Genomic DNA, 56,118 nt, shown 5'->3' with positions numbered 1-56,118 from the left:
GTTGCGGCAATGAGTCAATTCAAAGTGCTCGACACCGTCGTATGAGTTCATCATGTGCGCCAGTTCGGACATCGAGGTTCCTTTCTTGCTGTCGATCGCGACGGCAATGAAATGCCATTTCGCATGCCTGTCGTGCGAGCTGATGGACAGCGAGTCCTTGGCGATCTCATAGCCGTGCGTCAAGGCGATCTTGCGCAGTGCATCCTCATGGGGGATAAAGTTTTTTTCGAATTCAACCTGGATGGCGACGCCCGCGCGGGACGGCAGCCAGTATTCAAGCTTGGCCACCCAAACCATGCAGCCGGCGGACAAAAGAGTGAGCGAAATCGCGGCGATGTAAAATCCCACGCCGACCAACACCCCGATCGCCGACGCCACCCAGATCGATGCCGCCGTGGTGAGCCCGCGGATATTCAAGCCTTCCTTCATGATCACGCCGGCGCCAAGAAAGCCGATGCCGGTGACCACGCCTTGCACCACTCGCGTCGGATCCGGATTGAGAGGTACGCCGGCATGCCCGCCATACCAGAGCGCCGGATAGCCGACGAACACGGTGAGCGCTGCCGAAGCCATGCACACCAGGCCGTAGGTGCGCATGCCGGCGGCGCGTCCGTGATAGGCGCGCTCGTAGCCGATCAGCATCCCTAAAAACAGGGCGCCCAGCAGGTTGAAAAAAATCAGGACATTGGCGGCTATTTGCGGGGCCGACCAGTAGGCGGCCAGTGAATCGACTGAAAGCATGTTCATGTATCTTCTTTTAGATTTTTTATACTCCCAAAAGGGGAGGGACCGTGCTCAAGTTCATGCGCGCGGCTAACAGTTCGGCTTTCTTTCGGCTCCCGGCTCCAATTGCCCTGGCTGACTTTCCTGCCGCCGCGCAAGCGTGCAAACCTTGATTCTATCAGCCGGATTGCCCATCGACAGCATATGCCAGGGCTTAGCTTGATGAAAGTCTCAGTGGCGCGCCGTTCCTGAGCGCGGCAATGCTTCCTGTCGGGGGCGTCGCTATCGGCTGCAAGATCCTACGGCTGACACGCCGCCTGCGATAACTGTGTGATCCATGCGCGAATCATCTCGTCGCCTTCAGTATGATTTACATGGCGCCCAATGACGGGCATCACAGCCTCTGTATCGGTGTGGGTGATACGGTAAGCCAGGATGGATTCATCCGGTTTGCCAGGCTGGATATCGTATTGGTAAGGTAGTCCGGGACCGGCATAGGCCAGGGGCTTTTTGCATACCCCCCATTTACCGGAGGCGTTGACGTCGTTGACCACATTGAAGCCCAGGAACAGGCCGCTTTGCAATGCCTGTCCCGTGGTGCTGTGGCAATGGGCGCAGTTGACGTCCAGGTAGGCGCGCGCCCGCTCGGGCAGGGGTTGCGAGGCGTCGCTCCAATCAGCGTTTTTTGGCGTATTGTCCGCGCCTGGCAAGCCCGCCAGGATGTTGAGTTCAGCCAGGTTCACCAGCTGATTTTTCGTGCCGTTATCGTATTGATATGTTTTGTTCATGTTGCGCGCCTTGGGACCGATAGGCAGGATCGCATTGCCGCCGGCATTGGCGGTCGCGTGGCACTGCTGGCAAGCTTGCGCGTTCGGCACGGAATATTTGAATTGCTCGCGCGAGTTGTCGGCGGCAACCAGCTCTATCTGAGCGCTGGCGCCCCCGGTCTTGAGCTTGGCGTCCTTCTGGTCCTCATTCCAGACATAGGGCAGGCCAGCCCAGCTGCCGTCGGCCTGGCGCACCAGGACCCGGGTTTCGATCAAACGGTTTTGGGTGAGATCGACGCTTTCCCCCTGGGTGGTCTGGTGACCGATACGTTGCGCGCCGATGAAGGCCGGGTCGCTGGCGGCAGCTTTCGGATAGTAGAAGGTTTTCATGATCACCGACCCGACCGGGAAATCGAAGGTGGTGTCGGCGTTATAGCTGATCTGTTTGCCCTGCGGGACATAGATGGCGCGGAATTTGAAAGTGTAGTCGGAGAACAGGCTCGAATTCAGATCGTAGGGTACGGCGCCGGCATTCAGTTTCAAGGTCTGGCCGTCGGATAGCAGGAACTGCCAGGACGAAAGATTCGCCGGAGCCGTGTATTTGTCAAAGACCTTGATCGTACCGGTATCGACGGCAGACGAGTCGCTGCTACCACCGCCGCCGCAACTGATCAACAGGGCAGATGTCGCCAGCAAGGCCGCGGCAAGCAGCAGAGGGCGGGTCAGTGTATGTGTGATTTTCATGCGTATTCTCCGTGCTTGCGCAACTGCTGCGCGTATGGATGCTGTGGTTTTTTTCCGAAAATCGCCAGATTTCCCGGTGATTTATCTGAGCCAGATTGGCGCCAAGGCAGTCGCTTGCCCGGGCGCGCTGATTCAGAAAATCGGCATGTCGGGAATGGCAGGCAAGCTGAGGGTGCAGTTCATGCGCGCGGGGAAAGGGAAGTTCGGCGCTTGTGCGGATCCGCTTAACAAGCCCAGCAGATTCAGGTCCATGCTTTCATAAGACAGCAAGCCGTCGATGAACGGCGTATCAAGGGTGTTGCCTTTGACGCAGACGGCAAATGCCGGCTTGAGCACGCCGCCGCTGCCGTCGCTGGCGGTGCCGCTGCCTTTGCTCGGATCGGCGTCGACGATGCCATCCCAGATGCCGTAGGCCAGCTGTTGAGGCTGAGCGAACGATTTGAGCTGCGCAAACAAGCCGTCCACGACGGGCTTGAGCTGATTCGGATCGGCGAAGGCGCCGCCCGGTGCATAGCCCGATTTGGAGATGGTGTTGTCGTGCGCATAGACGCTGTGCACGTAGGGCTCGTACAAGGGATCGTTAAAGGCGATGCCGGTGGCCTGGAAGCTGATGGCCAGGATGCTGGTGGTTTTGTGGTCTTCGATCAGGTTGTTCAGGATTTCGGTATTGTCGGCAGCCAGCACCATCACCGCGGTTCCTGGCGGCACAGCGGTGACGTAGCCGGTGGCGTTCGCGGCGACGGGGGTATTGTTGCGATAAATATGATTGTTCTGCACCTTGGCGTTCGCTCCCTTTTTGATGACGTAGGAGGTGCCCGGCAAGGAAAAAACCAGGATGCCGCCGGTGTTGTCGTGGATATCGTTGTTTTCGACGATGGCGTTGTCAGAGTTTTCGATTTCGACGCCTGCGACATTCAGATAGGCTTCGTTTTTTTGCACGCGGATATTCTCCGATTGCCCCACGTACACGCCGGCATCGCGGGTGCCGACGATCTTGCTGTTCTTGACGATCACGCCTTTGCAATTGACGGGATACAAGCCATAGGCCATTTGCGAAGTATGGATCGGATCATTGGTCCATTCCGCCCGCAGGCCATCCATCGTCACGTTCGACGAAGCGGAAACAAACACCCCATTCCCGACCGCATCTTCCACCGCAAAATTCGTCAGCGTGATGCCCTTGACGTTAAAGGCCTGGAAGCCGTTTTTCGACGAGGCGCCGGCAAAAGACAAGATCGTGTCTTTGGTCGGATCGTTGCCGCTGCCCTGGCCGCTGATCGTGATGGCGTCGGTGTTCATGGTCAGCGGGCCGTCGAACGTGAATTTTCCTGCAGGCAGGATGATGGTGCTGCCTGGTTTGACCTGGAAAAGGATATTGCTCATGTCGCTGTCGTTCATCTGGGCAGCGGTCACCTTGACGGTGCTGCTCGCGCTATCGGGCGCAGGTGCGGCGTTGCGGCTGATCCCGCCATCACCGCAGGCGGCGAGGGCCGTGATGATCGCCGCGGTCATGAGGCGCGAACGGAACTGGAATTGCGTCATTGATAGTCTCCCTATTTTTTAACGAGGACGGTGCTACGTCATTGTTTTTTTACTTTGTCGTTATTAAAGCCTTGATTTTCGGCAATATCCAATGCATTCTTTAAGGCCATGCGATGCATTGTCTGCATCGGCCTTCAAAATAAAAATAATCAGAGACATGGAATCCAGAAAATTACAACACATGCTTGCCTTGGCGGCGGAGGGTAGTTTTGCCCGAGCCGCAGAGCGTTCGCACCTGTCCCAGTCGGCGTTTTCACGCAGTATCCAGGCACTCGAAAAAGAACTCGATCTGGTGCTGTTTGAACGAACTCCGAAGGCAGTTTTGCTGACCAGCTCCGGCCGGGTAGTGGCCCGTCATGCGCAGAATCTGCTATCCGACACGCGCGCATTCATGCGCGATGTGGATTTGCTGAAGGGCGGGGAATACGGCGAAATTTCGTTCGGGCTGAGCTCATTCCCGTCAGGGATACTGCTGCCGTCGCTGCTGACGCAATTCATGGAAACGCATCCAAAGATCAGCGTCCGCACCTACGTGGCCGGCGCCGATCAGCTATTGCGGCAGCTGCAGGCAGAGCAGATCGATTTTTTCGTGGCAGACGTGCGCGGCTTGCGGCAGCAGGCAGATTTCACGACGCGCTGGCTGGACAAAGAGGATGCCGGATTCTTCGTGCGCCCCGGTCATCCGCTCTGCGCGCAGCCCACGACGACGGTGAACGCGCTATTGCAATATCACCTGGCCTTGCCCAGCATACCGACCATGCTGGAAGAGCGGGCCTGGAACAAATTGGGACTGAGCGCGCAAGAATACGTCAAGCTGATCTGCGACGATGTCACGATCCTCAAGCGCATCACCCAGAACAGCGATGCCTGTCTTTTTTCCACCGATTTTGTCCTGCGCGAAGAACTGGCGCTAGGCCAGTTGCGCCCTTTGCATGTGGTCGACTTGCCGCCGATGAACGTGCATTTCGGGATCGTCCGGATGCGGGCGCGCAGCATTGCCCTAGTGTCGAATTTACTGGAGCAGATGATTGTGGATAAGATGGCTTTGCTTTGTTCTACTTCTCGGCAGAAAAAAACGGACAGCGAGGCTGGGCGGGCAAGGAAAGCAAGTAGGTAAGAGGGATTGCCTGCTCCATTGATTTGTTGAGGGCGATGCACAAATAGCTAAACGCGCTAACTGTTTTTCCTTGGACAAAATATTAAAAAGCATGTCGCCATTTCAATCCAAAAGGTAGCAACGGAGGTGCGAAGACAAAGTGTAGTACACGTCTTCTGCTACGCCCGGACGCCTTGGATGATGCGTGTAGCAATAGCGGCTTCATCAGCATTGCACCACCGCGTTCGACAGGACACAAGGTTTCGCCAATCCGATCTCGCTCGACTAATGCAGCCTGGCTAGTGAGCCGGCCGGTTTTGTGAGAGCCGGCGACGACACGCAGCGGCCCGTCGTTCAGCCCGCATTCGTCGATATGAAATCTTATTGCGACTATCTCCTGAAGAACGCTATCGGGCGGCTGGACGAAAATGGAGCCTTCTTTTTCGGACCATCCTGTCAACGCAGGATGCTCTATCCTTTCTTTGACCGCTATGCTCAGATCCTGATGAACGGGGACAAGCCAATTTTGATTTTGCGATTTTTCAAATAGAGTGCATTGTACGGCGACAGTTGCAGCTGAAAGAAACGGTGCAATCAGTTGGTGCTCGCGGATCAATTTAGCTAAATCCACACACCATGAATGCTCAATTAAATTTCGAGTCCCGACTACGTCCTGTTTGAGCTTTGAAATTGTGGTTTCGAGCTGAGCACAGAACTCATGTCCCAATAGCGGACCGGTAACCAGGAATCCTTTATCTTCAACTATATTTGCGACAATGTCGGCACTGTTAAGTACGGAGCTAACGGCGCCTGATTCTGTGAGTTCAATCATGCTTCCCCTCTAAACCTGACTTCTTACCTTCGGCATAACGGATACTCGCAGGGGAGATCTATCTTGATTCCCGAGGCCGGACTTGACCCGGCAGGCCCCTACGAGCGGGAGATTATAAGTCTCTTGGATATCGTTTCGGGAATATTGGTCTGCAAACCAGCGTAGGCACATGCGTTGCAGCGGTTTTTTCTCCCACAAACTATCGGATTTTTGCGGCAGGCATTGACGTACTGGTGCTCAAAGAAATCCAGCCCTGTCAGCCAGGTCGCACGTCTATCGGGTTGCAATAGTTTGTAATAACGGTCAACCAGCAAGAAACTCAGGGTGTTTAGCCCTTCAGGGAATAATCCCTTCTTTCGGAGAATATAAAATCATGAAGATCAAAACACTCCCGGTGCTCTTGTGCACCCTGTTAGTCGCCACTGTCGTTTTTGCCGACGAAATTCATAATAAAGCCATGGCGGCAACTCACGATCTGCAACAAGCTATTACCGAAATGCGTGTCATCCATCAAGAACACGGTAGTGAGTTCGGCGGCCACATGGGCAAGGCCATTGAATTTGCCGAAAAAGCTGAGCAGGAGCGCAACGCTGCCTTGGAGTACTACCGGGCGCGCCACCCAGGCTGGCAGTAAGCTGTAGCGGTGCGGGGGGGGGGCAATTAAGATTCGGATCGCCCTCGCTTTTTCCATTCAGAGCGATGTCATGGACAAGCCAGGATAGGTAGCTGCTCGCTGCCAGATAGACATCAAGGTTGCTCCAACAAGCGTTCCCGGATTAAGAGTTTGCTGCTCTATTAAATTTATTGTGCTAATTTTTGGCTCAATTGAGCTAGAATGTGGCTCATGAGTAAAATCAGCGATGCACTTTTCTCCAAGGCAACCAAGGCGATCCTAGTCAGCGTCTTCACGCAACCGGGGGGCGTGCATCTGCGCGCGCTCATGAGTCAAACCGGACTGGGCTCGGCATCGGCTCAGCGCGAGTTGGGCAAGCTGACGGAAGCGGGGCTGTTAACCCGGCAAGAGATCGGGAAGGTGATTCTCTATAAGGCGAACGTGGACTCGCCAATTTTTCAAGAGTTGAGCGCTATCATCCGCAAAACCGAGGGTGTGGAGCAAGTTCTGAAAGAGATGCTGTTGCCGTTTGAGAGTCGCATCGAATCGGCCTTCATCTACGGTTCGGTCGCTAGAAATGAGGATACGGCATTCAGCGATATCGATTTGTTCGTGCTTGCAGATGACATCGGTAGTGCGGATCTGTATCCCGCGCTGGTCGAGGCTGAAACAAAGTTAAGCCGAAAGATAGGGGTTACGGTCTATCGTCCAAAGGAATACAAGAGGAAACTGGAAGGGAAAAATCATTTTCTCATTTCCGTCATGGACGGACCCAAGATCCAGTTGATCGGCAAGCCTGATGAGCAAAGCGGAACTCGATAATCTCGTAAAAATTGGGCAGCTCAAGATTGAGCTTTTTGCCCAATCGGAGTTTGATTCCTACATTCGCAGCGGCAAAGAACGATTGCAGGATGCTGCCTCGCGCGGAATATCTCCGTCAGGAAAATTCCTGCTCGGGTATGCCGCGGCCTACGCATTTTCTTTGGCCGCCTTAAGAAGGCTCGGCTATCGTCCCGCCAACCGCTATGTCGTATTTCAATGTTTGCCGCACACCTTGGGTGTGGGAGTAGGGGTGTGGCGCGTACTGGTCGATGCGCACGATGTGCGGAATGACCTGGAATATGAAGGCAGTGACGAGGTGACGGAGGACCTGGTTGAGCAAGTCATCCGATGTGCGAATGTGTTGGGAAAAATGCTATGATTTCACGCCTCGGCAAATATCCAATTTGCCGCAAAACATTTTTTGCCTGAGCTTGCTGCAACAAAATTTTATTAGTCAGCAATCGCAAAATTTCAGGACAAAAGAAAAGGGGCCACATTTGCATGCGGGCCCTTAGCAATCAAGGCCGGGGTCAAGTCTTGCAATGACATACCCAACAAATATACGTGGCTTCGGAATGATGAGTGAGTCAAGGATCTATGTTTGCTCGACAGTCAGGGCGTGTGATCTGATTTTCCCGCGCGTTCCTAGAGATCGGAAATCCGTTTCCGCGAGGAAGACCTCTATATAAAGCTCAAGAGTTATTCTCAAAAAATCCGTTCATGCTCACGAGCAGGCCTTGATCGTCATACTCGCCATAACTGATCCCGGTACCGACCGTGATGTTCTCCGGTGTTTTCATTTCCCAGTTGGCGATGCTTTTCTGATGGTGCGACATGAAATGGGTCGTAACGAAATGAGCACCGGGAATCTGCTGATGCAAGTTCTCCATGTAGCTGATCAGCTCATCCCAGGATGTCGCTTGCACCAGCGGGTCCGTATAAACGGCGTTATCGGCAAGCGCCTCTGAAAATGCCGCTAGCCTTTCCGCCTTGCTTGTCATTTTCCAGGACGAGGTATATTTTTCCCAGGTCTTCTCAAGATCTGCATGCATGTCTGCTGCTCCTGTCGTGATCAATTTATCGGGATGGCGTAGTGCATGACCGATGCGTCGGAGCTGGGGTTGTAGTCCGCGCCATAGAACTCCAGATCGGCCCCATTGGCGTGTCTTCTTCCGCTGCGCGGCAGCCAGGTCGAGTAGATATAGTTGATGCTGTTGTCGATCAAATTGACCGCGCCGTTGTGGGTAAATTTGGCATAGGCGCATGCCGGGATTTTGATCGCCAGCATTCCGTCCGGGATATCCGTGAGCGCGGTCACTTCAATCGCGCAAAAATATTCCAGTTCATCGCTGTTCTCTGTGATCTGCCTGACGACGCCGTAGCAAGTGCCGCGAACCGTGTGTTTGATTTCAGATAGACGTGCAATGAATTGCTGCCATAGAGGCGGGAGCTTTTCACCGATATTGTTTTTCTCTGAGTCGGTGCCAAAGAAGCTGGTTCTTAACCCGACAAGGTGCATTTCCTTTTGCGTGTAAATCTCGGGGACGGTATTCATCCTCTTGCTGATATGTTCCAGGTAGTCTTGATCGAACTTTACCTTTTGCGGGAATGGGCGTCGCTTGCCTGCTTTGCGATATTCGGCCGGGGTGGTATCAAACGCGGATTTGAACGCCCGCGTAAAGCTTTCCTGGCTTTCGAAATCCGCTTCCAATGCGATATCGATGATTTTTTTGTCGCTGTTCAATAACTGGTCAAGTGCTTTCCCCAGTCTGCGCGAGCGGATGTAGTCCTTGACGGTATCGCCCGTCAATCCTTTAAAGATGCGTTGGAAATGCCATTGGCTCAGCCCGGCGCCGCTTGCCACGGCACTGATGGAAATTGGCTGCTCAAGATTGGCTTCGATGTAGTCGACGCCGCGTTGGATTTGATCGAGATAGTTCATCAGTTCTCCTTGATGGACGAATGATAAAAGGATTCAAATCCGGGGTTTTGATATTTTGTGCTCAATTTAGACCGGGATGGCAACTGGTGTGCCGTCTTGAACAGTAGGGCGGACCTGGCAGTCATTCGCTGTCAGATTGAAGCCGACGTTGTCGTGAGGAATTGCAGAATTGCGGGGCAAAAGAAAAGGGGCCACATTTGCATGTGGCCCCTTAGAATCTTGGCTCCCCGACCTGGACTCGAACCAGGGACCTGCGGATTAACAGTCCGTCGCTCTACCAACTGAGCTATCAGGGAATTGAAAGAAGCAGAATTATAGTCTTGAATCAGCTGCGTTGTCAAAGCTTTTTCTAAACTTTTCTACATCTCCCGAAGCGTTTGTTACAACTGCTTCGGGACCCGAATATTACAGGACTTTTGCGATTGCGGCGACAACATTATCAATATTTTTTGAATTCAGCGCGGCGACGCAGATACGGCCTGTGTCTACGGCGTAGATCGAGAATTCATCGCGCAGGCGTTCGACCTGGGCCTTGGTCAGGCCGGAGTAGGAGAACATGCCGCGTTGCTTGGTGACGAAATCGAAGTCGTGGCCTGGGGCTTGTTCCTTCAGTTTCTTGACCAGCAGGTGACGCATTTCGCGGATGCGCACGCGCATGCCGGCCAGTTCTTCTTCCCACAGCTTGCGCAGCTCTGGCGACGACAGGGCGGTGGCGACTACCTGGCCGCCGTGGATCGGCGGGTTGGAGTAGTTGGTGCGCACCACGCGCTTGAGTTGCGACAGCACGCGGCCGGCTTCTTCCTTGCTGGCGGCGACGATGCTCAGGGCGCCTACGCGTTCGCCGTACAGCGAGAACGATTTCGAGAACGAGTTGGAAACGAACAGCGGGCCGCCGGCTTCGGTGAAGCGGCGCACTACCTGGCCGTCGGCTTCGATGCCGTCGCCGAAGCCTTGGTAGGCCATATCGAGGAAGGGAATCAGGCCACGCTGGGTGACGACCTCGATGACCTGGGTCCACTCAGCGTCGCTCAGATCGGCGCCGGTCGGGTTGTGGCAGCAGGCATGCAGCACAACGACCGAGCCGCTCGGCATGGTCTTCAGCGCATCCAGCATGCCGCTGAAGTTGACGCCGCGGGTGGCTGGGTCGTAGTAGGGATAGTTGTTGACGGTGAAGCCGGCCGATTCAAACAGCGCGCGGTGGTTTTCCCAGCTTGGATCGCTGATCCAGACTTGCGCGTCGGCGGCGGCGAAGCGCTTGAGGAAGTCGGCGCCCAGTTTCAATGCGCCGGTGCCGCCGATGGCTTGCACGGTGATCGCGCGCTTCTCTTGCACGACGGCGCTGTCGGCGCCGAATACCAGTTCTTGCACAGCCTTGTCGTAAGCGGCCAGGCCTTCGATCGGCAGGTAGGTGCGCGGCGACAGTTTTTCGATCAGTTGCGCTTCCGCTTTTTGCACGCACTCCAACAGCGGCACCTTGCCGTTATCATCGTAGTAGACGCCGACGCCGAGGTTGGTTTTGCCTGGATTCTGATCCGCATTGAAACCTTCGGTAATGCCGAGGATGGGATCGCGTGGCGCCATTTCGATGGCGGTGAAGAGGGAGGCTGAAAGAGGTGCGTTCATCGTGATAACATAAAAAGTTGGCTGCAAAGCGTTTCTTGTAGCCGGGTTGAATGCTGTGCCGGGTCACGAATACATCGCTGATCGGCGCGGATTTACTACCGTCTATTTTACCAAAGGTCGAGGCCCATGGCTGACATATCACAGGTTTCAAGTACCGTCGACGAGTCCAAAATCGTCACTTTTCCCAATTCGCCCTATAAATTGTTCCAGCCCTTCCAGCCGGCCGGCGACCAGCCTGCGGCCATCGATAAGTTGACGGAAGGCGTGGAAGATGGCTTGTTTTACCAGACTTTGCTGGGGGTGACCGGCTCCGGCAAGACTTATACGATGGCTAACGTCATCGCCCGCATGGGGCGGCCGGCCATCGTTTTTGCGCCCAACAAGACGCTGGCGGCGCAGCTGTACAGCGAGTTCCGCGAGTTTTTCCCGCACAACGCGGTCGAGTATTTCGTCAGCTACTACGATTACTACCAGCCGGAAGCGTATGTGCCGCAGCGCGACTTGTTCATCGAGAAAGATTCCTCGATCAACGAGCACATCGAGCAGATGCGCCTGTCCTGCACCAAATCGCTGATGGAACGGCGCGATGTGGTCATTGTGGCAACGGTGTCGGCCATCTACGGTATTGGCAATCCGAATGAATATCACCAGATGATCCTGACCTTGCGCGCCAAGGACAAGGTCAGCCAGCGCGATGTGATCGCGCGCCTGATCCAGATGCAGTACACGCGCAATGAAATCGATTTCGGCCGCGGCACCTTCCGCGTGCGCGGCGACACCATCGACGTCTTTCCCGCCGAGCATGCCGAGCTGGCCGTGCGCATCGAGATGTTCGACGATGAGATCGACAACCTGCAGCTGTTCGATCCGCTGACCGGCCGCGTGCGCCAGAAGATTCCGCGCTTCACGGTGTATCCCGGCTCGCACTATGTAACGCCGCGCGCCACCGTGCTGCGCGCCATCGACACCATCAAGGAAGAGCTGCGCGACCGCCTGGAATTTTTCCGTAAGGAAAATAAGTTGATCGAAGAGCAGCGCATCGAGCAGCGCACCCGCTTCGACCTGGAAATGATGCAGGAAATCGGCTTCACCAAGGGCATCGAAAACTATTCGCGCCACCTGAGCGGCGCCTTGCCGGGCGAGCCGCCGCCGACCCTGGTCGACTATTTGCCGCCGGATGCGCTGATGTTCCTGGATGAGTCGCACGTGCTGATCGGCCAGTTGAACGCGATGTACAACGGTGACCGCTCGCGCAAGACCAACCTGGTCGACTACGGCTTTCGCCTGCCGTCGGCGCTGGACAACCGGCCGCTGCGTTTCGATGAATTCGAAGGCAAGATGCGGCAGACGATTTTCGTCTCGGCCACGCCGGCCGACTATGAAAACCAGCATGCCGACCAGGTGGTGGAGCAGGTGGTGCGGCCGACCGGCCTGATCGACCCTGCCATCGAAGTGCGGCCGGCACTCAGCCAGGTGGACGACCTGATGAGCGAGGCTGCTGCCCGCATCAAGAAGAACGAGCGCGTGCTGGTGACCACGCTGACCAAGCGCATGGCCGAGCAGCTGACCGAATTCCTGAGCGATAACGGCATCAAGGTGCGCTATCTGCACAGCGATATCGAAACTGTGGAACGGGTTGAAATCATCCGCGATCTGCGCCTGGGAACGTTCGACGTGCTGGTGGGGATCAACCTGCTGCGCGAAGGCCTGGACATTCCTGAAGTGTCGCTGGTGGCGATCCTGGACGCCGACAAGGAAGGCTTCCTGCGTTCCGAGCGCAGCCTGATCCAGACCATCGGCCGCGCCGCCCGTAACCTCAACGGCACCGCCATCCTGTATGCGGATCGCATGACCGATTCGATGCGCCGCGCAATCGATGAAACCGAACGCCGCCGCAACAAGCAGATTGCCTTCAATACCGCCAACGGCATCACGCCGATCGGCATCAGCAAGCAGATCAAGGAATTGATCGATGGCGTCTATAGTCCGCAGGAAGCGCGCGAAGAGCTGCACGCGGCGCAGGATCAGGCCAAGTACGAGGCGATGAGCGAGAAGCAGGTGAGCAAGGAAATCAAGCGGCTGGAAAAGCAGATGGTCGATCACGCCAAGAACCTGGAGTTCGAAAAAGCCGCGCAGGTGCGCGACCAGCTGCATGTGCTGAAGCAGCAGCTGTTCGGTGCGCCCGGCGCGGACAATATCGTTATATAGTCGCTGCCCGGGTTGCGCTTGCTGCGCCAGCCCGGTCTGCGATCCTGCTGAGCTATCTTTTTACCTATCCTGTTTTTGAGATTTATGACTGATTTTCTGCCTGCTTCAATCCGTGACGCTTTACGCGCCGTGCATCCTTCCTGGCTCGCCATCCTGGAAACCGGCCTGCGCGCCGTGGCGCAAGCCAATCCGACGTACTTGCAGGATCTGGCCGCAGCCGATTACCTTCCGACGGAAGGCCGCATGTTTGCCGCCTTCACTCAGCCGCTGCCGGCGGTCCGCTATGTGCTGGTAGGCGAGGGGCCCTATCCGCGCGCCGCCAGCGCTACCGGCGTCTGCTTCATGGATGGCGCGGTTGGCTCCTTATGGTCCGAGAAGGGTTTGTCCAAGCAGGTCAATCGCGCCACCTCGCTACGCAATTTCATGAAGATGCTACTGGTGGCTGACGGCCAGCTGGCCGTCGAAAGCACTACCGGCGACGCTATGTCCGGCGTGGCGCAGCAGGCGCAATTGCCCGGCTCGCCGGCGATCCAGCTGCTGGCGGATTTGCAGGACAATATGGTGGGGCAGGGATTCCTGTTGCTGAATGCGTCGCTGGTGTTCCGCTCCGACGTGCCGCCGGTGAAGGACGCCAAGGCCTGGCAGCCCTTCATGCAGGCGGTGCTGCAGGGGTTGGCGGATGCTGCGGAAGGTCGTGGCGCGGCTCTGCCGACGCTGGTGCTGTGGGGGAAAATCGCCGAGCAGCTGAATGCCTATGCGGTCACTGCGCGTTTCCCGAAGGCGGTCGCCGAGCATCCCTACAATCTCAGCTTTATCGGCAACGCCGGCATGCAAGCCCTGTTCGGGCCGATGCAGTTATTGAAGCGCGCGCAGTAGACGAGCATTCCTGGCCTGGGATGATCCGGGCCAAGTCATCAAATCAAATTAAATCGGTTGTTCAGACTTACAGGGGGCGCTATCGCGCAAGAGGTAGGGTGGGCATGCTTTTGTGCCCACGCTGTGTCGGTATCCACGTGGGCACAAAAGCGTGCCCACCCTACACACTCGTAGTGTGGGATAAGCCAAACTACGTCTTCAAATCAGGCTCATCTGACGCAGGTCGGTTTCAGCCTGGGTCGGTGTCTTGTCCGCATCTGGCTCGGGTTCCGGCTCGGGCGCAAAATCGAACTGCGGCGCGGCAGGCGCCTTTTTCGGCGCGGGGGCAGGCGCCGGCTTGGCCCGCTTGCTGCTCACCGCGGCAGTGGACAGCCAGCGCTTGAGCATGTCGTCGAACAGCGCCAGCATTCCTTCCGGCACTTCCTGGGTATAAGCCTGGCGGATCACGATGCCGTCCCACATCGCGGTCAGCAGCAGCGCTGCCTGCTGGGCATCCAGGGCCGTATCGATCTGGCCGCGTTCCTGGGCGGTGCGCAGCATGTCTGCCAGGCCGTCCACCCATTCCGTCTCCGCCTTCTTGATCACCGCGCCGACCCGTTTGTTGCGCAAGCCTTCGGCATAGATTTCCGTCATCAGGCCGGCGTCGCTGACCGCCGCGTAACGCTGGGCGAAAGCGCGGGTGATGGCCGACAAGGCTTGCGGCAGGTCGTCGGTGTCGTGGAATTCCGACAGCATGGTGCGCGCCTGGCGCCGCTCGTCCTCCGCCATGGCCGCGATGATGGCATCCTTGCTGGTGAAATAGCGATACACCGCGCCTGGTCCCAGGCCTACTTCGGCGCAGATTTCCTGCATCGAGGTCTGGTGGAAGCCGTTCTTGCGGAAACACTTGCCGGCGGACTTCAGGATGTCGACGCGCTTCTGGTCGGCTCTCTGGGTCGGTGATTGCGGTGTCTTGGATTTGCGGATGGCCATGCTAAGCGTGTCGAAAGAGTACTGTGCGGGAGGGTCGACATTATAGGTTTAAGCGTCGCTTCCTTGCATAAATTTTTTGCAGGAAACGGTTTTTCCCTGCTCTCGCTCTATAAGAAATGCCTTATTTTTCCCTGAAATCAGGGCTTTTCGGCATACCCCGTATTTCTGTGGTTGATTAAATGGCAATCGCCTTGAAAGCCAAGGCTGGCGCGGGATTCCGGGAATCGGGCAATACCTGACGGATTCACTCAAGTTTGGTATACTGTCGTAACACTTCGCTTTTCCTGAACGGGAGGCGCGGATAGATAGGTTTAAGAGCGGAGATGACATGCGTCTGACGACAAAAGGCCGGTTTGCGGTAACTGCGATGATCGATTTGGCATTGCGCCAGGGCAAGGGTCCTGTGACCTTGTCCGCCATCAGCGAGCGGCAAGAGATTTCCCTATCGTATCTGGAACAATTGTTCGGTAAGTTGCGCCGTCACCAGATTGTTGAATCCGTACGCGGGCCAGGCGGCGGATACAACCTGGCGCGCAAGGCAGAAGACGTCACCGTCGCCGATATCATCATCGCGGTCGACGAGCCGCTGGATGCGACCCAGTGCGGCGGCAAGGAAAATTGCCACAGCCCGGACCACGAAGGCGGCAGCCGCTGCATGACGCACGATCTGTGGTCGACCCTGAACGCCAAGATGGTCGAATACCTGGATTCGGTGTCGCTCAAGGATTTGGTAGAACAGCAGCACGCGCAGCAAAAGAAGACCCTGGAACAAAATGTGGTGGTGATGCACCGGTCCCACCTGGTTGCTTGATTGGAGCTCAAAATAGTATGAACGCACCCTTGGAAAAAAGCCTGATAGATACATTGAAGGCGCCTCACTTCCCGATTTACATGGATTATTCGGCAACCACGCCGATCGATCCACGTGTTGCCGACAAGATGATTCCCTACCTGCGCGAGCAGTTCGGCAATCCGGCTTCGCGCAGCCACATGTATGGCTGGTCTGCTGAAAAAGCCGTCGAAGACGCGCGCGAGCAAGTCGCCAAGCTGGTCAACGCCGATTCGCGCGAGATCATCTGGACTTCCGGCGCCACCGAAGGCAACAACCTGGCGATCAAGGGCGCGGCCAATTTCTACAAGACCAAGGGCAAGCACATCATCACCGTCAAGACCGAACACAAGGCGGTGCTGGACGTGGTGCGCGAACTGGAGCGCCAGGGTTTCGAGGCGACTTACCTGCAACCGCAGGACAACGGCCTGATCACGCTGGAACAGCTGGAAGCGGCGATCCGCCCGGACACCATCCTGATCTCGGTCATGCTGGTCAACAATGAAATCGGCGTGATCCAGCCGATAGAAGAAATCGGCGAACTGTGCCGTCAGAAGGGCATTATTTTCCATTGCGACGCGGCGCAAGCCACCGGCAAGGTCGTGATCGACCTGGAAAAATGGAAAGTCGACCTGATGACTTTCACTGCGCACAAGACTTACGGTCCGAAGGGCGTCGGCGCCTTGTACGTACGCCGCAAACCGCGCGTGCGCCTGGAAGCGCAGATGCACGGCGGCGGGCACGAGCGCGGCTTGCGTTCGGGCACTTTGCCTACGCACCAGATCGTCGGCATGGGCGCGGCTTTTGAAATCGCCCGTGAAGAAATGGATGAAGAAATCGTCCGCATCAAGGCGCTGCGCGACCGTCTGGCGGCTGGCCTGCAAGCGATCGAAGAAGTGTATGTCAACGGCGACATGGCGCACCGCGTGCCGCACAACCTGAATGTCAGCTTCAACTATGTTGAAGGCGAATCGCTGATCATGGCGATCAAGGACATCGCGGTCTCGTCCGGCTCGGCCTGCACCTCGGCCAGCCTGGAACCGTCGTACGTATTGCGTGCGCTGGGCCGCAGCGACGAACTGGCGCACAGCTCGATCCGCTTCACCATCGGCCGTTTCACGACCGAAGAAGACATCGATTTCACGATTGAACTGATCAAGACCAAGGTTGCGAAACTGCGCGAGCTGTCGCCGCTGTGGGATATGTATAAAGACGGGATCGATATCAGTACGATCCAATGGGCGGCGCACTAAGCTATTTTTCTGCGGCCGGTTGAATCTTCAGCGCCGCGGCATCAAACAAGGAGCAACAAAATGTCTTACTCAGCAAAAGTTTTGGACCACTACGAGAATCCACGCAATGTCGGCGCCTTTGAAAAGGGCGACGAAACTGTCGGCACCGGCATGGTCGGTGCGCCTGCTTGCGGCGACGTCATGAAATTGCAGATCAAGGTCGGCGCCGACGGCATCATCCAGGACGCCAAGTTCAAGACCTACGGCTGCGGCTCGGCGATTGCATCGTCGTCGCTGGTGACCGAATGGGTCAAGGGCAAGACCTTGGATCAAGCCATGTCGATCAAGAACACCCAGATCGCCGAAGAACTGGCGCTGCCGCCGGTCAAGATCCACTGCTCGATCCTGGCGGAAGATGCGATCAAGGCCGCGGTCGATGATTACAAGGCAAAGCACGGCGAGCAGAAGCAGGCGGCGTAATTACCAGCTGTTATCGTTCCCTCAGCTGTCCTGAACAGGGCAGCCGGCGGAACGAGAGCACACCAGAAAAGAGATCGGCGGTATATGGCAATCACACTTACGGAAAAAGCGGCGAAGCATATCAACCGCTATATCGAGCGGCGCGGCAAGGGCATCGGCCTGCGTTTCGGCGTGCGCACCACCGGCTGCTCGGGGCTGGCTTACAAGCTGGAATACGTGGATGAGAAGACGGATGAAGACGCCGTGTTCGAATCGCACGGGATCCAGGTGTTTGTCGATCCCAAGAGCTTGCCGTATATCGACGGTACCGAGCTCGACTTTGCCCGCGAAGGCTTGAACGAAGGCTTCAAGTTCTACAACCCGAACGTCAAGGACGAGTGCGGCTGCGGCGAGAGTTTCCGCATCTGACGCCGGTGCACTAGCCGCCGGGTTGCATCACGCTGGATTAGATGGATGACCAAGCCTGTTGATGTACGACAGGCTTTTGTTTTATAGCCGGATCCATGCAGATGGCCGGCCACTTCGGGCCAGGCGACGCCAGCCCAGGCTACTTTGAAACCATGCAAAATCACTTCGAACTGTTCCAACTGCCGCAACATTTCACGCTGGATATGACGGCGCTGGACCAGGCCTACCACGAGGTGCAGAACCAGACGCATCCGGACCGCTTCGTCAACGCCACTGCAGCCGAAAAGCGCGTGGCGATGCAATGGACCACACGCGCCAACGAAGCCTACCAGGTCCTGAAGAGTCCGTTCAAGCGCGCCGCCTACCTGTGCGAGCTGAACGGCGTCGCGCTGCAGGCGGAGTCGAACACGGCCATGCCGGCGGCTTTCCTGATGCAGCAGATGGAGTGGCGCGAAACGCTGGACGATGCGCGCGCCGCCAAGAACGTGGCAGCGCTGGAGCAGCTGGACCGCGAATTGCGCGCCGCCCGCAGGGCCGATCTGCAGGAGATCGGCAAGCTGCTGGATGCCGGCGATTTCGAGAAGGCGGCGCAACTGGTGCGGCAGCTGATGTTCCTGGACAAGTTCGGCAATGAAATCGGCAATGCCTTCGCTATCCTTGAATCCTGATTAATCCGTTTAATCCGCTTATTTTCAATGTCATCCTTCGCCGAGTAATAGCATGCCCGAAATCTGGTTGTTCCTGATCGCTGCAATGACGCTGACCCTGGCGCCGGGGCCGGACAATATCTATGTGCTGACGCGCGGCATCGCCCAGGGCCGCAAGGCCGGGCTGGTGTCGGCGCTGGGCTTCAGTTCGGGCCTGGTTTTCCATACCATGCTGGCGGTGCTGGGTTTCGCCGCGCTGATCAAGGCTTCGCCGCTGGCGTATTCGCTGCTGCGCTATGCCGGCGCCGGCTACCTGATCTACATCGGCGTGCGCACCCTGCGTTCGCACTCGGCCATCCAGCTGAACGGCAGCGCTGCGGCGCCGCCGATGAAGCTGTCGCGCATCTATTGGCAGAGCGTGATCGCCAACATCCTGAATCCGAAAGTAACGCTGTTCTTCATCGCCTTCCTGCCGCAGTTCGTGAATGCAGGCGCCGGCCATATTCCGGCGCAGATGCTGTTGCTGGCGGCAATATTCATCTTGCAGGCGCTGGCCATTTTTAGCGTGGTCGCGCTGTTTTCCGGCATGGTCGGCGCGTTCTTCCAACGCAAGAAGTCGGCGGCCACCATCATGAACCGCTTGGCGGGCAGTGCGTTTATCGGACTCGGCATACGCATCGCTTTGCCGCAATAAACAATCAACGCAATCAACGAAAAGCAAGACACCCTATGGCACTTTTGCAAATCTCAGAACCTGGCATGTCCACCGCACCGCATCAGCATCGGCTGGCGGTGGGGATAGACTTGGGCACCACCAATTCGCTGGTCGCGACGGTCCGCAACAGCATTCCCGAAGTGCTCAACGATGAAGCCGGCCGGCCATTGCTGCCATCGATCGTGCGCTATCTGCCGAACGGCAATGCCCACATCGGCTACAAGGCGCAGGCAGCCCAGACCACCGACCCCAAGAACACTATCCTGTCGGTCAAGCGTTTCATGGGACGCGGCCTGAAGGACATCGCCTACGCAGAAAACCTGCCTTACGATTTCCTCGATGTGCCAGGCATGGTGCAACTCAAGACAGTGGCCGGCGTCAAGAGCCCGGTGGAAATCTCCGCGGAAATCCTGGCGACCCTGCGCCAGCAGGCGGAAGACGCGCTGGGCGACGACCTGGTCGGCGCCGTGATCACCGTGCCGGCGTATTTCGACGATGCACAGCGCCAGGCCACCAAGGACGCGGCCAAGCTGGCCGGCCTGAATGTGCTGCGCCTGCTGAACGAACCGACGGCGGCGGCGATCGCCTACGGCCTGGACAACGCCTCGGAAGGCGTCTACGTGGTCTACGACCTCGGCGGCGGCACTTTCGATATCTCTATCCTGAAGCTGACCAAGGGCGTGTTTGAAGTGCTGGCCACCGGCGGCGATTCGGCGCTGGGCGGCGACGATTTCGACCACAGGCTGATTTGCTGGATCAGCAAGGAAGCCGCGCTGGCGCCTTTGTCCGATGAAGACACCCGGATATTGATGGTCAAGGCGCGCGAAGCCAAGGAATTGCTGTCGACCAAGGCCGAGGTGAGCATCGACGCCGTCCTGAATTCGGGCGAGCGGGTGCACCTGGTGCTGACCTCCGAAACATTTGACGAAATCACTCAGCATCTGGTGGTCAAGACTTTGACGCCAACCCGCAAGGCGTTGCGCGATGCCGAGCTGAGCGTCGATGACGTCGATGGCGTGGTGCTGGTCGGCGGCGCCACGCGCATGCCGAGCATCCGCAAGGCGGTCGGCGACTATTTCCAGACTACGCCGCTGGCCAATATCGATCCCGACAAGGTGGTCGCACTGGGCGCGGCGATCCAGGCCAATCTGCTGGCCGGCAACCGTGCTCCTGGCGACGACTGGCTGCTGCTGGATGTGATTCCTTTGTCGCTGGGCATAGAAACCATGGGCGGCCTGGTGGAGAAGGTCATCCCGCGCAACTCGACCATTCCCTGCGCCCGCGCCCAGGAATTCACCACCTTCAAGGACGGCCAGACGGCAATGGCGATCCAGGTCCTGCAAGGCGAGCGCGAGCTGGTCAGCGATTGCCGTTCGCTGGCCAAGTTCGAGCTGCGCGGGATTCCGCCGATGGCGGCCGGCGCCGCCCGCATCCGGGTGACCTATCAGGTCGACGCCGATGGCTTGCTGTCGGTATCGGCGCGCGAACTACGCTCCGGCGTGGAAGCATCGATCAGCGTCAAGCCGTCTTACGGCCTGGCCGATGACGACATCGCCCGCATGCTACAGGAATCGTTTGCCTCGGCCGATGTCGACATGCAGGCGCGCGCCTTGAAAGAAGAACAGGTGGAAGCCGAACGTATCGTGCTGGCCACCGAATCGGCCTTGCAGAGCGATGCCGCGCTGTTGTCGGCGGCAGAGCAGGGCGCGATTGCAGTCTTGATCGCGGCTGTCCGCGAACAAGCGCAAGGCAGCGACCATGTGGCCATCAAGACGGCGGTCGATGCGCTGGCGCACGGCACTGAAGATTTCGCCGCGCGCCGCATGGACCGCAGCGTGCACGATGCCTTGACCGGCAAGACGCTGGACCAGGTGTCGTAAATAATTGCAGAATAATTTTAGATAGCAGACCCAACCTATTCCCGAGGTAAACCAAGTGCCCCAAATCGTCGTATTGCCCCATCCTACCTATTGCCCAGAGGGCGTCGTGATTGAAGCCCCGCGCGGACAGTCGGTCTGCGATGCCTTGCTCGACCATGACATCGAGATCGAGCACGCCTGCGAAAAATCCTGCGCCTGCACCACCTGCCACGTGGTGGTGCGCGAAGGCTTCGCCTCGCTCGGCGAATTGGAGGACAAAGAAGAAGACTTGCTGGACATGGCGTGGGGACTGGAAGCGACTTCGCGCCTGTCCTGCCAGGCCATCCTCGGCGAGCAAGACCTGGTGGTCGAGATTCCCAAGTACACCATCAACCACGCCAGCGAAAACCACTAAGAACCACTAAGCGGAGCAGCGCCATGAAATGGATAGACACACTGCAGATTGCAGAAGCCCTGTACGACAAATTCCCGGACGTCGATCCGGAAAAAATCCGCTTTACCGATCTGCACAACTGGGTGCTGGAACTGGATGGCTTCGACGACGACCACAACCGCGGCGGCGAAAAAATCCTGGAAGCGATACAAGCAGCCTGGATAGAAGAAGCCAGATAAATCCCCGCTCAATAAAAAACCCGCTGTCGCTACATCAATAGCGACAGCGGGTTTTTTATTTGGCGCAGCGGTTTTAGCCGCGGCCTTCCAGATGGCCGTTGACGACCCGGACCGGATCGCCGACACGCCAGCCCTGGCTGGATTGCGGGAAAGTACGGACCTTGCCGTCTTCCATGCGCACCACGACTTGATAGGTGGTGTTGGTGCGGGTGCGTTTTTCCACTTCGTTGCCGGCAAAGCCGCCGCCGACAGCACCGGCGACAGTCGCCAGGGTGTTGCCGTTGCCGTGGCCGACCTGATGGCCCAGCACACCGCCCAATACCGCGCCGGCTGCAATGCCCAGGCCGCTAGGCGGGGCTGCGTGCTGGATCGCCTGGATCGATTCAACCTGGCCGCAGCTATGGCAGATTGCTGGCTGTGACGGCGCGGACTGGCGCGGCGCCTGTGCATATTCGGGACGCTGCACGGGCTGCTGTTGCGGCTGCTGTTGTGCTTGTTGAGCCTGCATCGGCGGCTGCGCGTAATTGCCGTTCTGGCCGCCTTGCTGCATGCCGTTGTTCATCAGCGGCTGCTGCTGAGGCTGCTGTTGCGCTTGTTGCTGCTGGTTGTAGTCGGCAGAGCCTGGCGCCAGCGCGGCGACAGAGGCCGGCGTCGACTGCGAGCTAGGGAACAAGCCGGTCATGGCGGCCACGCCAACCAGGCTGGCCAGCGTTACTGCCACGGCCGCCGTGGCGACCAGAGGGTGGATGCGGTTGCTTGGTTTTGGGTTGTCCATTATTACCTCCAGAAAATCTTTTGTTTGTTGAGTAATGTCATTATCAAAGCTTCACAGGTTGAACACTAGGTTGATAATGTGTCAGATGTATCCTTATGTAACGATTTTACGCCTTAAGGAAGCATTTTACTGGAGGGAAATGGATTTACCGGAATGAGGACCGGCATATGCTGCGTTTTAGCCACGGACCAGGCTGTGCCGGCCCGCGCTGTCACAATCCGCTAGAAGGTATGGCTCATGCCGACCGCATAGCCGGTGATGTTGGCTTTGATTTTTTCCCGGTACAGGTCGCTGTACAGGATGGTGCGCTTGGACAATGGATGACTGTAGCCCAGGCTGACCTTGTGATTGCCGCTGTCCTGATTGCGCCCGTAGCCGGCCTTGATGGTGTCTGTGCCGACGGCATAGGTCGCCGCCAGCACCATCGTCGTTCGCTGCTCCTGCCTGCCGCCGCGGCGTTGACGCCGACCAGCTTGGTGTGGGCATAAGAACCCATGATGACGGCGCCGCCGCTTTCCTTGCCCATCGATACATCCAGGTTGCCGTACATGGTCACGCTGGTTTGCGCCTGCGCAGGCGATGCCGCAGCCGCGAGCAGGGCAAGTCTCAACTTGAACGTCTTGGTCCGCAATTGCCGGCCGCCGCCATGATTCAGATTTATCATTCCAGGTCTCCGTGTCGTTATAGATTTTTTGAGCGCGCATGTTGCGAGCCAGCTTATCTTCTGTGATGACGCCGATGCTTCCCAACGCAATTATTGGATGGACCTATCGCATATTCAGATAAGTCCTACAGCTGCTTGCGCAGACAGCCGAAGGGCAGTGGCACGCCGTCCACAGCGTGTGCGGGGAAGGCAGCTTCGGACGGATTTGCCAGTAGAATGTCAGGCACAGCAGTGCATGAAATACTGACAACGCGCTGCCAAGATAACTAAATCACAGGAGATATCTATGGACCGTCGCTGCCTGCCATTAAATGCATTGCGCGCTTTCGAGGCGGCCGGCAAGCACCTGAGCGTGACCGCCGCGGCGAACAGCCTGTTCGTCTCGCAGAGCGCCGTCAGCCGCCATATCCTGACGCTGGAAGCCTTGCTGGGCGTGAAGCTGTTTGAACGCAAGCATCAGCACCTGGAACTGACCGAAGCGGGGCGGGCGCTGCTGCCGGTGGTGAACAAGTCCTTCGACCGCATCGAGCATGTGCTCAAAGACATCCTCAAGGACGGCGCCGAGTCGCACCGCGTGCTGCACATCCAGATGCCGTCGACCTTCGCACATAACCTGGCGGTGCCGATCCTGCGTGAATTCAGGAATATCTTTCCGGACGTGATGCTGGACCTGGTGATCCCCAACAAGGTCGGCATGCCCGATATCAACAGCGATATCGCGGTGGTGTATTCCAAGCCTGAAGTCAACGACCTGATCGCCGACCTGCTCTGGCATGTACGGCTGACGCCGCTGTGCCATCCCTGCCTGCTGCAAGCGGCCAACGCCGCCAGCCTGGCGGATTTTGTGGCCGGCAACGAGATCGTGCACGTGATCCTGGAAGGGCAGCCGCGCCATCGCCTGTGGGATCGTTTCGTGCGGCAGGCCGAACTATCCAAGGTCTCGGTGGACCGTGGCCTGGTGTTCGAGACCGCCAACCTGGCGGCGCAATATGCGATGAGCGGCAGCGGCATCGCCTTGCTCGATCCTCTGCTGTTCCAGGACGAGCTGCGCAGCGGTGCGCTGGTGCAGCCCTTCGACGCCTGGGGCGACGATGGCTACGGCTACTACCTGCTGACCCATTCCGACGACTTGCTGGACGAAACGATTGCTTCGTTCCGCTCCTGGATGATCCAGCGCTTCGCCAATTCTTCACTGGAATTGCGGCACCTGATGCACAGCCCTGCCCCAATGAGCGCATGAAACGAAGCGCAGCCCGGCAGGACTGCGCTTGCTCATATCATCAGGCCTGATTGCCGCAGGCTTGATTCAGGGTCAGTTGCTTGGTTTCCGGCGCCCAGGCAATCGACACCAGCATGCCGGCAAGTAATATCCCGGAAAGCATGAAGATCGTTGAACTGAATCCCATGGCCGCCATGCTGATTGGCAGGAAATACGTGCCGGCTGCGGAACCGAGGCGGCTCGCTGCCACGGCCAGGCCGACCCCGCAGGCGCGCACTTCCGTTGGGAAGCATTCGGCCGGAAAAACGCCGACCAGATTACTGACCGCGGACAAGGTCAGCGTGAAAATGGCGAACAGCAAAATCATGGCGATGGAAGCGCTATGAGGCATGAGCGCGAGCAAGGCCAGGGCCAGCGCAGTGACTGCAAACGAAGCAATCAAGAATATCCGGCGCGGCAACTTGATGGTGAGCCAGATGCCGATGACGGCGCCGATAACGAGCATGGCATTGAGCATGAAATCAGCGCCAAATCCCTCATTCAATCCTATTACCTTCAAGATCAGGGGCAGGAACGTGTAAATGGCGAAATAAGGGATCACCAGGCAAGTGAAAAACAGGCAGTTAAACAGCGTGCGGCGAATCAGGTCGGCTTGAAACAGGCGGCGATAGCCGTGATGTTCGTGTGTTTCGACCTTGCCGTCCAGGCGCACATTGGGGCCGAAGAATTTCCGCACGATGGCTTCCGCTTCCGCTTTCCGCCCCTTGCTCAGCAGCCAGCGTGGCGATTCAGGGGTGCCGATGCGCAACAGCAGGATGATCAATGCGGGAATGCCGGCGGAAGCCAGCAGCCAGCGCCAGGCGTCGGGCGCCGAGTCGCCATAGGATAGGCCGATCACGTTGGCAATCACGTAGCCGACAGTCCAGATGACGCTGAACGACCCAAGCAAAGTGCCGCGATGCTTGCGCGGCGAAAATTCCGCCAGGATGGTATGACCGACGCTAAAGTCGCCGCCCATGCCAACGCCGATCAGGAAGCGCATCACGGTCAGCTGTATCGCCGTTTCTGCAAAGAACTGCCCGAATGCAGCCAGCGTAATGATGATGAAGCTGTAGAGAAAAATCTTTTTCCTGCCGACGATGTCGGAAAGCCGGCCAAACAACAAGCTGCCGAAGAAAATGCCGACCAGGGTCGAACCGCCGATCATTCCCATTTCGCTGGGAGACAGCTGAATCTGCTGCGACAGGGAGGTGAGCGCATAACCGATGGTGCCGATGGCATAGCCTTCGGTTAAATGCGCGCCAAAAGTGAGTCCTGCAATTTTTATGTGAAAGCGATTGACCGGGACATCGTCTAAAGCAATTTTTTCGTGATCGGAGAGAGGAGGGGGAACTTGCTTGGTGGACGGGGGGGAATCGATGATTGCTGCTGCGTTGCTGTACGTCATATTGTCTCCTAGTATGAATACGAGGAATCCATGGATTTTTATTGTTGTCGGATCCTGGCGTCGCTGGGTCTGGCACTGAATCAAACCGCGGTAAAGCGCTGCGCGCGCTTTACCGCCGGCGAGAGGTTGTCACTACTCTACAAGCCTCCCATGCACAGGTATTTCAATTCCAGGTATTCGTCGATACCGTACTTGCCGCCTTCGCGGCCCAGCCCGGATTGCTTGACGCCGCCGAACGGCGCTTCCGCATGCGAGATGACGCCGGTGTTGATGCCGACCATGCCGACTTCCAGCGCTTCGGCCACGCGCCATACGCGCGCCATGTCGCGGCTGTAGAAGTAGGCAGACAGGCCGAACTCGGTGGCGTTGGCCAGCTGGATCGCTTCTGCCTCGCTGTCGAAGCGGAACAGGCCGGCCACCGGGCCGAAGGTTTCTTCCTGCGCCAGCTGCATTTCCGGTGTTGCGTCCAGCAGCACGGTGGGCTGGTAAAAGGTGCCGCCGAGGGCGTGGCGGGCGCCGCCGGTGGCCAGGCGGGCGCCTTTGGCCAGCGCGTCGGCTACATGCTCTTCGACTTTGTGCAGGGCGTCGCTGTCGATCAGCGGGCCTTGGGTGGCGCCATTGACTGTGCCGGCGGCCACTTTCAGCGCCTTCACCCGCTCAGTGAGCTTGGCGGCAAAGGCGTCGTAGACCCCGGCTTGCACCAGGATGCGGTTGGCGCACACGCAAGTCTGGCCGGTATTGCGGAATTTCGAGGCCATTGCGCCATCGGCGGCGGCATCCAGGTCGGCGTCGTCGAACACCACGAACGGGGCGTTGCCGCCGAGCTCCAGCGACAGCTTCTTCAAGGTGTCGGCAGATTGCCGCGCCAGCAGGCGGCCGACCGCGGTCGAACCGGTGAACGACAGCTTGCGCACGACGTCGCTGGCAGTGAGCACGCCGCCGATCTGCACGGCGTCGCCGGTGATCACGCTCAGGACGCCGCTAGGCACGCCCGCCTGTTGCGCCAGGTAGGCTAGCGCCAAGGCCGATAATGGTGTTTGTTCTGCCGGCTTGAGGATCATGGTGCAGCCTGCCGCCAGGGCTGGCGCCGCCTTGCGGGTGATCATCGCCAGCGGGAAATTCCAAGGCGTGATCGCCGCAGTCACGCCGACCGCCTGCTTGATCACCACGATGCGGCGGTCATTGGCCGGCGACGGCACCACGTCGCCGTAGCTGCGCCGCGCTTCTTCGGCAAACCATTCGATGAACGACGCAGCGTAGACGACCTCGCCGCGCGCTTCCGCCAGCGGCTTGCCTTGTTCCGCCGTCATCAGCTGGGCCAGGTCTTCTTGGTTGGCCATCACCAGTTCGTACCATTTGCGCAGGACGTTGCTGCGTTCCTTGGCAGTGCGCTGGCGCCAGGCCGGCCAGGCGGCGTCGGCGGCGGCGATTGCGCGCTGGGTTTCGGCTGCGCCCATATCCGGCACGCTGGCGATCACAACACCGCTGGCGGGATTGGTCACATCGAATCGGGCCTGACTGTCGGCGTCTTGCCATTCGTTGCCGATCAGAGCCTGCTGACGGAGAAGCTGGGGATTTTGCAGTTCCATAAATATGAAGTTCCTGGTAAGCGTTTGGTCTGCGCATATATTCGGCGCTATAGCCAATCCCGCCCAGCAGAATAATTAGATGGCGCTATCGAAATTTGTGATGCGTGGCAGCTCGTGCCAGATACGGCGGGCGCGTTTGCGGCGGAAAGCGGTTGTGCATGTAGGTCTTTTCTGTTTTTGCCTTGCCGAGCGTTATGCGTTTTTTAGATGGCGTAATCTGTATTTGATGTTTGTCGGCAGCCGCTGCCTGCTCCTACGATGGCTGCTCATCCACCCATTTCAAAACACCTCTCATGCAAACTGTCCGCTTCGGCCGTACCGGCCTCAAAGTCTCGCGTTTCTGTCTCGGCACCATGTCGATGGGATCATCGAAGTGGAAGGGCTGGGTGCTGGATGAAGACAGGACCGCGCCGATCCTGAAGAGCGCGCTCGATCTCGGCATCAATTTTTTCGACATGGCCGACTGGTATTCGAACGGCGCCAATGAAGAAGTGGTCGGCCGCACGCTGCTGAAGCTGAAGCAGCGCGACAGCCTGGTGCTGGCGACCAAGGCGTTCTACGCGATGAGCGACGACGCCAACGACCAGGGTTCGTCGCGCAAGCATCTGATGGCGTCGATCGACCGCTCGCTGCGCCGCATCGGCACTGACTATATCGACCTCTACCTGCTGCATGCCTTCGATCCGCACACGCCGCTGGCCGAGACCATGGAAGCCTTGCATGACATCGTCAAGTCCGGCAAGGCGCGCTATATCGGCGCCTGCACCATGTATGCCTGGCAATTCGCCGAGATGAATGCGATTGCGCGGCAAAACAACTGGACCGAATTCGTCAACATGCAATGCCAGTACAGCCTGCTGTACCGGGAAGAAGAGCGCGAGATGATGCCGTACTGCCAGGACAAGGGCATCGCGGTATCGACTTTCAGCCCGCTGGCGCGCGGCTACCTGACCGGCGTGCAAAAGAGCGCACGCACCGAGCACGATCCCTTCCTGTCGCAATTTTTCGGCGACGAGATCGATGTCGAAATCGCCAACCGCGTGGTCAAGATCGCCGCCGACAGGGGTGTGCAGCCTGGGCAGATCGCCATGGCCTGGGTGGCGCAGAACAGCAACTCGACCGTGCCCATCATCGGCGCTGACAGTCCGGAGCAGCTGCGCCTGGCGGTGGCAGCCGGCGAGATCGTCCTCAGCGCCGAGGAATGCCAGTACCTGGAGCAAGCCTACCGGCCGCGCGACATGATCAACGATTACAACGAAGTGCGTCGTCCACGTAGTTTTAAATCCTGATTTTTCAAATACCAACAACACCAGCATAACGAGACAAGGAATTCACATGATCAAGATTGGCGAAGGCTTTTGCGGCAGCGGTCCGAATGCGGCGCATATCAATTTGTTTCTCGGACCGAAAGATGGTCCGATGGGAACCGCTACGGTGACTGCCGCCAGCAGCCCAGGGCCAGGGCATATCCCGTTCCAGACGGTGCTCAAGCCCAACCTGCCGGTCAAGCCGACCACCGTGTTCATCGGCAAGGCGGTGCTGACCACGCCCAACCATGAAAACATGACCTGGGGCCCGGCCCAGGCCGGCGTCGCTTACGGCGTCACCAAGGCCTTGCTGGACGGCGTGCTGCCGCCCGAAGCGGAAGACGAGTGGATCGCCGTGGCGGCGGTGTGGGTCAATCCGCTGGCCGACGACGCCGACCAGGTGTATGCCAACAACTGCGAAGCGACCTACCTGGCGGCACAGCGGGCGCTGGCCAAAGGCTGGCCTAGTCGTGCGGAGCTGACGGACGCGTTGGGCAGCATTTCCAATCCGTTCTATACGCCGAAAAAATAGCGTACCACGGCGCCGGCGCATGCCCGCGCCGTTCTGCGGACCAGGCCGAGAAGCCGCTATCTTGGGCTGGTCCCTTCATTTTCAGAGAGTTTGTCATGCGCATCTATAAGAATTTCATTGGCAATCGGTTTGTGGACGCAGTCAACGATGAAGTCATCGTCGTGTGCGATCCCGCCACCGGACAGTTGGCGGGCCAGGTTTCTGCCGCCACGCAGGAACAGGCGCGGGCGGCGGTCGATGCTGCCGCCGCTGCGCAGAAAACGTGGCGAAAACTGCCTGCCGTAGAACGCGCCAGGCATCTGCGCAAGCTGGCCGACGCTCTGGTGGCGCGTGCCGGCGCGATCGGCAAGGCGCTGGCCGCGGAATCCGGCAAGAGCCTGGAGGATGCCAGCAATGAAGCCATCTACGCTGCCGAGATCACCCGCTATCACGCCGAGTGGGCGCGCCGCATCGAAGGGGAGATCATTCCCAGCGATTCGCCTTCGGAAAACCTGCTGCTGATGCGCGAACCGGTCGGCGTGGTGGCCTGCCTGATCCCGTTCAACTATCCAGTCTATACGTTGCTGCGCAAGATCGCGCCGGCCCTCATTGCCGGCAATACCGTAGTGGTCCGTCCCAGCAACAACACGCCTTGCTCTGCTTTCGAAATTGCACAAGCGGTGCTGGATGCCGGCTTGCCGCCGGGCGTAGTCAATATCCTCAGCATGCAGCACGAAGTGGCCGCCAGCGTCTGCACCCATCCCAAGGTCGGCATGATCACGCTGACCGGCAGCGTTGGCGCCGGCCGCCAGGTGCTGGAATATTCCAAGGTGAATATCGCCAAGTCGTCGCTGGAACTGGGTGGGAAAACACCTGTGATCGTCGAAGCCGATGCCGACCTGGAACTGGCGGCGAATGAAATCACTGCATCCAAGACCACCAATTGCGGACAGCTCTGCACGGCGGTGGAGCGCGTGTATGTGAATCGCAAGGTGGCAGCCAGGCTGATTGCATTATTGCGAGAAAAATTCAGCAACCGGCAATACGGTAACCGCGCCGATCATCCTTCGCACATGGGACCCTTGATCAGCGCGACGGCGCGCAGCAATACTCACCGCATGGTGGAGCAGGCCATCGCTGACGGCGCGACGCTGGAAGCCGGCGGCGTGATCCCATCTGGCAAGGGTTTTTTCTATCCGCCAACCTTGCTCAGCAATTGCCGCCAGGAGATGGAGATCGTGCAGGAGGAAGTATTTGGCCCTGTGCTGTGCGTGGTCGAGTACGACAGCGTCGAGCAGGCGCTGGAGCTGGCTAATGACCATCAGTTCGGCCTGTCTTCCATCATCTACACCGCCGATTACCGTACCGTAATGCAGGTCGCTAACAACATCGAAGCCGGCGAACTCTACGTCAACCGGACCCCGGCCGATCCCTACCAAGGCTATCACGCCGGCTGGAAGCGTTCCGGCCTCGGCGGCGATGACGGCAAGCACGGCATGCTGGAATTCACCCAGACCCGCCTGGTAGTCATGAAGTACTAAATTTTCCAGCTGAGCGTACGCAGAAGGCGCGGCAGGTTCACAGGATAGAGACATGATAGATAACATTGCAATTGCAAGTACTCCGGTATTACAGCGCAAGCAAGACCTGAAGCGCTATTTCCAGTTCGCCTTGCTGCTGCTGGCCGCCGGCACTATTTACCCCATGCTGTATCTGCGGCAGAACTATGAGTTGACGATTCTCGATGCCTTTGGCATCAGCAAGGGTGAACTGGAAAACAGCTACGCCTTGCTGGGGCTGATCTATGTGTTTTCCTACGGTCCCAGCGGCTGGCTGGCCGACAAGCTCTCGGCGCGCGTCCTGATCCCGTTTTCGCTGGCGCTGGTGGGAGGACTCGGATTATGGTTCGCCAGTTTTCCCGACAAGCAGTTTCTGCCGCTGATCTTTATCGGCTGGGGCATAGGCGCGGGGCTGACCTTCTGGGCAGCGCTGATTAAAAGCGTCAAGCTGCTGGCCAAGCGCGAAGAGCAGGGGCGGTTTTTTGGAATACTGGACGGCGGCCGCGGCCTGATCGAGGCTCTGCTGGCGACCGCGGCGCTCAGCATCTTCGCCTACATGACGCATAACGTAGCCTCCAGCCAGCAGACCATGCAACCCATCGTCTACCTGTATGCGATCGGCTGCCTGCTGATTTCTGCGCTGATTTTTATCTTCCTCGACAAGCGCGACGATACCGAACAGGCCGGCGCCGCCAAACAGGAAAAAGTAGGCCTGATCGCCGGCTTGCGCATTCTGCTCGGCATTCCCCAGCTGTGGCTGATGGCTTTCATCATCTTCACCGGCTACCAGCTCTTCTGGGCGACTTATTCTTTTTCTTCCTTCCTGCGCCAGGGGCATGGCATGGATGCGGTGGCGGCCGGCGCCATCACCGTGGTCAAGCTGTGGATGCGGCCGATCGGCGGCATCGGCGGCGGTTTCCTTGGCAACCGCTTTTCCAATGAAAGCGTACTGGCCGGCGCCATGCTGCTGGCGACCGCCGGCCTAATCGGCCTGATCCTCCTGCCGCAGGATGCCAATACCTACGTGCTGCTCGGGTTCGTGATGCTGATCGGCACCATGAGCTACACCGTGCGCGGGCTGTACTGGGCGCTGCTGGACAAATGCCAGGTGCCGGCGGCGGTGACCGGCCTGGCGATCGGCGTGGTCTCCATGATCGGCTACCTGCCGGATGTGTTCCTGCCGAAGATCAACACCATGGCATTGGCCGCTTTCCCCGGCCTGGCCGGTTTCAAAGTGTATTACGGCTATATCGCGTTGTGCGGCGGGATGGCTGCCGCCAGCGTGCTTTATTTTAAAAAATCTACCCGGAAGGAAAAGGCGAAGCCATGAAAATCGTATCAATGCAATCTCATATCGTCGCCGTGCCGCCGCCGTATTTCGGCGGCATGTACTGGATCTTCGTGACGCTGAAGACCGACTGCGGCATCGAAGGCGTCGGCGAAATATACGCGTCGACTTTTCATCCCAAGGTCATGGTGCCGGCCATCGCCGACGTCTTCGAACGCCATCTGCTGGAGCATGATCCGCACCACATCGAACGTTTTTTCCGTTCTGCCTACTCCAGCGGCTTTACCCAGCGTCCCGACCTGACCATGATGGGCATCGTCAGCGGCCTCGAGATGGCTTGCTGGGACATCATCGGCAAGGCCGCCAACAAGCCGGTCTATGAGCTGATCGGGGGTAAAGTGAACGAGCGCCTACGCTCCTACACTTACCTGTATCCGAAGAACAGCCAGGGCGAGTACGACTACGACGACGTCGACCTGACGGCACAATGCGCGGCCGAGATGATGGAGCAGGGCTTCACCGCCGTCAAGTTCGATCCGGCAGGTCCTTACACGGCCTATTCAGGCCATCACCTGTCGCTGGAAGTCATGGACAAGGCGGAAGAATTCTGCCGCAAGATCCGCGCCGCCGTCGGCAGCAAATGCGACCTGCTGTTCGGCACCCATGGCCAGATGACGACTGCCTCGGCGGTGCGCCTGGCCAAGCGCCTGGAAAAATACGATCCACTCTGGTTTGAAGAGCCGGTGCCGCCGGGGCAGTCGGAGGCGATGGCGACGGTGGCCGGCAAGACCAGCATCCCGATCGCCACCGGCGAACGGCTGACCACCAAGTACGAGTTTTTCGAGCTGCTCAGTCGCGGCGGCGCTTCCATCCTGCAGATGAACCTGGGCCGCGTCGGCGGTATCCTGGAAGCCAAGAAGATCGCTGCTCTGGCCGAAGTGCATTACGCACAGATCGCGCCGCACCTGTACAACGGTCCGATCGGCGCCGCCGCCAGCATCCAGCTGGCGACCGCCACGCCGAATTTCCTGATCCAGGAAAGCATCCGCACCTGGGACGGCTTCCATTCCGAAATCCTGAAAAAGCCGATTATTTGGGAAGACGGTTTCATCATTCCGTCGACCGAACCCGGTCTCGGGGTCGAGCTGAACATGGATGTGGTGGCGGCTAATTCCCCCTACACCGGCAGCAAGCTGCACATTTCCATGGATCCCAAGCCGTTCGACGTTAAGCATCAGTCTTCGGACAGCTGGAAAAACCGCTGGCGGACAGAGAGCAAGTGATGACCTTCGACTTCATCATCGTCGGCGCCGGCTCAGCCGGCTGCATCCTGGCTAATCGCCTGAGCGAATGCGGCAAGCACAGCGTGCTGCTGCTGGAGGCTGGCGGCCGGGATAATTCCTGGTGGCTGAAGATCCCGGTCGGCTTCGCCCGCACTTACTACAATCCTGACTACAACTGGATGTACTACAGCGAACCGGAAACGCAGATGGCCGGGCGCCAGTTGTACGCGCCGCGCGGCAAGGTGGTGGGCGGCTCGGGCAATATCAACGCTATGATCTACGTGCGCGGCCAGGCCAGTGATTTCGACGACTGGGAAGCCGCCGGCAACCCGGGCTGGTCCTATCGCGATGTGCTGCCCTACTTCAAGAAACTGGAAGCCCATCCGCTCGGCGACACCGACTATCACAGCAGCAAGGGCCGGATCGGCATCACCCAGATGAAAAATGGCGCTCATCCGATTTGCCAGGACTACCTGCAGGCTTGCAAGGAGCTCGGCTATCCGCTGAACGACGATTTCAACGGCGCCAGCTTCGAAGGCGCCGGCATCTACGAAGCCAATATCCGCAAGGGCATGCGCGATTCCAGCAGCTACGCCTATCTGCATCCGGCGTTGAAGCGGCCCAACCTGACGCTGGAGTGCAACGCCCAGGCCGAACAGATCCTGTTCGATCCGGACAAGCGCGCGGCAGGGGTCGCGGTCATGCAGAACGGCGTGCGTCGCGTGTTCAACGCCAACAAGGAAGTGATCCTGGCGGCCGGCGCGGTCGACTCGCCCAAGCTGTTGCAGCTATCCGGCGTGGCGGATGCCGAACTGCTGGCTGCCCATGGCATCCCGCTGGTGCAGCACCTGCCAGGGGTGGGCAAGAACCTGCAGGATCACCTGTGCGTGTCGTTCTACTTCAAGGCCAACAAGAAGACGCTGAACGACGAGCTGGGATCGCTGCTGGGCCAAGCAAAGGCCGGCGTCCAGTATCTGCTCAAGCGCAGCGGTCCGCTGGCGATGAGCGTCAACCAGGCCGGCGGCTTCTTCAAAGGCAGCGCGGACGAAAAGCATCCCAACCTGCAGCTCTATTTCAATCCCTTGTCTTACCAGATTCCCAAGAATCCTCTGGCAAAGCTGAAGCCGGATCCGTATTCCGGCTTCCTGCTGTTCTTCAATCCCTGCCGTCCCAGCAGCCGAGGTGTCATCGAGATCGCCGGCAAGGATGCCAGCGTGCCCGCCAGGATCATGCCGAACTACCTCGGCACGCAAAAGGACCAGGACGAAGCGATCCAGGGCGGTGCTCTGATACGAAAGCTGATCCAGGCGCCAGCCTTCAAGAAGATCATCGTGGAAGAAGTATCCCCGGCTGCCGCGGTCAGCGACGACGCCAGCATGCTGCAATTCTTCCGCGAGCAGGCCGGCTCGATCTATCACCTGTGCGGCTCTTGCGCGATGGGTCCAGACCAGCAAAAGTCAGTGGTCTCAAACAAGCTGAAAGTGCACGGTGTCAAAGGCCTGCGGGTGATCGACGCGTCGATTTTTCCCAACATCACTTCGGGAAATATTAATGCGGCGGTGCTGATGGTGGCGGAGAAGGGGGCGGAACAGGTTCTCAGTGATCATCGGCAGCGTGCGGCCTGAAAATTCGACTCTGACCCTAATATTTCCTTAATTGGGGTCGGAGTCGAATTATTTTTGGCGACTGCCTGGACTCGTATTGCTTGGGATGTCAAATGGGGTCAGATTCTGACTCCATTTGACTGCGTCTGCGCTAGTTTTTGTAAAAACCAGCACCTCCGTATATATCAGTCCTCGCGGCGCAGGTGCGGGAACAGGATGACGTCGCGGATGTTTGGCGAGTCGGTGATCAGCATCATCAGGCGGTCGATGCCGATGCCGCAGCCGCCGGTCGGCGGCATGCCGTATTCCAGCGCGCGGATGTAGTCGGCGTCGTAGTACATGGCTTCTTCGTCGCCGGCGTCCTTGGCGGCGACCTGTGCCTGGAAGCGCGCGGCCTGGTCTTCCGAGTCGTTCAGCTCGGAGAAGCCGTTGGCGATTTCGCGGCCGGTGATGAACAGTTCGAAGCGCTCGGTGATGCCAGGCACGGTGTCGGAAGCGCGCGCCAGCGGCGATACTTCCACCGGGTAGTCGACGATGTAAGTCGGATCCCACAGCTGCGCTTCGGCGGTTTCTTCAAACAGCGCCAGCTGCAGCGCGCCGAGACCGGCGTGTGCATGCGGCTTGACGCCGAATTTCTTCAGCTCGGCCTTGATGAATTCTGCATCCTGCAATTGCGCGTCCTGGTATTGCGGCGCGTATTTGTTGATGGCGCCGACGATGGTCAGGCGCTGGAACGGCTTGCTCAGGTCCAGTTCGCGGCCCTGGTAGGTCAGGGTGGCGGTGCCGTGGGCATCGACCGCGGCCTGGCGGATCACCTGTTCGGTGAAGGTCATCAGCCACTGATAGTCAACGTAAGCGGCATAGAATTCCATCATCGTGAATTCCGGATTGTGGCGCGGCGACACGCCTTCGTTACGGAAGTTGCGATTGACTTCAAACACGCGCTCAAAGCCGCCGACCACCAGACGCTTCAGGTACAGCTCAGGCGCGATGCGCATGAACATCTGCATGTCCAGCGCATTGTGGTGGGTGATGAACGGCTTGGCCGCGGCGCCGCCGGGGATGGCGTGCAGCATCGGCGTTTCGACTTCCATGAAGTCGTTCTTTTCCATGAAGCGGCGGATCGACGACATGGCGGCAGTGCGCGCCTTGAAGGTGCGGCGCGTTTCTTCGTTCATGATCAGGTCGACATAGCGCTGACGGTACTTGGTTTCCTGATCGGCCAGGCCGTGGAACTTGTCCGGCAGCGGACGCAGCGATTTGGTCAGCAGGCGCAGCGTGGTGACCTTGATCGACAGCTCGCCGGTCTTGGTCTTGAACAGCGTGCCTTCGGCGCCGAGGATGTCGCCGAGGTCGTAGTGCTTGAAGCTGTCGTAGTTGTCTTCACCGATGTTTTCCTTGGTGATGAACAGCTGGATGCGGCCGTCGGCCTTGCTGCCGGAGGCGTCCTGCAAGGTCGCGAAGGACGCCTTGCCCATCACGCGCTTGAGCATCATGCGGCCGGCTACCACCACCTTGACGGCGGCGGCGTCCAGCGCTTCGCCGTCCTGGCCGGCATATTCCGCCTGCACCGCGTCCGCCTTGTGCGTCGGGCGGAAGTCGTTAGGGAAGGCCACGCCCTGGCTGCGCAAGGCGCCGAGCTTGTTGCGGCGTTCCGCGATGATCTTGTTTTCGTCTTGCGGGACAGGTTGCTGCTGATTGTCTGTCGTCATGTCAGTGTCTTTTTAAATGATGCGGTGAAACGTCTGTGGTGCGGCGGGGAAGGCAGCGCCACGGGGCTTGCCCGTGGCGCCTTGTGCGACTCAATTTGCAACTCACACGCCTTGCTTGAGCGAGGCCGCGATGAAGTCGTCCAGGTCGCCGTCGAGGATGGCCTTGGTGTTGCCGCTCTCGAAGTTGGTGCGCAAATCCTTGATGCGCGACTGGTCCAGCACGTAGGAGCGGATCTGGTGGCCCCAGCCGACGTCGGTCTTGGAGTCTTCCAGTTTCTGCTGCTCGCTCATGCGCTTGCGCAGTTCCAGTTCGTACAGCTTGGCTTTCAGCATGTCCCACGCTTCGGCGCGGTTGCGGTGCTGGCTGCGGTCGTTCTGGCATTGCACCACAATCCCGGACGGCATGTGCGTCAGGCGCACAGCGGAATCGGTCTTGTTGATGTGCTGACCGCCGGCGCCGGAAGCGCGGTAAGTGTCGACGCGGACATCGGCGGGATTGACGTCGATATCGATCGAATCATCCACTTCCGGGTACACGAACAAGCTGGAAAACGATGTGTGGCGGCCGTTGGCGGAATCGAAAGGCGACTTGCGCACCAGGCGGTGCACGCCGGTTTCGGTGCGCAGGAAGCCATAGGCGTAGTCGCCTTCGACTTTCAGGGTCGCGGTCTTGATGCCGGCGACTTCACCGTCGGACTGTTCCAGGATCTCGACCTTGAAGCCCTTGCGTTCGCAATAGCGCAGATACTGGCGCAGCAGCATCGAAGCCCAGTCTTGCGCCTCGGTGCCGCCGGCGCCGGCCTGGATATCGATGAAGCAGTTGTTCGGGTCCATCGGATTGCTGAACATGCGGCGGAATTCCATGCCTTCCACCAGCTTGCGCAATTCCTCGGTATCGGCTTCCACCGCTTCTACCGTTTCTTCATCCTGCTCTTCGCGGGCCATCAGGAACAGATCGGTCGTGTCGCGCAGATCGGCTTCGATCTTGGTCAGCGTCAGCACGATGGCTTCCAGCGATTTCTTTTCTTTACCCAGGTCCTGGGCGCGCTTCTGGTCGTTCCAGACTTCCGGATCTTCCAGTTCGCCATTGACCTGGTCGAGTTTCTCTAACTTCGTATCGAAGTCAAAGATACCTCCGGAGTTCGGCTTCGCGACTGGTCAGGTCGGCAAGCAGGTTTTGCAGGGAATTTAAGCGTTCGGCTTCCATTTTGGGCTCTTTTGCAATCAAACCCTAAATTATACGCCAGCAGCATGCCGGATGGCGCGGGTGTTTCCCGATTGACACGGATTCGAGGCTGTTTTGTCTCAAATCGGAAGCAATGTGAACCATTGCAAGATGGCAGCTATCGAAGCGGCAAGCTCTTTACAATGGATATCGATTGATAACTCTTCAGCCTGGCCCTGCCGCCCATGTTTCTTAAGCTACGATGTGATGCCGTTTTATCATCGCTGGCGCTGCCGCTGTGCTTGATGCTCGGCGCTTGCAGCATGCTGGCGCCGACGCCGGCGCCGCATGGCGAAGTGCAGGGCGCTTCCACCAGCGGGGCGGAACTGGCGCAGTCCGACGTCAACCGCATCGCCACGCTGGGCATGCACGACAACCTGGACAGCCTGTATCGCCTGCTGGATAAATTGTACCGGCGCAATCCGGCCGAATGGAAAAAGACCGCAAGCAGCCGCGAACTGGCCATCAAGCGGGTGCGCGATGCGATCGAAGTGCGCCAGCCATGGCCTGAGTTGCAGGGCAAGCATGACATCCAGGCCCTGTCGCTGGCGCTGGCGCCGGATTTCAGCGGCGACCGCGCGGCGGCCTTCATCTATGGCGCGGCCGACATGGTCATCGTCGCCCACGGCGGCAAGACCAGCTTTTACCTGATCGACGGCTTCGACGCCCAGTACCTGTACAACGCCGCGCGCAATATGGAAATTGCCGCATGGATACTCAGCAACCGCAAGAACACGGCCGGCCAGCCCTTGCTGTTATCCAACGACATGAGCGAGAGCGAGCACAACATCAGCTTTGAAAGGGAGTTCGGCAAGATCATCGCCCGTATCGACCTGCTGGCCGAGATGACCACCGAGAAGTACCGCCGCGCCGGCATCAGCTACCTGCAGAACCTGGTGGGCGGGACCTTCTTGCAATTCCTGCCGGTGCGCTAAGGCACGGATCGCTTCAGGCTGGCGCCAGTTCTACATGCACGCGCAGGCCGAGCGCCGTCGCGATATTGACCAGGGCATCCAGGGAAAAATGCGCTACGCGGCCGCACAGCAGATCGTCCATGCGCGATTGGCTGACGCGGCAATAGTGGGCAGCGTCGCTTTCCGTCCATCCGCTTTGCTGCACGATTTCGCTGATTTTTTCCAGCAGTTCAGAACGTGCGTGCAGGTTGCCGGCTTGTTCGGCCGCATTGGCAATCGGGTCCCACACACTGGGGTAGCTGTCGGATTTGCGCATTTTCACCTCTCTTGAGTCATTCCAATCGTAATGTCCGGTTTTGTCCGCATTATGTCTACGCAGGGCATTTTTAGATATTGGCGGCAGACTTAACATGATCTTCAACGATGACAGCCCGGTCCCCGGGCAGCGCGTATATCGGATGAGGCTAAAAGATGTTGAGCGTGGGAATACTGGTGTTTGACGATGTGGAGATCCTGGATTTTTCCGGGCCCTATGAAGTGTTTTCAACTGCCGCCCGGGTCCATGGCCGGAGCAATGGCAACGGCGCCGCGGCAAATCTGTTCAAGTGCTTCCTGGTCGCGCCCGCCATGCGGCCGGTGCGCGCAAGGGGAGGAATGAAAGTGCTGCCGGATTGCGTACTGACATCGTCTTCCGATCTCGATGTACTGCTGGTGCCGGGCGGCGATGTGGCGGCAATCCTCAAGAACGACGCGGTAATCGCGTGGATTGCCGCCCAGTCTGACGGCACGGCGATCATGGCTTCGGTCTGCACCGGCGCCTTCCTGCTGGCCAAGGCCGGCTTGCTGAACGGGCTGGATGTCACGACGCACTGGGAAGACCTGGAGGAATTGCAGGCAGGTTTTCCGAGCCTGAACGTGAAGCCCGGCGTAGCCTGGATAGATTGCGGTAAAGTAGTGACTTCCGGCGGCATATCGGCGGGCATCGACATGAGCTTGCATCTGGTTGAACGCCTGGCCGGACGTCCGCTGGCCGACGCCACCGCCAGACAGATGGAGTACCGATGGCTGCAATAACTGACAACACGCGCAAGGCCGAGACCACGATTCCGGTCTATTTCCTGCTGCGCGACGCCACCATGACGCTTGACCTGATGGGTCCGGCGGAGGTGCTGCGCTACGCCAACCGGATCGCGGCACGGGAAGGCCGCGCGGATTTTTTCGACCTGCGCTATGTCAGCGCGGCTGAGCGCATCAGCACCTCGCTCGGACTCGGCCTGACCGGATTCGGTCCCTTGCCGGACAGCCTGCCGGCCAACGCCATGGTGGTGCTGCACGGCTGCGTCGGCAGCGACGACGATTTCAGCAGCGCCAACGACCAGCGCGCCGTCGCCTGGCTGCGCGCGCAGTGGCAGGATACCCATCGTTTGCTATGCAGTTGCACAGGCGCCTTGCTGGCCGGCTATGCCGGTTTGCTGGACGGCCGCCAGTGCACCACCCACCACAGCCATTGCGACGACTTGCGCCGCATCGCGCCCCGCGCCCACGTGCTGGAAAACCGCATCTTCGTCGAAGACCGCAATATCTACACCAGCGCCGGCGTCACCACCGGCATCGACCTGACCCTGCACGTGGTCGCGCAAATCGCCGGCCACGCCCGCAGCGCTTCGATTGCGCGCTCGCTGGTGATCTACATGCGGCGCGCCGGCAGCGATCCGCAGCTGTCGCCATGGCAGGCTTGCCGCAATCATTTGCACCCGGCGGTGCACCGGGTGCAGGACGCCGTCATCGGCGACCCCGCCCACGACTGGGACCTGCAGCAGCTGGCCGACATCGCCTGCACCAGCGAACGCCACCTGACCAGGCTGTTCCGCGAACATACCGGCTGCAGCCTGGTCGACTACATCCAGCGCATCCGCGTCGCCCTGGTGCGCGAGCTGCTGACCCAGTCCAAGCTCGACATGGAACAGGTAGCCCAGCAAGCCGGCTTCAACTCCACAAGACAATTGCGCCGCGTCTGGAGCAAATTCGAAAACTTCCCGCCCAGCCAGCAGCGCCAGCTCATCAGTTAAATAAGTTAAATGGGGTCGGAGTCGAGTTAAATGGGGTCGGAGTGCAACATGTTCCAAGAATTACATCGCTTCCGCATGCTCAACCATCAACTGCACCTTGGTAACCCCGTTATATTCATTAGCATCCAGCCGAAACGCCACCTTGGCCTTGCTGCCCAGCTCGTCGGTATGTCCGAACCAGATCGCATCGTAACGCGTGCCATTGCGCTCCAGCAGCAGCTTCAGATGTTTCTCCTTCAGGATGCGCTGGCTGACCACGCGGAACTCGTCGCAAAACAGTGGCGGCGCAAAGCCCTGGCCCCATACCTGGCCATCCATCAGCTCGATGAATTGCGTGGTGTAGTAGGCATCTTCCAGCGGCCCGTCGGTTTCCACCACGCGTTCCAGCTGGCTCTTGCCCAGCCACTCGCGTCCGACTTTTTCAAAGGCTTCGGCAAAGGCCTCGAACGCATCGGCGCGTATGGTCAGCCCCGCAGCCATCGCATGGCCGCCGAATTTCTGGATCAGGCTGGGCGCATGCTTGGACACCAGGTCCAGCGCATCGCGCAGATGAAAGCCGGGAATCGAACGTCCCGAGCCCTTGATCAAGCCTTCGCCGCCGGGCGCAAAGGTAATCGTCGGCCGATAGAACTTGTCCTTCAGGCGTGACGCCACGATCCCGATCACGCCCTGGTGCCAGGAGGCGTCGAACACGCTGATGGTGGTGCTGTCCTGCGGCTTGAAATCATCCAGCAAGGCCAGCGCGGTATCTTGCATGCCGGCTTCGATATCGCGCCGTTCGCGGTTGATGGCGTCGAGCTGCTGGGCGATGGCCCAGGCGCGGCCTTCGTCGTCGGTAGTCAGGCATTCGATGCCGAGCGCCATGTCGGCCAGGCGGCCGGCGGCGTTCAGGCGCGGTCCCAGTGCAAAGCCCAGGTCGAAAGGGGTAGCGCGGCGCGCTTCGCGGCCGGCGGCACGGAACAGGGCGGCAATGCCGGCATGCATGCGGCCGGCGCGCATGCGCTTCAAGCCTTGCGCCACCAGGATGCGATTGTTGGCGTCCAGCTTGACGACGTCGGCCACGGTGCCGAGCGCCACCAGGTCCAGCAGCACGTCCAATTTCGGCTGGCTCTTGGCGTCGAACACGCCGCGCTTGCGCATTTCGGCGCGCAGCGCCAGCAAGACATAGAACATGACGCCGACGCCCGCCAGGTTCTTGCTGGGAAAACCGCATTCCGGCTGGTTGGGATTGACGATGACGCGCGCCGCCGGCAAGGTATCGGCCGGCAAGTGATGGTCGGTGACCACCACTTCGATGCCGCGCCGGTTGGCTTCTTCCACGCCGTCGATGCTGGCGATGCCGTTGTCGACCGTGACGATGATGTCGGGCGATTTTTCGCGCGCCGTCAGTTCGACGATCTCCGGCGTCAGGCCGTAGCCGTACTCGAAGCGGTTCGGCACGATGAAATCGATGTTGGCGCCCAGCAGACGCAAGCCGCGCAGGCCGACCGCGCAGGCGGTGGCGCCGTCGCAATCGTAGTCGGCGACGATCACCATTTTCTTTTGCGCGGCGATGGCGTCGGCCAGGAAGCTGGCGGCGGCGTCGATGTGCAGCAGGCCGGCGGGCGGGATCAGCGCCGTCAGTTCGCTTTCCAGCTCCTTGACGTCAAGCAGGCCGCGCGCGCTGTAGACGCGCGCCAGCACTGGATGGATACCGCTCTGGTGCAGTCGTTCAGAGTCGCGGAAGGAATAGGGGCGGGTGGTGATACGGGTCATGGCAGCAATCTGTCGAGGGTTGGCGTGAGCCAGAATTTTTTCAGCGCGAAGCGGCTTGTGTTCAGTTCAAGCACGTGGCTGCTGTCGGTAATGATCAGGGACAGGCTATCCAGCTGCCCCTGTTGCATGGCTTGCAGCAAAGGCGCGAACCAGGCGCTTTCCAGGGCTTTCAGCTGCTCCAGCCAGCTCGACCATTCGCCGGTAAGGGCCGGCTGGATCAGCGGGTCCAGCGTCAGCAGGCCTTTTTCAGGCTTGGCGGCGATCACATCGGCTGCGCTGGCATTAGAGTGGGCGACCTTGGCATACTGGCCGAGACCGCTGAAGCCGTCTGGCAGATTGAATACCTCGCGCTGGCCGGCGCTTGAAGCCGTGGCCGGCGAACCGCCCCATAGCCACAGGGAGTTGACAGCTTGCCGGCCTTGCATCTGGCGGCGTTCGTTCAGGGGGTGGACGAACCACAGCATCTGTACTTCATTCTGCAGCTTGCGCCAGTCGCGGGCGCCGTCGCCTTGCGGCATCCAGATGTCGATGTTGTGTCCGCAGGTGGCGTCCGGCGTCGAGGTAAGCAGCCCCTGCCAGTCGTCGGCGCGCATGAACCAGGTGCCGGCGTCGCCATACACCAGTTCTCTGCCCACTTCGGCAAACAGCGGCGCCGCGGCGTCGAACAATTCACGCGAATCCGGCTCGGACAGGCCGATCTGGCGGATATCGGTCAGCACCAGGTGATCGCGGGCGATATGGATATGCGCCGGGTGCAGCATGAACCACGCGCCTTGCTCTGCCAGCAAGCCCAGCGCGCGCATGGCGGCGCAGGCCAGGGCAGGGCTGTTATGTGTGTCCTGCCCAGGCGCGGGATTTGCGGGAGTAAACGAAGGCAGTGGAAATTGCGAGCTTAACCACATTTCATGCGGCAAGGCGCGCGCAAAATCGTCAAATTCGCGGTGGGAATGCTCCTTTTTTGCGCGCGCCATCAGGGTGGCAAGGGCGGGCAGCTTCAATTCGCGCAATAAATCGCGCGCCAGTTCCGGCGGCGGCAGGCCGAATGGCAATAGGATAGTTAAATGACTCATGGCGCGATTGTAGGGCATCCGGAGGCAGGGGGCTAATTTGGCAGGATTTGTCCCGTTAGGTTGCCCTCTGGGGAAAATGTAAGGATAGTGAAAATCCGATAGAATTTCTCTGACCCTTCATAGCCAGACGACGCCAGCCACCATGAACGCAAAAAACCTGTTTACCACCCTGTTTGAATACAAAGCCTGGGCCAACGACACCTTGTTTGCCGCCATTAGCGCTTTGCCGCAAGAAGCGCACGAGCGCGAAAAGCATGACGCGGCACGCATCCTGAATCACGTCTACGTGGTGGACCGTATATTCGAAGCCAATCTGCAGCGCCTGCCGCACGACTACAAGGGCTTGAACACGCCGGCGACGCCTGCGCTTGCCGATCTGCGCGGTGCGGTGCGTGAGACCGATGGCTGGTTGTTGGCGTATGCGGGTGGCCTGAGCGAAGCAGAGCTTGATGAAACCGTCGACTTCACTTTCGTCGACGGCTCGCCGGGACGGATGTCGCGCGCCGAGATGCTGATGCATGTGCTCACCCACGGCAATTATCATCGCGGCGCGGTCGGCCGCATCCTGGCGCAGATCGGCGTGCCGCCGCAGCGCGATACGCTCACGGTGTTCATGCACCGGCCGGAGCATGCGCGCGCCGGCCAGCTGTAAAGGACGGCTGCAACATCAGTCGAGTTTGTTGATTTCCTTCTTTAGATCGTCCGCAGACAAGGGCAGGTATCCAGTCTCGTTACCCGCTGTGCCGGCCATCAGGCTTTGCCCGGCGGGCGACAGGATCAGCTTCAGGTAGTTCTTGTACCGCGCATCCAGCGGGTGAGCAGGCGGCCGGTTGAGATACAGCTGCACATACACCGCCAGCGGATATTTTCCCGACGCTACACTGCCGCGAGACGGCGTGACGGCAGCCATGTCATCAGCCGCCGACAAGGGCAATATGCGCAGCGATTCCGGCAGTGCAGCGGTGTCGCCCGGAGCGAGCAAGGCAATCCCGTAAGGATCATCCGCGACTGCGGCCAATACCGCTTGCCGGCTGTCCAGCGCCTCGTAGTGCGGAGCGTAAGGCTGCTTGCCCAGATGCCCGGTGCGCAATACCGTGGCGCTGCCGCCGTCGTCGCGCAGGCCGTATAAATGGATGCGGCGTTGTTGCCAGCCATCCTTCAATCCCAGTTGCGCCCAGAAATTGATGTTGCCGGCGGCGGCGCCCGCGGTGAATATCCGGGCCAGCTGTTGCATGTTCAGGCCGGGCAGGGGATTGCGCCGGTTGACATAGACCGCGGGCGCGTTCTGGCCGTAGCCGGCGTAGCCGATGCGCAGCAGGAACGGCGGATATCCCCAGACCTGCCGGAAGGCAGCGATTTCGGCGGCGCTTGCTTCGTGGGTGACTATTGCGACGGTGGCGGCGCCCGCGGTCAGCGTGGGCAAGCCGGTCACCGAACCCTTGAGCGCCATGTCGATGCGCGCCGCTGGCTGCGCGCGAGCGAACAAGGCATTGAACTGCGTGAGCAAATCCGTCATGCCTTCGGCGCCGGCCAAGACCAAACATGCTTCATCGCGCTGCGGCTGATTTGAGTCGGTCGCGGCAACCAGCTTGTCTGGCTGGGGTGCCGACACGGCCACCGACGCTGCCGAAAAAAGACATAGTGCAAGAATGGCCGATAGTGCTGGCGCTGCCGATGCGCGTCTGCTCGATGTGATGTTCATGGGATAGCAAGAAGTAAGGGACATGGCAGGCATCAATCCAGCTTGCGCAGTTCAGCGCGGACTTCCGCCGCCGACAACGGAATGTAACCGCCGGCCTGGCTGGCGATGATTTCCTGGCCCTGACGCGACAGCACCAGACGCAGGTATTCTTTCGCGACAGGATCAAGCGCTTTCCCCGGCTCGCGCCGCAGATAGAAATACACATAGCGGCCGTATGGATAGCTGCCGGCGGCGACTTCCTGACGGCTGCCGCGCGTTTCGCTGCGCCCGTCTTCGGAGACGATGGCGAGCTGCCTGAGTGCGGCGTTTTCATGGCCGATGGCGGCAAACGCAATGCCTGCCGGATCCTGTTCCAGCCGTTTCAGGATGGTTTCGGTGCTGCCCCATTGTTCGTAGGCCGGCGTGAAAGGGCGGCCTTGCAGCGGCCCGGTTTGCATGTAGGTGCCCATGCCGGTGTATTCGGGCGTGCCGAAAGGGTGGATGGCGCGTTCCTTCCAGTCGCCGCCGGCGCCCAGTTGGCCCCAGTGGGAAAGATCGCCTTCCGGATTGCCGTTGGTGAAGATGCGCGCCACCTGGCTTGCGCTCAGGCGTTCGAGCGGATTGGCGCGGTTGACGTAGATGCCGATCGAATACGACATCTCTTGTTGCGCATCGTCGGAGGTATGGGCGATGCGGATTTCCAGCGGCGGCGCGCCGACGGCTTTTTTATAGGCTTCCAGCTCGGCCGCATTGGCGCTGCGTCCCATCGGGCCGAATAGCATGCGGCCATAGGTCAGCAGCGGCATGGTGGCGGTGGTCCCTTTGACATGGCCGGCAAAGCGCAGGTCAGGATGGCTGCCGGCGAAGAGGGCATTGAAGCGGTCGATCACGAACTGCGCGTGCTCGGCGCCGCCGATGCGGATCGCGCCTTGCTCATCCAGGTAGCTGGCGTGGGCTGGCAGTTGCACGCTGCGCGCCTGATACTCAGGCAGGCCGGGATCCAGCGCCTGCACAGCCATGGCCGCACCGGCGCCGCACCACAAGGCGGTCACCAGCAGCGCTCTTGAATATGCATGCATGGTTGTCATCCTCAGAAATTCAACTTGGCGCTGAGCGTAAATTCCCGGCCGGCGCCGATATTGACGAATGGCGTGCCGCTGCAGCAGCTGGCGGTGTAGTAGGTCGAATCGAAAAGATTCTTGACGTTGAACTGCCAGTCGATTGACTGCCCTTCGATCAGGGTGTTCCAGGATACGAACGCATCCATCACGCGGCCGTAGGGCAGATGGTAGACCTTGCCGCTGCCGTCGCCCACCGGCAGGCTGCTGAACACACGGGCGCCGGCGCCGGCCCTGACGCGGCCTTCGATCGGGCCGATGCGTGAGATGCCGAAATCGCGCGTCAGGTAGAGCGAAGCCGCATGTTTCGGCGTGTTCGGCAAGGGATTGCCGGCCAGCTTGGGATCGTCGGCGTAGCGCGCTTCGGTGTAGGCGTAGCTGCCGACCAGACTCAGGTTCTGGTTGATGCGGCCAGTGGCGTCGAACTCCAGGCCGCGCGAGCGGGCCTTGCCGGCGTTGCGGGCGTAGTTGATGCCGTTGATGGTTTCTGTGGTCTGGATGTTGCGTTTCTGGATGTCGAAGATCGCCAGCGTTGCGGTCAGGTTTTCGGTTTCCAGTTTGGATCCGATTTCATAACCCTTGGCCAGTTCCGGCGGCAGTTCGCCGATCGGCGTGGCGATCGAGGTATTCGGCTTGAACGATTCGCTGTAGCTGGCGTACATCGACCAGTCCGGCGCCAGCTTGTAGACCACGCCGGCGCGCGGCGTCGCCCGGCCGGCGGCGACCTTGCTGCCGACGATGAAGGGGCGGCCCTTGCCGGTCAGTTCGTTGAAATATTCGTAGCGGGCGCCGGCCAGCAGGATCCAGCGATCGTCCAAATGTATGGAATCCTGCAGGAACACGCCGCGCGAAATCAGCTTGTCGGTCTGGTCGCTGTCGGCCGGGCTGATCTTGCTGCCGGCCGGCGTCAGCTGGCCGTATACCGGATTGTAGATGTTGAACTGGGTATTGCTCGGACCGCGATAGAGATCGCCCAGCACCCGGTAGTTGCGCATGTAGTCGACGCCGCCGACGATATCGTGGCGCACCTCGCCCCAGTTGAATTTGCCTTCCAGGTTCAAGGTCAGCGTATGCGCCGATTGCACGCCGTTCTGGGTGGCGTCGACGCGCCGGGTGGCGATGCCGGTGGCATAGTTGACCGACAGCACGCGCGCCTGCCAGTCGTTGTAGTAGCTGCGGCTGAAGCCGTAGCCGCCGCGCAGGGTCCAGTCGGCATTCAGCTTGTGGTCGAAGCGCAGGTTGACGGCGTCCGAGCGGCCGGCCGAGACATTGTAGGCTTCGTCGAAACGGCGTTCCTTGGACACCGCCACCGGATTGCCGCTGCGCGGGTCGATGATGGTGCCGCGATCGATCGGCACCGAATAATTCATGTGCTCGTAGGCGAACGACAGCGTGGTGTCGCGGCCGTACCAGGCCAGCGACGGCGCCAGCACCGACTGCGTGGTTTCGCCGAAATTGCGCCAGTAATTGTTGCGCTGATGGTCGGCGATCAAGCGGTAGGCCAGCCCGGAATCGCCGATCGGTCCGGTCAGGTCGACCTGTTCGCTGATGCCGCCGTAGCTGGAGCCGCTGAGCGTGACGGAACGCTGGTTTTCCAGCAACGGCTTCTTGCTGATGACGTTGATCACGCCGCCCGGATCCATGCTGCCATAGAGCATGGAGGAGGGCCCCTTCAGCACTTCGATGCGCTCCGTGGTCGGGGTGAAATTGCGCGGCTGGACCGACAGCATGCCGTCGCGCAGCATGGAATTGTCGCGGTTGTCGCCGAAGCCGCGCTTGATGATGGCGTCCAGCGTGCCGCCCAGCGTATTGCCCATGCGGATGCCGGAGACCGTATCCAGCGATTCCGCCAGGCTGCTCGGCTGGCGGTCTTGCAGGAACTGGGAGGTGACGACATTGACCGCCTGCGGCACGTCGATCAGGGCGGCGTCGCTGCGGCTGGCGACGGAGGCGCGTTTTGCCTGGTAGCCGTTTTCGGCCGGATTGCCGCCATCCCGGCTGGCCTTGACGGAGACCGTGGGCAGCACGTTGTCAGCTGCCGCCGCGTTGCTGTTTGACTGTGTCGGCAGATCTGCTGCGATGGCGCCGTGCGTCAGCACGAGCGAACATATCCCTACTAGTTGCTTTTTCAAAACTTTATCCTCGCCGAGTTGCTTGTAGTTAATTTTATCTTTGTAATAAGCGTCATTATATACAAATGATAATCATTCGTAATTAGAGTCATGTGATTTCTTGAGAATTTTTGAAAAACTGCCCCGCTTTGTTTTCGGAGACTGGCGCGAATGCCGGCGGGGTGCTCTCAGCGGGGCGGGAAATAGCTCTGTAGAATCGTCCTGCCGGTAAAGCAGGATTTTCAAAGAGACCATCGTTTAAAGGGAACAATCAGTCATGAGTTATCACGCATCAAGCAAGCGCTACGACAGCATGCAGTACCGTTTCTGCGGCCGCAGCGGCCTCAAGTTGCCGTTGTTGTCGATGGGGCTCTGGCACAATTTCGGCGACACCACTTCGCTGGCGCGCCAGCGCGAGATGGTGCATGCCGCCTTCGATCTCGGCATCACCCATTTCGACCTGGCCAACAACTACGGGCCGCCGTACGGCAGCGCCGAAACCAATTTCGGCCGCATCCTCAAGGAAGACCTGCGGCCTTACCGCGACGAGCTGATCATTTCGAGCAAGGCGGGCTGGGACATGTGGCCGGGGCCATACGGGCAGGGCGGCGGTTCGCGCAAATATGTGCTGGCCAGCCTGGACCAGAGCCTGCAGCGGCTGGGGCTGGACTATGTCGATATCTTCTATTCGCACCGCTTCGATCCGGAGACGCCGCTGGAAGAAACCATGGGCGCGCTGGCGACCGCCGTGCAGCAGGGCAAGGCGCTGTATGTCGGCGTCTCTTCCTACTCGCCGGCCAAGACCGCGGAGGCGGCCCAGCTGCTGCGCGACTGGAAAGTGCCTTGCCTGATCCACCAGCCGTCCTACAACATGTTCAATCGCTGGATCGAAGATGGCTTGCTGGATACGCTGGAGCAGGAAGGCATGGGCTGCATTACTTTCACCGCCCTGGCGCAGGGGCTGCTGAGCGACAAGTACCTGAACGGCGTACCGCAAGATTCGCGCATCAACCGCGAGGGCGGCGGGTCGCTGCAGCAAGCCCATCTGAGCCCGGAAAACCTGGCGCGGGTGCGGGCCCTCAACGAGATTGCCAAGACCCGCGGGCAGAGCCTGGCGCAGATGGCGCTGGCCTGGGTATTGCGCGATCCACGCGTGACCACCACGCTGATCGGCGCCAGCAGCCCGGCCCAGATCCGGGAAAACGTGGCCGCCTTGCAGCGCCTGGATTTTACGAAGGAAGAGCTGGCAGCGATCGATGAGCAGGCCAAAGAAGGCGGCATCAACCTGTGGGAACGTTCCATAAAAGAGCTGGCGCCCTGACGCCACAAATGTGAAAACCGCCATCTTGCAGATATAAAAACGGACGCCTGAGGCGCCCGTTTTTTCTTCTCCCCCTGATGCTTCGCCGCTAAACAGGTCTTGCTGAAGTGGCCGGCTGACTGGAAGCCGCAAGCCACGGCAACGCCACAAATTGGGGTCAGAGTCGAATTATTTTGAAGCCAAAAAATCGACTCTGACCCCAATTAATTTTTCATACGAATGCGGCGGGGTGCTGGTTTTGCGCTGCGAGGAGCGCTGCCGGTACTGTTGCTTGCTGGCGGCGCTCGGTGCTGGGGGCGACGCTGAAGATTTCGCGGTAGGTTTTGCTGAAGTGGCAGGCGGACTGGAAGCCGCAGGCGACCGTGATGTTGAGGATGGACATGTCGGTCTGGCGCAGCAGTTCCCTGGCCTTGCGCAGGCGCAGCGTCAGGTAGTAGTGGGTGGGCGACATGCCCATGTGTTCCTTGAACATGCGCTGTAGCTGGCGTGGTGAGGAATTCGATAATTGTGCCAGTTCGTCCAGCGACAGCGGCTCTTCGATGTTCGCTTCCATCAGCGACACCACTTCCACCATGGCCGGCCGTGCCGACGTCATGCGCACTGTCAGCGGCACCCGTTGCTGGTCCTTGTGGTCGCGTACGTGTTCCAGGATGAACTGATCGGCAATCGCGGCGATCGTGGTTTTTCCTACCTGTCCTGAAATCAGGTTGAGCATCATGTCGAGCGGCGCAATGCCGCCGGTGCAGGTGATGCGGTCGCGGTCCACCACAAACAGGTCCGGGGCGAACGCCACCGCAGGATAGGAGCGCTTCATCGACGACAGGTTTTCCCAGTGCGTGGCGCAGGTATAGCCGTCCAGCAGTCCGGCTTCCGCCAGCGCGAAAGCGCCGGTGCACAGGCTGCCCAGCGTCATTCCCTGCTTTGCCAGATTCTTCAGCAAGTCCAGCGTAGCGCTGTTGATAGCGCTGGCGATCTGGGTGCCGCCGCAGACGAAGACGGCATCGGCCGCCATGCATTGATCGGCGCGCACGGTGGTGACGGCGAGGCCGTTGCTGGCGCTCACGGGGCCGCCTTCGGGGCTGATGATGGACCAGCGGTAGAGCGGTTTTCCTTCCAGATAATTCGCCATGCGCAGCACTTCGATGGCATTCGAAAATGCCAGCATCGTGAAGTTATTGAGCGGCATGAAAGCAAAGTGGGTGAAGGAAGTGGAAGTGCTTTTTGACATGACCTGCTCCGTTGGCAAACATCAGCGATGGACAATGTAACGTTGAAATGGCTGAACTAACAAACGCTTTCGGTTGTGCGTCGCAATAAGCATGCCAAGCCGACCAGGCGCCGCCTCGCCATCCGCCGCAGGACCAATCGCTGTCTGGATTCGCGCGGTACAGGACTATGTCGCCCGGGGTTTCGGATGACAGGCAATGCGCGGATCATCTGCGCCTAATCGATAGCAACAATTGTACAAACGGCCACGCCGGCGATCCCGGTTTTTGTGCGCGTGATCCATTTCGGCGCAAGCGGCGTCAGCAGGCGCTGAAAGCGGCGCTTGGCTAAAAGTGACAGCAATGTCGCAAATTGAAAGGTTCCCGTCAGATCAAGTCAATAGCGGCGAAAGGCTTGGGAGAAGAATGATGTCAAGAGTTAGTCCGATTGACGCATCACCCTTTCCAGGATCTCGTAATGACACTTCCCGCATTTTCCCAGTCGCTGGCGGAACGCGACGCCCCGATCAAGCGCGCACTGGATCTTGAGCTGCAGCGCCAGCAAAACCAGATCGAGATGATCGCCTCGGAAAACATCGTCTCGCGCGCAGTGCTGGAAGCGCAGGGCTCGGTGCTGACCAACAAGTATGCTGAAGGCTATCCGGGCAAGCGCTATTACGGCGGTTGCGAATTCGCCGACCAGGTGGAAACCCTGGCGCTGGAGCGCGTCAAGCAGCTGTTCGGCGCCAAATTCGCCAACGTGCAGCCGCATTCAGGCGCTCAGGCCAACGGCGCCGTCATGCTGGCGCTGGTCAAGCCGGGCGAGACGGTGCTGGGCATGTCGCTCGACGCCGGCGGCCATCTGACGCACGGCGCCCGGCCGGCCATGTCGGGCAAGTGGTTCAACGCGATGCAGTACGGCGTCAGCCGCGATACTTATCTGATCGACTATGACGAAGTGGAAGCACTGGCCAAGCTGCACAAGCCGCGTCTGATCATCGCCGGCTACTCGGCTTATCCGCGCCAGCTCGATTTCGCCCGCTTCCGCGCCATCGCCGACAGCGTCGATGCGCTGCTGATGGTCGACATGGCGCATATCGCCGGCCTGGTGGCGACCGGCCATCATCCGAGCCCGGTGCCGCATGCGCATGTCGTCACCTCGACCACCCACAAGACCTTGCGCGGCCCGCGCGGCGGCTTCGTGCTGACCAACGACGAAGACATCGCCAAGAAAATCAATTCCGCCGTATTCCCCGGTTTGCAGGGCGGCCCGCTGATGCACGTGATCGCCGCCAAGGCAGTCGCATTCGGCGAGGCGCTGGAACCGGAGTTCAAGCAATACATCGGCAGGGTGGTGGCCAACGCCAAGGCGCTCGGTGAAGTACTGCTGGCCGGCGGCGTCGACCTGGTCACCGGCGGCACCGAAAACCATCTGCTGCTGGTCGACTTGCGGCCCAAGGGTTTGAAAGGGACGCAAGTGGAACATGCGCTGGAGCGCGCCGGCATCACCTGCAACAAGAACGGCATTCCCTTCGATACGGAGAAGCCGACCGTCACTTCCGGCATCCGTCTCGGCACGCCGGCCGGCACCGCGCGCGGTTTCGGCGTCGACGAGTTCCGCACGATCGGCCGCCTGACGGTGGAGATTTTCGACGCCCTGGCGCGCAAGCCGGAAGGCGATGCCGAGGTCGAGCAAAAGGTGCTGGCTGAAGTGCAGGCGCTGTGCAAGCGTTTCCCTATCTATTAAGGTTCACAAGGAACACGCCATGAACAATCTCCATCAGCAAAGCCTGGTCATCGACGGCTTGAACATCTCCAAGTGGGAGCGGCCGGTATTCGAAGACATGAAGAAGGGCGGCCTGAGCGCCGTCAACTGCACCATCTCGGTGTGGGAGAATTTCCAGGGCACGGTCGGCAATGTGGTCGACATGAAGAACCTGATCCGCGACAACGCCGACCTGCTGACCCTGGTGCGCGGCGTCGACGACATCAAGCGGGCAAAAAAGGAAGGGCGCACCGGCGTCATCCTCGGCTTCCAGAACGCCCATGCGTTTGAAGATAATCTCGGCTATATCGAAGTGTTCGCCGAGCTGGGCGTGCGGGTGGTGCAGCTTTGCTACAACACGCAGAACCTGATCGGCACCGGCTGCTATGAACGCGACGGCGGCCTGTCCGGCTTCGGCCGCGAAGTGATCGCCGAGATGAACCGGGTCGGCATCATGGTTGACCTGTCGCATGTCGGCGGCAATACCTCCACCGAAGCGATCCTGGCTTCCAACAAGCCGGTGTGCTATTCGCATTGCCTGCCGTCCGGCCTGAAACAGCATCCGCGCAACAAGAGCGACGAGCAGCTGAAGTTCATCGCCGACCATGGCGGCTTCATCGGCGTCACCATGTTCCCGCCTTTCCTCAAGCGCGGCAGCAGCGCCAATGTCGACGACTATGTGGAAGCCTTCGATTACATCATCAACCTGGTCGGCGACGACTGCGTCGGCATCGGCACCGACTTCACGCAGGGTTACGGCAAGCCCTTCTTCGAATGGCTGACGCACGACAAGGGGCGCCACCGCCGCCTGACCGATTTCGGCACGGTGATCAACCCGGAAGGCTTCCGCACCATCGGCGATTTCCCCAACCTGACCACGGCCATGGAACGCGCCGGCTGGAAGGAAAGCCGCATACGCAAGGTGCTGGGCGAGAACTGGCTGCGGGTTTTCGGCGAAGTCTGGACTGCTTGAGTGTCATAAAAAATACTGAGGAGTAGTGATGCAACCCCAATTGCCGATTGAAGTCGATGCCGAGACCGGCGTCTGGACCACCGACAAGCTGCCGATGCTGTATGTGCCGCGCCATTTTTTCACCAATAACCATACCGCTGTGGAAGCCGTGCTCGGGCGCGACAAGTATGCGCAGATCCTGTACGACGCCGGCCACAAGTCCGCCTACTACTGGTGCGAAAAGGAAGCCCGCCAGCACGGGATGTCCGGCCTCGACGTCTACAAACATTATTTGAAACGGCTGTCGCAGCGCGGCTGGGGCTTGTTCTCTTTTACCGAAGTCGACGCCGCCAAGGCCAGCGCCAGCATCAGGCTGGTCAATTCATCGTTCGTGCTGCAGCAGCCGGAAGCGCAAGGCAAGCTGTGCTACATGTTCGCCGGCTGGTTCGCCGGCGCCATGGACTGGGTCTCCGATACTACCGGCAATCCGCTGCGCTCGGCCTGCAGCGAAACCCAGTGCGGCGGCGAAGGCCACGCGCATTGCGTATTCACGGTTACTCCGCTTTCCGCCTAGGGCCAGATACCGACCATGCGCTATCCCACTTTGTTTTCGCCGCTGACCCTGAACCAGGTAACCCTGCGCAACCGCGTAGTCAGCACCGCACATGCCGAAGTCTATGCGGAAGCGGGCGGCTTGCCGGGCGAACGCTATATCCGCTATTACGAAGAAAAGGCCAAGGGCGGCCTCGGCCTGGCGATCTGCGGCGGTTCCAGCACGGTCTCCATCGACAGCCCGCAAGGCTGGTGGAAATCGGTCAACCTGACTACCGACAAGGTGATCGAGCCTTTGTCGCGGCTGGCGGAAGCCATGCACCGGCACGGCGCCAAGATCATGATCCAGGCTACCCACATGGGGCGGCGCACTGCCTGGCACGGCGAGAACTGGCCGCACCTGGTCAGCCCGTCGGGAATCCGCGAGCCGGTCCATCGCGGCAACGCCAAGATCATCGAGATCGAAGAAATCCGCCGCATCGTCGCCGACTTCGCCGCCGCCGCCAAAAGAGTCAAGCAGGCCGGCATGGACGGCATCGAGATTTCCGCCGCCCACCAGCAGCTGATCGACCAGTTCTGGAGTCCGCGCGTCAACCAGCGCAGCGATGAATACGGCGGCAGCCTGGAAAATCGCATGCGCTTCGGCATCGAGGTATTGACCGCGGTGCGGGAAGCGGTCGGCAGCGATTTCTGCGTCGGCTTGCGCATGTGCGGCGATGAATTCCATGAAGACGGCGTCGATCACGAAACCGCCAAGCAGATTGCGCAGGCGATGTCGGCCAGCGGCCTGATCGATTTCCTGAGCGTGGTCGGCTCCGGCGTCGATACCCACAACACGTTGGCCAACTGCATGCCGCCCATGGCCTTGCCGCCGGAACCTTTCGTGCATCTGGCGGCCGGCATCAAGGCTGTGTCCAGCGTGCCGGTGATGCACGCGCAAAGCATACGCGACGCCGGCCAGGCGGAACGCATACTGTCGACCGGGATGGTGGACCTGGTCGGCATGACGCGGGGGCAGATCGCCGATCCGTACATGGTGATCAAGATCCGCGACGGCCGCGAAGACGAAATCAAGCAGTGCGTCGGCGCCAATTATTGCATCGACCGCCAGTACAACGGTCTCGATGTATTGTGCGTGCAGAATGCCGCCACCTCGCGCGAGCAGAGCATGCCGCACCAGATCGCCAGGAGCCGCGGGCCTAAGCGCAAGGTGGTGGTGGTCGGCGCCGGTCCGGCCGGGCTGGAAGCGGCGCGCGTGGCGCGCGAGCGCGGACATGAAGTGGTGCTGTTCGAGCGCAGCGAAGCGGTTGGCGGCCAGATCAATCTGGCTGCCAAGGCGCCGCAGCGCGAGCAGATGGCCGGCATCGTGCGCTGGTTCGACATGGAAACCAAGCGCCTCGGCGTCGACCGTCGCCTTGGCATCAACGCCGACGAAGCCATGATCCTGGCGGAACGGCCTGATATCGTGGTGCTGGCCACCGGCGGCAGCAACTACACCGGCCAGGTTGCGGCATGGGGCGTCGCCGAGGGTTTGTCGGTCAGCTCCTGGGATATCTTGCAAGGACGGGTCGCGCCGGGCAAGAACGTGCTGGTGTATGACGGCATCAGCACCCACGCCGGTTTCGGCGTCGCCGATTTCCTGGCCAGCCGCGGCAGCCTGGTGGAAATCGTCACGCCGGACGTCAAGATCGCCGACGATACCGGCGGCACCACTTTCCCGATCTTCTATCGCCGCCTGTATGCACAAGGCGTGATCCCGACGCCGAATTACTGGCTGGACCGGGTCTATGCCGAAGGCGACAAGAAAGTAGCGGTGCTGCGCAACGAATACACCGAGGTGCAGGAAGAGCGGGTGGTTG

At 59.6% G+C, this 56,118-nt stretch carries 52 protein-coding genes and 1 tRNA gene (2 of these 53 cut by a window edge); 31 read left to right on the top strand and 22 right to left on the bottom strand.

The features are described 5' to 3' along the window. From AC07V8_RS04485 to AC07V8_RS04475, 3 genes are all read right to left on the bottom strand, one after another. Positions 1 to 747, bottom strand: the 5' portion of a protein-coding gene (locus AC07V8_RS04485) for an MgtC/SapB family protein (protein ID WP_494677462.1). 3 nt of this gene lie to the left of the window's left edge; the window shows 747 of its 750 coding nt (coding positions 1-747); the start codon lies at positions 745 to 747; the stop codon falls past the left edge of the window. A gap of 275 nt (positions 748 to 1,022) precedes the next feature. Continuing rightward, positions 1,023 to 2,234: an SO2930 family diheme c-type cytochrome gene (locus tag AC07V8_RS04480; protein WP_494677461.1), complete on the bottom strand. Its 1,212-nt coding sequence runs from the start codon at positions 2,232 to 2,234 to the stop codon at positions 1,023 to 1,025. A 132-nt stretch (positions 2,235 to 2,366) separates the two neighbouring features. Further along, a complete protein-coding gene (locus tag AC07V8_RS04475) occupies positions 2,367 to 3,776 on the bottom strand; it encodes a parallel beta-helix domain-containing protein (protein WP_494677460.1) in 1,410 nt (469 codons plus the stop codon). A 118-nt stretch (positions 3,777 to 3,894) separates the two neighbouring features. On the opposite strand from AC07V8_RS04475, the gene AC07V8_RS04470 reads away from it, so the two are divergent. Further along, entirely contained in the window at positions 3,895 to 4,893 is a 999-nt protein-coding gene (locus tag AC07V8_RS04470; protein ID WP_494677459.1) for a LysR family transcriptional regulator, read from the top strand. An 82-nt stretch (positions 4,894 to 4,975) separates the two neighbouring features. Here the strand turns inward: AC07V8_RS04470 and AC07V8_RS04465 are convergent, their stop codons facing one another. Beyond that, on the bottom strand, positions 4,976 to 5,704 hold the full coding sequence (locus tag AC07V8_RS04465; RefSeq protein ID WP_494677458.1) for a phytanoyl-CoA dioxygenase family protein: 729 nt from the start codon (positions 5,702 to 5,704) through the stop codon (positions 4,976 to 4,978). 373 nt (positions 5,705 to 6,077) lie between these two features. Between AC07V8_RS04465 and AC07V8_RS04460 the strand changes: the two genes are divergently transcribed. The 3 genes from AC07V8_RS04460 (at position 6,078) to AC07V8_RS04450 (ending at position 7,518) form a co-directional block, all read left to right on the top strand. Continuing rightward, positions 6,078 to 6,338 carry a hypothetical protein gene (locus tag AC07V8_RS04460; protein ID WP_494677457.1) on the top strand — a complete coding sequence of 87 codons (261 nt, stop codon included), beginning with the start codon at positions 6,078 to 6,080 and terminating at the stop codon, positions 6,336 to 6,338. 210 nt (positions 6,339 to 6,548) lie between these two features. After that, entirely contained in the window at positions 6,549 to 7,139 is a 591-nt protein-coding gene (locus tag AC07V8_RS04455) for a nucleotidyltransferase domain-containing protein (protein WP_494677456.1), read from the top strand. Continuing rightward, positions 7,117 to 7,518: a hypothetical protein gene (locus AC07V8_RS04450; RefSeq protein WP_494677455.1), complete on the top strand. Its 402-nt coding sequence runs from the start codon at positions 7,117 to 7,119 to the stop codon at positions 7,516 to 7,518. The genes AC07V8_RS04455 and AC07V8_RS04450 overlap by 23 nt, the downstream gene beginning before the upstream one ends. 313 nt (positions 7,519 to 7,831) lie before the next feature. On the opposite strand, the gene AC07V8_RS04445 is transcribed toward AC07V8_RS04450, so the two are convergent. From AC07V8_RS04445 to AC07V8_RS04430, 4 genes are all read right to left on the bottom strand, one after another. Further along, positions 7,832 to 8,191, bottom strand: coding sequence for a nuclear transport factor 2 family protein (locus AC07V8_RS04445; protein ID WP_494677454.1), 360 nt, complete (start codon positions 8,189 to 8,191; stop codon positions 7,832 to 7,834). A gap of 20 nt (positions 8,192 to 8,211) precedes the next feature. Next, entirely contained in the window at positions 8,212 to 9,081 is an 870-nt protein-coding gene (locus AC07V8_RS04440) for a helix-turn-helix domain-containing protein (protein WP_494677453.1), read from the bottom strand. 220 nt (positions 9,082 to 9,301) lie between these two features. After that, positions 9,302 to 9,377 (bottom strand) — tRNA-Asn (locus AC07V8_RS04435). A 109-nt stretch (positions 9,378 to 9,486) separates the two neighbouring features. Next, positions 9,487 to 10,704: an amino acid aminotransferase gene (locus tag AC07V8_RS04430; protein ID WP_494677452.1), complete on the bottom strand. Its 1,218-nt coding sequence runs from the start codon at positions 10,702 to 10,704 to the stop codon at positions 9,487 to 9,489. Positions 10,705 to 10,830: 126 nt separating this feature from the next. Between AC07V8_RS04430 and uvrB the strand changes: the two genes are divergently transcribed. Then, positions 10,831 to 12,912, top strand: coding sequence for an excinuclease ABC subunit UvrB (gene uvrB / locus AC07V8_RS04425; protein WP_494677451.1), 2,082 nt, complete (start codon positions 10,831 to 10,833; stop codon positions 12,910 to 12,912). A gap of 84 nt (positions 12,913 to 12,996) precedes the next feature. Further along, positions 12,997 to 13,788, top strand: coding sequence for a uracil-DNA glycosylase family protein (locus tag AC07V8_RS04420; RefSeq protein ID WP_494677450.1), 792 nt, complete (start codon positions 12,997 to 12,999; stop codon positions 13,786 to 13,788). 198 nt (positions 13,789 to 13,986) lie between these two features. Here AC07V8_RS04420 and AC07V8_RS04415 read toward each other — a convergent pair whose 3' ends face one another. Further along, complete coding sequence (locus AC07V8_RS04415; RefSeq protein WP_494677449.1) at positions 13,987 to 14,760, bottom strand: TetR/AcrR family transcriptional regulator; 774 nt, start codon at positions 14,758 to 14,760, stop codon at positions 13,987 to 13,989. A 328-nt stretch (positions 14,761 to 15,088) separates the two neighbouring features. Here AC07V8_RS04415 and iscR point away from each other — a divergent pair, with 328 nt between their 5' ends. From iscR to iscX, 9 genes are all read left to right on the top strand, one after another. Next, on the top strand, positions 15,089 to 15,571 hold the full coding sequence (gene iscR, locus AC07V8_RS04410; RefSeq protein WP_098495982.1) for a Fe-S cluster assembly transcriptional regulator IscR: 483 nt from the start codon (positions 15,089 to 15,091) through the stop codon (positions 15,569 to 15,571). Between the two features lie 17 nt (positions 15,572 to 15,588). Then, a complete protein-coding gene (locus AC07V8_RS04405; RefSeq protein WP_494677448.1) occupies positions 15,589 to 16,842 on the top strand; it encodes an IscS subfamily cysteine desulfurase in 1,254 nt (417 codons plus the stop codon). Positions 16,843 to 16,902: 60 nt separating this feature from the next. Further along, the gene (gene iscU / locus AC07V8_RS04400; RefSeq protein WP_211444242.1) at positions 16,903 to 17,301 is read left to right on the top strand and encodes a Fe-S cluster assembly scaffold IscU; all 399 of its coding nucleotides are present in this window, start codon (positions 16,903 to 16,905) and stop codon (positions 17,299 to 17,301) included. A gap of 84 nt (positions 17,302 to 17,385) precedes the next feature. Beyond that, on the top strand, positions 17,386 to 17,709 hold the full coding sequence (iscA, locus tag AC07V8_RS04395) for an iron-sulfur cluster assembly protein IscA (protein WP_014007106.1): 324 nt from the start codon (positions 17,386 to 17,388) through the stop codon (positions 17,707 to 17,709). Between the two features lie 152 nt (positions 17,710 to 17,861). After that, positions 17,862 to 18,377 (top strand): Fe-S protein assembly co-chaperone HscB, encoded by a 516-nt coding sequence (gene hscB, locus AC07V8_RS04390; RefSeq protein WP_494677760.1) that lies wholly within the window; start codon positions 17,862 to 17,864, stop codon positions 18,375 to 18,377. A gap of 52 nt (positions 18,378 to 18,429) precedes the next feature. Next, positions 18,430 to 19,050, top strand: a complete 621-nt coding sequence (locus AC07V8_RS04385; protein ID WP_494677447.1) for a LysE family translocator — start codon at positions 18,430 to 18,432, stop codon at positions 19,048 to 19,050. A gap of 35 nt (positions 19,051 to 19,085) precedes the next feature. Then, the gene (hscA, locus tag AC07V8_RS04380; protein ID WP_494677446.1) at positions 19,086 to 20,951 is read left to right on the top strand and encodes a Fe-S protein assembly chaperone HscA; all 1,866 of its coding nucleotides are present in this window, start codon (positions 19,086 to 19,088) and stop codon (positions 20,949 to 20,951) included. A 55-nt stretch (positions 20,952 to 21,006) separates the two neighbouring features. Further along, positions 21,007 to 21,345, top strand: coding sequence for an ISC system 2Fe-2S type ferredoxin (fdx, locus tag AC07V8_RS04375; protein WP_494677445.1), 339 nt, complete (start codon positions 21,007 to 21,009; stop codon positions 21,343 to 21,345). A 23-nt stretch (positions 21,346 to 21,368) separates the two neighbouring features. Next, a complete protein-coding gene (iscX, locus tag AC07V8_RS04370; protein WP_494677444.1) occupies positions 21,369 to 21,563 on the top strand; it encodes a Fe-S cluster assembly protein IscX in 195 nt (64 codons plus the stop codon). A gap of 73 nt (positions 21,564 to 21,636) precedes the next feature. Here iscX and AC07V8_RS04365 read toward each other — a convergent pair whose 3' ends face one another. Then, complete coding sequence (locus AC07V8_RS04365; RefSeq protein ID WP_494677443.1) at positions 21,637 to 22,338, bottom strand: outer membrane lipoprotein; 702 nt, start codon at positions 22,336 to 22,338, stop codon at positions 21,637 to 21,639. 221 nt (positions 22,339 to 22,559) lie between these two features. Next, positions 22,560 to 23,042: a porin gene (locus AC07V8_RS04360; protein ID WP_494677442.1), complete on the bottom strand. Its 483-nt coding sequence runs from the start codon at positions 23,040 to 23,042 to the stop codon at positions 22,560 to 22,562. A 246-nt stretch (positions 23,043 to 23,288) separates the two neighbouring features. On the opposite strand from AC07V8_RS04360, the gene AC07V8_RS04355 reads away from it, so the two are divergent. After that, complete coding sequence (locus tag AC07V8_RS04355; RefSeq protein WP_494677441.1) at positions 23,289 to 24,242, top strand: LysR substrate-binding domain-containing protein; 954 nt, start codon at positions 23,289 to 23,291, stop codon at positions 24,240 to 24,242. 40 nt (positions 24,243 to 24,282) lie between these two features. On the opposite strand, the gene AC07V8_RS04350 is transcribed toward AC07V8_RS04355, so the two are convergent. Continuing rightward, complete coding sequence (locus tag AC07V8_RS04350; protein ID WP_494677440.1) at positions 24,283 to 25,668, bottom strand: MFS transporter; 1,386 nt, start codon at positions 25,666 to 25,668, stop codon at positions 24,283 to 24,285. 137 nt (positions 25,669 to 25,805) lie between these two features. Beyond that, the gene (locus tag AC07V8_RS04345; protein WP_494677439.1) at positions 25,806 to 27,257 is read right to left on the bottom strand and encodes an NAD-dependent succinate-semialdehyde dehydrogenase; all 1,452 of its coding nucleotides are present in this window, start codon (positions 27,255 to 27,257) and stop codon (positions 25,806 to 25,808) included. A 293-nt stretch (positions 27,258 to 27,550) separates the two neighbouring features. Between AC07V8_RS04345 and AC07V8_RS04340 the strand changes: the two genes are divergently transcribed. The 6 genes from AC07V8_RS04340 (at position 27,551) to AC07V8_RS04315 (ending at position 34,830) form a co-directional block, all read left to right on the top strand. Beyond that, a complete protein-coding gene (locus tag AC07V8_RS04340) occupies positions 27,551 to 28,546 on the top strand; it encodes an aldo/keto reductase (protein ID WP_494677438.1) in 996 nt (331 codons plus the stop codon). Between the two features lie 46 nt (positions 28,547 to 28,592). Beyond that, positions 28,593 to 29,096 (top strand): formaldehyde-activating enzyme, encoded by a 504-nt coding sequence (gene fae, locus AC07V8_RS04335; RefSeq protein ID WP_494677437.1) that lies wholly within the window; start codon positions 28,593 to 28,595, stop codon positions 29,094 to 29,096. Positions 29,097 to 29,191: 95 nt separating this feature from the next. Further along, positions 29,192 to 30,616, top strand: a complete 1,425-nt coding sequence (gene aldA / locus AC07V8_RS04330) for an aldehyde dehydrogenase (RefSeq protein ID WP_494677436.1) — start codon at positions 29,192 to 29,194, stop codon at positions 30,614 to 30,616. 52 nt (positions 30,617 to 30,668) lie between these two features. Next, positions 30,669 to 31,964, top strand: coding sequence for an MFS transporter (locus AC07V8_RS04325; RefSeq protein WP_494677435.1), 1,296 nt, complete (start codon positions 30,669 to 30,671; stop codon positions 31,962 to 31,964). Beyond that, positions 31,961 to 33,205 (top strand): mandelate racemase/muconate lactonizing enzyme family protein, encoded by a 1,245-nt coding sequence (locus AC07V8_RS04320; protein WP_494677434.1) that lies wholly within the window; start codon positions 31,961 to 31,963, stop codon positions 33,203 to 33,205. The genes AC07V8_RS04325 and AC07V8_RS04320 overlap by 4 nt, the downstream gene beginning before the upstream one ends. Continuing rightward, positions 33,205 to 34,830 carry a GMC family oxidoreductase gene (locus AC07V8_RS04315; protein WP_494677433.1) on the top strand — a complete coding sequence of 542 codons (1,626 nt, stop codon included), beginning with the start codon at positions 33,205 to 33,207 and terminating at the stop codon, positions 34,828 to 34,830. Before AC07V8_RS04320 ends, AC07V8_RS04315 begins: the two co-directional genes overlap by 1 nt. 164 nt (positions 34,831 to 34,994) lie before the next feature. Here the strand turns inward: AC07V8_RS04315 and lysS are convergent, their stop codons facing one another. Together lysS and prfB are read right to left on the bottom strand one after the other, a co-directional pair. Further along, the gene (gene lysS, locus AC07V8_RS04310) at positions 34,995 to 36,521 is read right to left on the bottom strand and encodes a lysine--tRNA ligase (protein ID WP_494677432.1); all 1,527 of its coding nucleotides are present in this window, start codon (positions 36,519 to 36,521) and stop codon (positions 34,995 to 34,997) included. Between the two features lie 102 nt (positions 36,522 to 36,623). Continuing rightward, positions 36,624 to 37,728, bottom strand: a protein-coding gene (gene prfB / locus AC07V8_RS04305) for a peptide chain release factor 2 (protein ID WP_211444262.1) whose coding sequence is annotated in 2 segments (ribosomal slippage) — positions 36,624 to 37,646 and positions 37,648 to 37,728 — 1,104 coding nt in all. Because the reading frame shifts where the segments join, the coding sequence is not laid out codon by codon here. A gap of 203 nt (positions 37,729 to 37,931) precedes the next feature. Here prfB and AC07V8_RS04300 point away from each other — a divergent pair. After that, positions 37,932 to 38,681 carry a hypothetical protein gene (locus AC07V8_RS04300; protein ID WP_494677431.1) on the top strand — a complete coding sequence of 250 codons (750 nt, stop codon included), beginning with the start codon at positions 37,932 to 37,934 and terminating at the stop codon, positions 38,679 to 38,681. A gap of 13 nt (positions 38,682 to 38,694) precedes the next feature. Here the strand turns inward: AC07V8_RS04300 and AC07V8_RS04295 are convergent, their stop codons facing one another. Then, entirely contained in the window at positions 38,695 to 38,976 is a 282-nt protein-coding gene (locus tag AC07V8_RS04295; RefSeq protein ID WP_494677430.1) for a helix-turn-helix domain-containing protein, read from the bottom strand. 155 nt (positions 38,977 to 39,131) lie between these two features. Here AC07V8_RS04295 and AC07V8_RS04290 point away from each other — a divergent pair, with 155 nt between their 5' ends. Then, complete coding sequence (locus AC07V8_RS04290) at positions 39,132 to 39,734, top strand: DJ-1/PfpI family protein (protein ID WP_494677429.1); 603 nt, start codon at positions 39,132 to 39,134, stop codon at positions 39,732 to 39,734. After that, positions 39,722 to 40,729: a GlxA family transcriptional regulator gene (locus AC07V8_RS04285; RefSeq protein ID WP_494677428.1), complete on the top strand. Its 1,008-nt coding sequence runs from the start codon at positions 39,722 to 39,724 to the stop codon at positions 40,727 to 40,729. Before AC07V8_RS04290 ends, AC07V8_RS04285 begins: the two co-directional genes overlap by 13 nt. 60 nt (positions 40,730 to 40,789) lie before the next feature. Here the strand turns inward: AC07V8_RS04285 and recJ are convergent, their stop codons facing one another. Both recJ and AC07V8_RS04275 read right to left on the bottom strand, forming a co-directional pair. After that, positions 40,790 to 42,484, bottom strand: a complete 1,695-nt coding sequence (recJ, locus tag AC07V8_RS04280; RefSeq protein WP_494677427.1) for a single-stranded-DNA-specific exonuclease RecJ — start codon at positions 42,482 to 42,484, stop codon at positions 40,790 to 40,792. Next, positions 42,481 to 43,554, bottom strand: a complete 1,074-nt coding sequence (locus tag AC07V8_RS04275; protein WP_494677426.1) for a hypothetical protein — start codon at positions 43,552 to 43,554, stop codon at positions 42,481 to 42,483. The genes recJ and AC07V8_RS04275 overlap by 4 nt, the downstream gene beginning before the upstream one ends. Positions 43,555 to 43,696: 142 nt before the next feature. On the opposite strand from AC07V8_RS04275, the gene AC07V8_RS04270 reads away from it, so the two are divergent. After that, entirely contained in the window at positions 43,697 to 44,206 is a 510-nt protein-coding gene (locus AC07V8_RS04270; protein WP_494677425.1) for a DinB family protein, read from the top strand. Between the two features lie 15 nt (positions 44,207 to 44,221). On the opposite strand, the gene AC07V8_RS04265 is transcribed toward AC07V8_RS04270, so the two are convergent. Genes AC07V8_RS04265 through AC07V8_RS04255 form a run of 3 tightly spaced genes read right to left on the bottom strand, consistent with a single transcriptional unit; the run spans position 44,222 to position 48,485 of the window. After that, positions 44,222 to 45,256, bottom strand: a complete 1,035-nt coding sequence (locus AC07V8_RS04265) for a PstS family phosphate ABC transporter substrate-binding protein (RefSeq protein ID WP_494677424.1) — start codon at positions 45,254 to 45,256, stop codon at positions 44,222 to 44,224. 32 nt (positions 45,257 to 45,288) lie between these two features. Further along, positions 45,289 to 46,314: a PstS family phosphate ABC transporter substrate-binding protein gene (locus AC07V8_RS04260; RefSeq protein WP_494677423.1), complete on the bottom strand. Its 1,026-nt coding sequence runs from the start codon at positions 46,312 to 46,314 to the stop codon at positions 45,289 to 45,291. 11 nt (positions 46,315 to 46,325) lie between these two features. Beyond that, positions 46,326 to 48,485: a TonB-dependent siderophore receptor gene (locus AC07V8_RS04255; RefSeq protein ID WP_494677422.1), complete on the bottom strand. Its 2,160-nt coding sequence runs from the start codon at positions 48,483 to 48,485 to the stop codon at positions 46,326 to 46,328. 256 nt (positions 48,486 to 48,741) lie between these two features. Here AC07V8_RS04255 and mgrA point away from each other — a divergent pair, with 256 nt between their 5' ends. Further along, complete coding sequence (gene mgrA, locus AC07V8_RS04250) at positions 48,742 to 49,785, top strand: L-glyceraldehyde 3-phosphate reductase (RefSeq protein ID WP_494677421.1); 1,044 nt, start codon at positions 48,742 to 48,744, stop codon at positions 49,783 to 49,785. Positions 49,786 to 49,996: 211 nt separating this feature from the next. Here mgrA and AC07V8_RS04245 read toward each other — a convergent pair whose 3' ends face one another. After that, complete coding sequence (locus AC07V8_RS04245) at positions 49,997 to 51,013, bottom strand: GlxA family transcriptional regulator (RefSeq protein WP_494677420.1); 1,017 nt, start codon at positions 51,011 to 51,013, stop codon at positions 49,997 to 49,999. A gap of 455 nt (positions 51,014 to 51,468) precedes the next feature. Here AC07V8_RS04245 and AC07V8_RS04240 point away from each other — a divergent pair, with 455 nt between their 5' ends. The 4 genes in view from AC07V8_RS04240 to AC07V8_RS04225 are tightly spaced (at most 28 nt apart) and all read left to right on the top strand, a layout consistent with a single transcriptional unit that may run on beyond the window. Then, a complete protein-coding gene (locus tag AC07V8_RS04240) occupies positions 51,469 to 52,737 on the top strand; it encodes a serine hydroxymethyltransferase (RefSeq protein ID WP_494677419.1) in 1,269 nt (422 codons plus the stop codon). Positions 52,738 to 52,756: 19 nt separating this feature from the next. Then, on the top strand, positions 52,757 to 53,728 hold the full coding sequence (locus AC07V8_RS04235) for a dipeptidase (protein ID WP_494677418.1): 972 nt from the start codon (positions 52,757 to 52,759) through the stop codon (positions 53,726 to 53,728). 28 nt (positions 53,729 to 53,756) lie between these two features. After that, on the top strand, positions 53,757 to 54,281 hold the full coding sequence (locus tag AC07V8_RS04230; protein ID WP_494677417.1) for a DUF5943 domain-containing protein: 525 nt from the start codon (positions 53,757 to 53,759) through the stop codon (positions 54,279 to 54,281). A 15-nt stretch (positions 54,282 to 54,296) separates the two neighbouring features. Continuing rightward, positions 54,297 to 56,118, top strand: partial view of an oxidoreductase gene (locus AC07V8_RS04225; RefSeq protein ID WP_494677416.1) — the 5' portion only. The gene runs 242 nt beyond the window's last position; only the first 1,822 of its 2,064 coding nucleotides appear in the window; its start codon is at positions 54,297 to 54,299; the stop codon falls past the right edge of the window.

It is taken from the genome of Collimonas sp. GW821-FHT02H07, from assembly GCF_059421505.1.
The sequence above is the reverse complement of the archived record's forward strand: the minus strand, read 5'-3'. Positions and strand labels throughout refer to the sequence as shown.

What these genes read in the sequence shown, in the direction of transcription:
- AC07V8_RS04480 (WP_494677461.1), bottom strand. Translation starts at nt 2,234, where the DNA reads ATGAAAATCACACATACACTGACCCGCCCTCTGCTGCTTGCCGCGGCC.
- AC07V8_RS04475 (WP_494677460.1), bottom strand. Translation starts at nt 3,776, where the DNA reads ATGACGCAATTCCAGTTCCGTTCGCGCCTCATGACCGCGGCGATCATC.
- AC07V8_RS04465 (WP_494677458.1), bottom strand. Translation starts at nt 5,704, where the DNA reads ATGATTGAACTCACAGAATCAGGCGCCGTTAGCTCCGTACTTAACAGT.
- AC07V8_RS04460 (WP_494677457.1), top strand. Translation starts at nt 6,078, where the DNA reads ATGAAGATCAAAACACTCCCGGTGCTCTTGTGCACCCTGTTAGTCGCC.
- AC07V8_RS04455 (WP_494677456.1), top strand. Translation starts at nt 6,549, where the DNA reads ATGAGTAAAATCAGCGATGCACTTTTCTCCAAGGCAACCAAGGCGATC.
- AC07V8_RS04450 (WP_494677455.1), top strand. Translation starts at nt 7,117, where the DNA reads ATGAGCAAAGCGGAACTCGATAATCTCGTAAAAATTGGGCAGCTCAAG.
- AC07V8_RS04445 (WP_494677454.1), bottom strand. Translation starts at nt 8,191, where the DNA reads ATGCATGCAGATCTTGAGAAGACCTGGGAAAAATATACCTCGTCCTGG.
- AC07V8_RS04440 (WP_494677453.1), bottom strand. Translation starts at nt 9,081, where the DNA reads ATGAACTATCTCGATCAAATCCAACGCGGCGTCGACTACATCGAAGCC.
- AC07V8_RS04430 (WP_494677452.1), bottom strand. Translation starts at nt 10,704, where the DNA reads ATGAACGCACCTCTTTCAGCCTCCCTCTTCACCGCCATCGAAATGGCG.
- uvrB (WP_494677451.1), top strand. Translation starts at nt 10,831, where the DNA reads ATGGCTGACATATCACAGGTTTCAAGTACCGTCGACGAGTCCAAAATC.
- AC07V8_RS04420 (WP_494677450.1), top strand. Translation starts at nt 12,997, where the DNA reads ATGACTGATTTTCTGCCTGCTTCAATCCGTGACGCTTTACGCGCCGTG.
- AC07V8_RS04415 (WP_494677449.1), bottom strand. Translation starts at nt 14,760, where the DNA reads ATGGCCATCCGCAAATCCAAGACACCGCAATCACCGACCCAGAGAGCC.
- iscR (WP_098495982.1), top strand. Translation starts at nt 15,089, where the DNA reads ATGCGTCTGACGACAAAAGGCCGGTTTGCGGTAACTGCGATGATCGAT.
- AC07V8_RS04405 (WP_494677448.1), top strand. Translation starts at nt 15,589, where the DNA reads ATGAACGCACCCTTGGAAAAAAGCCTGATAGATACATTGAAGGCGCCT.
- iscU (WP_211444242.1), top strand. Translation starts at nt 16,903, where the DNA reads ATGTCTTACTCAGCAAAAGTTTTGGACCACTACGAGAATCCACGCAAT.
- iscA (WP_014007106.1), top strand. Translation starts at nt 17,386, where the DNA reads ATGGCAATCACACTTACGGAAAAAGCGGCGAAGCATATCAACCGCTAT.
- hscB (WP_494677760.1), top strand. Translation starts at nt 17,862, where the DNA reads ATGCAAAATCACTTCGAACTGTTCCAACTGCCGCAACATTTCACGCTG.
- AC07V8_RS04385 (WP_494677447.1), top strand. Translation starts at nt 18,430, where the DNA reads ATGCCCGAAATCTGGTTGTTCCTGATCGCTGCAATGACGCTGACCCTG.
- hscA (WP_494677446.1), top strand. Translation starts at nt 19,086, where the DNA reads ATGGCACTTTTGCAAATCTCAGAACCTGGCATGTCCACCGCACCGCAT.
- iscX (WP_494677444.1), top strand. Translation starts at nt 21,369, where the DNA reads ATGAAATGGATAGACACACTGCAGATTGCAGAAGCCCTGTACGACAAA.
- AC07V8_RS04365 (WP_494677443.1), bottom strand. Translation starts at nt 22,338, where the DNA reads ATGGACAACCCAAAACCAAGCAACCGCATCCACCCTCTGGTCGCCACG.
- AC07V8_RS04360 (WP_494677442.1), bottom strand. Translation starts at nt 23,042, where the DNA reads ATGCGCGCTCAAAAAATCTATAACGACACGGAGACCTGGAATGATAAA.
- AC07V8_RS04355 (WP_494677441.1), top strand. Translation starts at nt 23,289, where the DNA reads ATGGACCGTCGCTGCCTGCCATTAAATGCATTGCGCGCTTTCGAGGCG.
- AC07V8_RS04350 (WP_494677440.1), bottom strand. Translation starts at nt 25,668, where the DNA reads ATGACGTACAGCAACGCAGCAGCAATCATCGATTCCCCCCCGTCCACC.
- AC07V8_RS04345 (WP_494677439.1), bottom strand. Translation starts at nt 27,257, where the DNA reads ATGGAACTGCAAAATCCCCAGCTTCTCCGTCAGCAGGCTCTGATCGGC.
- AC07V8_RS04340 (WP_494677438.1), top strand. Translation starts at nt 27,551, where the DNA reads ATGCAAACTGTCCGCTTCGGCCGTACCGGCCTCAAAGTCTCGCGTTTC.
- fae (WP_494677437.1), top strand. Translation starts at nt 28,593, where the DNA reads ATGATCAAGATTGGCGAAGGCTTTTGCGGCAGCGGTCCGAATGCGGCG.
- aldA (WP_494677436.1), top strand. Translation starts at nt 29,192, where the DNA reads ATGCGCATCTATAAGAATTTCATTGGCAATCGGTTTGTGGACGCAGTC.
- AC07V8_RS04325 (WP_494677435.1), top strand. Translation starts at nt 30,669, where the DNA reads ATGATAGATAACATTGCAATTGCAAGTACTCCGGTATTACAGCGCAAG.
- AC07V8_RS04320 (WP_494677434.1), top strand. Translation starts at nt 31,961, where the DNA reads ATGAAAATCGTATCAATGCAATCTCATATCGTCGCCGTGCCGCCGCCG.
- AC07V8_RS04315 (WP_494677433.1), top strand. Translation starts at nt 33,205, where the DNA reads ATGACCTTCGACTTCATCATCGTCGGCGCCGGCTCAGCCGGCTGCATC.
- lysS (WP_494677432.1), bottom strand. Translation starts at nt 36,521, where the DNA reads ATGACGACAGACAATCAGCAGCAACCTGTCCCGCAAGACGAAAACAAG.
- AC07V8_RS04300 (WP_494677431.1), top strand. Translation starts at nt 37,932, where the DNA reads ATGTTTCTTAAGCTACGATGTGATGCCGTTTTATCATCGCTGGCGCTG.
- AC07V8_RS04295 (WP_494677430.1), bottom strand. Translation starts at nt 38,976, where the DNA reads ATGCGCAAATCCGACAGCTACCCCAGTGTGTGGGACCCGATTGCCAAT.
- AC07V8_RS04290 (WP_494677429.1), top strand. Translation starts at nt 39,132, where the DNA reads ATGTTGAGCGTGGGAATACTGGTGTTTGACGATGTGGAGATCCTGGAT.
- AC07V8_RS04285 (WP_494677428.1), top strand. Translation starts at nt 39,722, where the DNA reads ATGGCTGCAATAACTGACAACACGCGCAAGGCCGAGACCACGATTCCG.
- recJ (WP_494677427.1), bottom strand. Translation starts at nt 42,484, where the DNA reads ATGACCCGTATCACCACCCGCCCCTATTCCTTCCGCGACTCTGAACGA.
- AC07V8_RS04275 (WP_494677426.1), bottom strand. Translation starts at nt 43,554, where the DNA reads ATGAGTCATTTAACTATCCTATTGCCATTCGGCCTGCCGCCGCCGGAA.
- AC07V8_RS04270 (WP_494677425.1), top strand. Translation starts at nt 43,697, where the DNA reads ATGAACGCAAAAAACCTGTTTACCACCCTGTTTGAATACAAAGCCTGG.
- AC07V8_RS04265 (WP_494677424.1), bottom strand. Translation starts at nt 45,256, where the DNA reads ATGAACATCACATCGAGCAGACGCGCATCGGCAGCGCCAGCACTATCG.
- AC07V8_RS04260 (WP_494677423.1), bottom strand. Translation starts at nt 46,314, where the DNA reads ATGCATGCATATTCAAGAGCGCTGCTGGTGACCGCCTTGTGGTGCGGC.
- mgrA (WP_494677421.1), top strand. Translation starts at nt 48,742, where the DNA reads ATGAGTTATCACGCATCAAGCAAGCGCTACGACAGCATGCAGTACCGT.
- AC07V8_RS04245 (WP_494677420.1), bottom strand. Translation starts at nt 51,013, where the DNA reads ATGTCAAAAAGCACTTCCACTTCCTTCACCCACTTTGCTTTCATGCCG.
- AC07V8_RS04240 (WP_494677419.1), top strand. Translation starts at nt 51,469, where the DNA reads ATGACACTTCCCGCATTTTCCCAGTCGCTGGCGGAACGCGACGCCCCG.
- AC07V8_RS04235 (WP_494677418.1), top strand. Translation starts at nt 52,757, where the DNA reads ATGAACAATCTCCATCAGCAAAGCCTGGTCATCGACGGCTTGAACATC.
- AC07V8_RS04230 (WP_494677417.1), top strand. Translation starts at nt 53,757, where the DNA reads ATGCAACCCCAATTGCCGATTGAAGTCGATGCCGAGACCGGCGTCTGG.